53 protein-coding genes and 1 pseudogene (1 of these 54 running past the window's edge) are annotated in these 55,712 nt (G+C 72.8%); 27 read left to right on the top strand and 27 right to left on the bottom strand.

Going from position 1 to position 55,712, the window contains the following annotated elements; translation table 11 throughout:
• Positions 1-705: the 3' portion of an aldo/keto reductase gene (locus ACFOX0_RS16415; protein WP_377546491.1), read on the top strand. 156 nt of this gene lie to the left of the window's left edge; only the last 705 of its 861 coding nucleotides appear in the window; its start codon lies beyond the left edge, outside the window; its stop codon occupies positions 703-705.
• Between the two features lie 89 nt (positions 706-794).
• Here the strand turns inward: ACFOX0_RS16415 and ACFOX0_RS16410 are convergent, their stop codons facing one another.
• From ACFOX0_RS16410 to ACFOX0_RS16400, 3 genes are all read right to left on the bottom strand, one after another.
• A complete protein-coding gene (locus tag ACFOX0_RS16410) occupies positions 795-1,289 on the bottom strand; it encodes a DUF2017 domain-containing protein (RefSeq protein WP_377546807.1) in 495 nt (164 codons plus the stop codon).
• 67 nt (positions 1,290-1,356) lie between these two features.
• On the bottom strand, positions 1,357-1,647 hold the full coding sequence (gene clpS, locus ACFOX0_RS16405; RefSeq protein WP_377546488.1) for an ATP-dependent Clp protease adapter ClpS: 291 nt from the start codon (positions 1,645-1,647) through the stop codon (positions 1,357-1,359).
• A gap of 104 nt (positions 1,648-1,751) precedes the next feature.
• On the bottom strand, positions 1,752-3,287 hold the full coding sequence (locus tag ACFOX0_RS16400) for a hypothetical protein (RefSeq protein ID WP_377546486.1): 1,536 nt from the start codon (positions 3,285-3,287) through the stop codon (positions 1,752-1,754).
• Between the two features lie 210 nt (positions 3,288-3,497).
• Between ACFOX0_RS16400 and ACFOX0_RS16395 the strand changes: the two genes are divergently transcribed.
• Genes ACFOX0_RS16395 through ACFOX0_RS16380 form a run of 4 tightly spaced genes read left to right on the top strand, consistent with a single transcriptional unit; the run spans position 3,498 to position 9,389 of the window.
• Positions 3,498-6,209, top strand: a complete 2,712-nt coding sequence (locus ACFOX0_RS16395) for a LuxR C-terminal-related transcriptional regulator (protein ID WP_377546483.1) — start codon at positions 3,498-3,500, stop codon at positions 6,207-6,209.
• 9 nt (positions 6,210-6,218) lie between these two features.
• Positions 6,219-7,523, top strand: a complete 1,305-nt coding sequence (locus ACFOX0_RS16390; protein ID WP_377546481.1) for a nicotinate phosphoribosyltransferase — start codon at positions 6,219-6,221, stop codon at positions 7,521-7,523.
• Positions 7,520-8,101, top strand: coding sequence for an isochorismatase family protein (locus ACFOX0_RS16385; protein WP_377546479.1), 582 nt, complete (start codon positions 7,520-7,522; stop codon positions 8,099-8,101). The genes ACFOX0_RS16390 and ACFOX0_RS16385 overlap by 4 nt, the downstream gene beginning before the upstream one ends.
• A 43-nt stretch (positions 8,102-8,144) precedes the next feature.
• Entirely contained in the window at positions 8,145-9,389 is a 1,245-nt protein-coding gene (locus ACFOX0_RS16380) for an MFS transporter (RefSeq protein ID WP_377546476.1), read from the top strand.
• Positions 9,390-9,479: 90 nt separating this feature from the next.
• Here ACFOX0_RS16380 and ctaD read toward each other — a convergent pair whose 3' ends face one another.
• Both ctaD and ACFOX0_RS16370 read right to left on the bottom strand, forming a co-directional pair.
• Entirely contained in the window at positions 9,480-11,288 is a 1,809-nt protein-coding gene (gene ctaD, locus ACFOX0_RS16375; protein WP_377546474.1) for an aa3-type cytochrome oxidase subunit I, read from the bottom strand.
• Between the two features lie 180 nt (positions 11,289-11,468).
• A complete protein-coding gene (locus tag ACFOX0_RS16370) occupies positions 11,469-12,599 on the bottom strand; it encodes an FAD-dependent monooxygenase (RefSeq protein WP_377546471.1) in 1,131 nt (376 codons plus the stop codon).
• A gap of 226 nt (positions 12,600-12,825) precedes the next feature.
• On the opposite strand from ACFOX0_RS16370, the gene ACFOX0_RS16365 reads away from it, so the two are divergent.
• Both ACFOX0_RS16365 and ACFOX0_RS16360 read left to right on the top strand, forming a co-directional pair.
• Complete coding sequence (locus ACFOX0_RS16365) at positions 12,826-13,947, top strand: GH12 family glycosyl hydrolase domain-containing protein (RefSeq protein WP_377546468.1); 1,122 nt, start codon at positions 12,826-12,828, stop codon at positions 13,945-13,947.
• A 300-nt stretch (positions 13,948-14,247) separates the two neighbouring features.
• Positions 14,248-15,135: a helix-turn-helix domain-containing protein gene (locus ACFOX0_RS16360; RefSeq protein WP_377546465.1), complete on the top strand. Its 888-nt coding sequence runs from the start codon at positions 14,248-14,250 to the stop codon at positions 15,133-15,135.
• A 37-nt stretch (positions 15,136-15,172) separates the two neighbouring features.
• Here ACFOX0_RS16360 and ACFOX0_RS16355 read toward each other — a convergent pair whose 3' ends face one another.
• The 3 genes from ACFOX0_RS16355 to ACFOX0_RS16345 all read right to left on the bottom strand — a co-directional run bounded on the left by ACFOX0_RS16355 (position 15,173) and on the right by ACFOX0_RS16345 (position 20,117).
• Complete coding sequence (locus ACFOX0_RS16355) at positions 15,173-15,949, bottom strand: aldo/keto reductase (RefSeq protein WP_377546462.1); 777 nt, start codon at positions 15,947-15,949, stop codon at positions 15,173-15,175.
• Between the two features lie 53 nt (positions 15,950-16,002).
• The gene (locus tag ACFOX0_RS16350) at positions 16,003-16,554 is read right to left on the bottom strand and encodes a hemerythrin domain-containing protein (RefSeq protein ID WP_377546459.1); all 552 of its coding nucleotides are present in this window, start codon (positions 16,552-16,554) and stop codon (positions 16,003-16,005) included.
• Positions 16,555-16,949: 395 nt separating this feature from the next.
• The gene (locus tag ACFOX0_RS16345) at positions 16,950-20,117 is read right to left on the bottom strand and encodes a BTAD domain-containing putative transcriptional regulator (RefSeq protein WP_377546457.1); all 3,168 of its coding nucleotides are present in this window, start codon (positions 20,115-20,117) and stop codon (positions 16,950-16,952) included.
• Positions 20,118-20,374: 257 nt separating this feature from the next.
• On the opposite strand from ACFOX0_RS16345, the gene ACFOX0_RS16340 reads away from it, so the two are divergent.
• Positions 20,375-21,244: a hypothetical protein gene (locus ACFOX0_RS16340; protein ID WP_377546454.1), complete on the top strand. Its 870-nt coding sequence runs from the start codon at positions 20,375-20,377 to the stop codon at positions 21,242-21,244.
• Between the two features lie 128 nt (positions 21,245-21,372).
• Here ACFOX0_RS16340 and ACFOX0_RS16335 read toward each other — a convergent pair whose 3' ends face one another.
• Positions 21,373-22,740: a cellulose binding domain-containing protein gene (locus ACFOX0_RS16335; RefSeq protein WP_377546452.1), complete on the bottom strand. Its 1,368-nt coding sequence runs from the start codon at positions 22,738-22,740 to the stop codon at positions 21,373-21,375.
• A 129-nt stretch (positions 22,741-22,869) separates the two neighbouring features.
• A complete protein-coding gene (locus tag ACFOX0_RS16330; RefSeq protein WP_377546451.1) occupies positions 22,870-23,715 on the bottom strand; it encodes an SAM-dependent methyltransferase in 846 nt (281 codons plus the stop codon).
• Positions 23,716-23,953: 238 nt separating this feature from the next.
• Between ACFOX0_RS16330 and ACFOX0_RS16325 the strand changes: the two genes are divergently transcribed.
• Positions 23,954-25,237 carry a vanadium-dependent haloperoxidase gene (locus ACFOX0_RS16325; RefSeq protein WP_377546449.1) on the top strand — a complete coding sequence of 428 codons (1,284 nt, stop codon included), beginning with the start codon at positions 23,954-23,956 and terminating at the stop codon, positions 25,235-25,237.
• A 91-nt stretch (positions 25,238-25,328) separates the two neighbouring features.
• On the opposite strand, the gene ACFOX0_RS16320 is transcribed toward ACFOX0_RS16325, so the two are convergent.
• Positions 25,329-26,078, bottom strand: a complete 750-nt coding sequence (locus ACFOX0_RS16320; RefSeq protein ID WP_377546446.1) for a Clp protease N-terminal domain-containing protein — start codon at positions 26,076-26,078, stop codon at positions 25,329-25,331.
• Positions 26,079-26,196: 118 nt separating this feature from the next.
• On the opposite strand from ACFOX0_RS16320, the gene ACFOX0_RS16315 reads away from it, so the two are divergent.
• Complete coding sequence (locus ACFOX0_RS16315; RefSeq protein ID WP_377546444.1) at positions 26,197-26,748, top strand: GNAT family N-acetyltransferase; 552 nt, start codon at positions 26,197-26,199, stop codon at positions 26,746-26,748.
• A 35-nt stretch (positions 26,749-26,783) separates the two neighbouring features.
• On the opposite strand, the gene ACFOX0_RS16310 is transcribed toward ACFOX0_RS16315, so the two are convergent.
• Positions 26,784-27,182, bottom strand: coding sequence for a hypothetical protein (locus ACFOX0_RS16310; protein ID WP_377546441.1), 399 nt, complete (start codon positions 27,180-27,182; stop codon positions 26,784-26,786).
• Positions 27,098-27,463 (bottom strand): hypothetical protein, encoded by a 366-nt coding sequence (locus ACFOX0_RS16305; protein ID WP_377546439.1) that lies wholly within the window; start codon positions 27,461-27,463, stop codon positions 27,098-27,100. Before ACFOX0_RS16305 ends, ACFOX0_RS16310 begins: the two co-directional genes overlap by 85 nt.
• A 92-nt stretch (positions 27,464-27,555) precedes the next feature.
• Here ACFOX0_RS16305 and ACFOX0_RS16300 point away from each other — a divergent pair, with 92 nt between their 5' ends.
• The 3 genes from ACFOX0_RS16300 to ACFOX0_RS16290 are packed head-to-tail and all read left to right on the top strand — an operon-like array spanning position 27,556 to position 30,186.
• On the top strand, positions 27,556-28,275 hold the full coding sequence (locus tag ACFOX0_RS16300; RefSeq protein WP_377546437.1) for an MBL fold metallo-hydrolase: 720 nt from the start codon (positions 27,556-27,558) through the stop codon (positions 28,273-28,275).
• Between the two features lie 52 nt (positions 28,276-28,327).
• Positions 28,328-29,509, top strand: coding sequence for a sensor histidine kinase (locus ACFOX0_RS16295; RefSeq protein ID WP_377546434.1), 1,182 nt, complete (start codon positions 28,328-28,330; stop codon positions 29,507-29,509).
• Entirely contained in the window at positions 29,506-30,186 is a 681-nt protein-coding gene (locus tag ACFOX0_RS16290) for a response regulator (RefSeq protein ID WP_377546432.1), read from the top strand. The genes ACFOX0_RS16295 and ACFOX0_RS16290 overlap by 4 nt, the downstream gene beginning before the upstream one ends.
• A 24-nt stretch (positions 30,187-30,210) precedes the next feature.
• Here the strand turns inward: ACFOX0_RS16290 and ACFOX0_RS16285 are convergent, their stop codons facing one another.
• Complete coding sequence (locus ACFOX0_RS16285) at positions 30,211-30,696, bottom strand: hypothetical protein (protein ID WP_377546429.1); 486 nt, start codon at positions 30,694-30,696, stop codon at positions 30,211-30,213.
• A gap of 423 nt (positions 30,697-31,119) precedes the next feature.
• Here ACFOX0_RS16285 and ACFOX0_RS16280 point away from each other — a divergent pair, with 423 nt between their 5' ends.
• Together ACFOX0_RS16280 and ACFOX0_RS16275 are read left to right on the top strand one after the other, a co-directional pair.
• Positions 31,120-31,716 carry an MBL fold metallo-hydrolase gene (locus ACFOX0_RS16280; protein WP_377546426.1) on the top strand — a complete coding sequence of 199 codons (597 nt, stop codon included), beginning with the start codon at positions 31,120-31,122 and terminating at the stop codon, positions 31,714-31,716.
• Between the two features lie 123 nt (positions 31,717-31,839).
• Positions 31,840-33,102, top strand: a complete 1,263-nt coding sequence (locus ACFOX0_RS16275; RefSeq protein WP_377546423.1) for an ATP-binding protein — start codon at positions 31,840-31,842, stop codon at positions 33,100-33,102.
• 15 nt (positions 33,103-33,117) lie between these two features.
• Here the strand turns inward: ACFOX0_RS16275 and ACFOX0_RS16270 are convergent, their stop codons facing one another.
• Entirely contained in the window at positions 33,118-33,714 is a 597-nt protein-coding gene (locus ACFOX0_RS16270; protein ID WP_377546421.1) for a pentapeptide repeat-containing protein, read from the bottom strand.
• Between the two features lie 161 nt (positions 33,715-33,875).
• The gene (locus ACFOX0_RS16265) at positions 33,876-34,166 is read right to left on the bottom strand and encodes a HesB/IscA family protein (protein ID WP_377546418.1); all 291 of its coding nucleotides are present in this window, start codon (positions 34,164-34,166) and stop codon (positions 33,876-33,878) included.
• 324 nt (positions 34,167-34,490) lie between these two features.
• Here ACFOX0_RS16265 and ACFOX0_RS16260 point away from each other — a divergent pair, with 324 nt between their 5' ends.
• On the top strand, positions 34,491-35,255 hold the full coding sequence (locus tag ACFOX0_RS16260; protein ID WP_377546416.1) for an MIP/aquaporin family protein: 765 nt from the start codon (positions 34,491-34,493) through the stop codon (positions 35,253-35,255).
• Here ACFOX0_RS16260 and ACFOX0_RS16255 read toward each other — a convergent pair.
• The gene (locus ACFOX0_RS16255; protein ID WP_377546414.1) at positions 35,240-35,701 is read right to left on the bottom strand and encodes an HXXEE domain-containing protein; all 462 of its coding nucleotides are present in this window, start codon (positions 35,699-35,701) and stop codon (positions 35,240-35,242) included. The two genes, ACFOX0_RS16260 and ACFOX0_RS16255, sit on opposite strands and share 16 nt — an antisense overlap.
• A gap of 208 nt (positions 35,702-35,909) precedes the next feature.
• Here ACFOX0_RS16255 and ACFOX0_RS16250 point away from each other — a divergent pair, with 208 nt between their 5' ends.
• The gene (locus tag ACFOX0_RS16250; RefSeq protein WP_377546412.1) at positions 35,910-36,404 is read left to right on the top strand and encodes a D-alanyl-D-alanine carboxypeptidase; all 495 of its coding nucleotides are present in this window, start codon (positions 35,910-35,912) and stop codon (positions 36,402-36,404) included.
• Positions 36,405-36,448: 44 nt separating this feature from the next.
• Here the strand turns inward: ACFOX0_RS16250 and ACFOX0_RS16245 are convergent, their stop codons facing one another.
• The 5 genes from ACFOX0_RS16245 to ACFOX0_RS16225 all read right to left on the bottom strand — a co-directional run bounded on the left by ACFOX0_RS16245 (position 36,449) and on the right by ACFOX0_RS16225 (position 39,198).
• Positions 36,449-37,234, bottom strand: coding sequence for a hypothetical protein (locus tag ACFOX0_RS16245; RefSeq protein ID WP_377546410.1), 786 nt, complete (start codon positions 37,232-37,234; stop codon positions 36,449-36,451).
• Positions 37,227-37,667 (bottom strand): sigma-70 family RNA polymerase sigma factor, encoded by a 441-nt coding sequence (locus tag ACFOX0_RS16240; protein WP_377546805.1) that lies wholly within the window; start codon positions 37,665-37,667, stop codon positions 37,227-37,229. The genes ACFOX0_RS16245 and ACFOX0_RS16240 overlap by 8 nt, the downstream gene beginning before the upstream one ends.
• Positions 37,668-37,798: 131 nt before the next feature.
• A complete protein-coding gene (locus tag ACFOX0_RS16235) occupies positions 37,799-38,539 on the bottom strand; it encodes a hypothetical protein (protein ID WP_377546408.1) in 741 nt (246 codons plus the stop codon).
• A 93-nt stretch (positions 38,540-38,632) separates the two neighbouring features.
• A complete protein-coding gene (locus tag ACFOX0_RS16230; RefSeq protein WP_377546405.1) occupies positions 38,633-38,902 on the bottom strand; it encodes a hypothetical protein in 270 nt (89 codons plus the stop codon).
• Positions 38,899-39,198, bottom strand: coding sequence for a DivIVA domain-containing protein (locus tag ACFOX0_RS16225; RefSeq protein ID WP_377546403.1), 300 nt, complete (start codon positions 39,196-39,198; stop codon positions 38,899-38,901). Before ACFOX0_RS16225 ends, ACFOX0_RS16230 begins: the two co-directional genes overlap by 4 nt.
• A 318-nt stretch (positions 39,199-39,516) precedes the next feature.
• Between ACFOX0_RS16225 and ACFOX0_RS16220 the strand changes: the two genes are divergently transcribed.
• Both ACFOX0_RS16220 and ACFOX0_RS16215 read left to right on the top strand, forming a co-directional pair.
• Positions 39,517-40,143: a hypothetical protein gene (locus tag ACFOX0_RS16220; RefSeq protein WP_377546401.1), complete on the top strand. Its 627-nt coding sequence runs from the start codon at positions 39,517-39,519 to the stop codon at positions 40,141-40,143.
• Positions 40,144-40,230: 87 nt separating this feature from the next.
• Positions 40,231-40,533, top strand: a complete 303-nt coding sequence (locus ACFOX0_RS16215) for a DUF4193 domain-containing protein (protein WP_377546399.1) — start codon at positions 40,231-40,233, stop codon at positions 40,531-40,533.
• A gap of 36 nt (positions 40,534-40,569) precedes the next feature.
• Here the strand turns inward: ACFOX0_RS16215 and ACFOX0_RS16210 are convergent, their stop codons facing one another.
• A complete protein-coding gene (locus ACFOX0_RS16210) occupies positions 40,570-41,223 on the bottom strand; it encodes a response regulator transcription factor (RefSeq protein WP_377546803.1) in 654 nt (217 codons plus the stop codon).
• A gap of 98 nt (positions 41,224-41,321) precedes the next feature.
• Complete coding sequence (locus ACFOX0_RS16205; protein ID WP_377546396.1) at positions 41,322-42,578, bottom strand: sensor histidine kinase; 1,257 nt, start codon at positions 42,576-42,578, stop codon at positions 41,322-41,324.
• 240 nt (positions 42,579-42,818) lie between these two features.
• Here ACFOX0_RS16205 and ACFOX0_RS16200 point away from each other — a divergent pair, with 240 nt between their 5' ends.
• The 7 genes from ACFOX0_RS16200 to ACFOX0_RS16170 all read left to right on the top strand — a co-directional run bounded on the left by ACFOX0_RS16200 (position 42,819) and on the right by ACFOX0_RS16170 (position 52,382).
• A complete protein-coding gene (locus ACFOX0_RS16200) occupies positions 42,819-43,535 on the top strand; it encodes a YqeB family protein (RefSeq protein ID WP_377546393.1) in 717 nt (238 codons plus the stop codon).
• A 302-nt stretch (positions 43,536-43,837) separates the two neighbouring features.
• Positions 43,838-45,955: a TRAP transporter permease gene (locus ACFOX0_RS16195; RefSeq protein WP_377546391.1), complete on the top strand. Its 2,118-nt coding sequence runs from the start codon at positions 43,838-43,840 to the stop codon at positions 45,953-45,955.
• Positions 45,952-46,971 carry a TAXI family TRAP transporter solute-binding subunit gene (locus tag ACFOX0_RS16190; RefSeq protein ID WP_377546388.1) on the top strand — a complete coding sequence of 340 codons (1,020 nt, stop codon included), beginning with the start codon at positions 45,952-45,954 and terminating at the stop codon, positions 46,969-46,971. The genes ACFOX0_RS16195 and ACFOX0_RS16190 overlap by 4 nt, the downstream gene beginning before the upstream one ends.
• A 75-nt stretch (positions 46,972-47,046) precedes the next feature.
• Positions 47,047-49,719, top strand: coding sequence for a sensor histidine kinase (locus tag ACFOX0_RS16185; protein ID WP_377546385.1), 2,673 nt, complete (start codon positions 47,047-47,049; stop codon positions 49,717-49,719).
• Positions 49,720-49,724: 5 nt separating this feature from the next.
• Complete coding sequence (locus tag ACFOX0_RS16180; protein WP_377546383.1) at positions 49,725-50,117, top strand: roadblock/LC7 domain-containing protein; 393 nt, start codon at positions 49,725-49,727, stop codon at positions 50,115-50,117.
• A complete protein-coding gene (locus tag ACFOX0_RS16175) occupies positions 50,114-51,094 on the top strand; it encodes a TAXI family TRAP transporter solute-binding subunit (protein WP_377546380.1) in 981 nt (326 codons plus the stop codon). The genes ACFOX0_RS16180 and ACFOX0_RS16175 overlap by 4 nt, the downstream gene beginning before the upstream one ends.
• A gap of 55 nt (positions 51,095-51,149) precedes the next feature.
• Positions 51,150-52,382, top strand: a complete 1,233-nt coding sequence (locus ACFOX0_RS16170; RefSeq protein WP_377546377.1) for a serine hydrolase domain-containing protein — start codon at positions 51,150-51,152, stop codon at positions 52,380-52,382.
• 204 nt (positions 52,383-52,586) lie between these two features.
• Here the strand turns inward: ACFOX0_RS16170 and ACFOX0_RS16165 are convergent, their stop codons facing one another.
• Positions 52,587-52,913 carry a hypothetical protein gene (locus ACFOX0_RS16165; RefSeq protein ID WP_377546375.1) on the bottom strand — a complete coding sequence of 109 codons (327 nt, stop codon included), beginning with the start codon at positions 52,911-52,913 and terminating at the stop codon, positions 52,587-52,589.
• Positions 52,914-53,272: 359 nt separating this feature from the next.
• Here ACFOX0_RS16165 and ACFOX0_RS16160 point away from each other — a divergent pair, with 359 nt between their 5' ends.
• Positions 53,273-53,668, top strand: coding sequence for an LppU/SCO3897 family protein (locus ACFOX0_RS16160; protein WP_377546373.1), 396 nt, complete (start codon positions 53,273-53,275; stop codon positions 53,666-53,668).
• Positions 53,669-53,722: 54 nt separating this feature from the next.
• Here the strand turns inward: ACFOX0_RS16160 and ACFOX0_RS16155 are convergent, their stop codons facing one another.
• Both ACFOX0_RS16155 and tnpA read right to left on the bottom strand, forming a co-directional pair.
• Complete coding sequence (locus ACFOX0_RS16155; RefSeq protein ID WP_377546371.1) at positions 53,723-54,715, bottom strand: MBL fold metallo-hydrolase; 993 nt, start codon at positions 54,713-54,715, stop codon at positions 53,723-53,725.
• Positions 54,716-55,168: 453 nt separating this feature from the next.
• Positions 55,169-55,411, bottom strand: a pseudogene (tnpA, locus tag ACFOX0_RS16150) (IS200/IS605 family transposase); the annotation flags it as partial.
• Between the last annotated feature and the right edge of the window lie 301 nt (positions 55,412-55,712).

Genomic DNA, 55,712 nt, shown 5'->3' with positions numbered 1-55,712 from the left:
TACCACCTGCACGCCGACGAGGTCGGGCACAACGAGTCGCTGATCGCGCGGGCGCTGGCCGGCTACGGCGGGGACAGCTCGGCCGTTCTGGTCGCCACCAAGGGCGGGCACCTGCGGCCCGGCGACGGCAGCTGGACGATCGACGGCTCGCCGGAGCACCTGCGGCGGGCCTGCGACGCGTCGCTGAAGCGGCTGGGCGTGGAGGCGATCGGGCTCTACCAGCACCACCGGCCCGACCCGAAGGTGCCGTACGCCGAGTCCATCGGCGCGGTGCGGGACCTGGTCGACGCCGGCAAGGTCCGGATGGCCGGGATTTCCAACGCCGACCCGGACCGGATCCGGCAGGCCCGGGAGATCCTCGGTGACCGGCTGGTGTCGGTGCAGAACCAGTTCTCCCCGGCCTTCCGCGACTCCGAGCCGGAGCTGCGGCTCTGCGACGAGCTGGGCCTGGCGTTCCTGCCGTGGTCCCCGCTGGGCGGCATCGCCCGGGCCGGCGAGCTGGGCGGCCGATTCCGGGCGTACGCCGAGATCGGTGCGGCGCACGGGGTCAGCCCGCAACAGGTCTGCCTGGCCTGGCTGCTGGCGAAGTCGCCGCGGGTGCTGCCGATCCCCGGCGCGAGCCGGCCGGAGACCATCCGCGACTCGGCGTCGGCGGCCGAGCTGGTGCTCACCGAGGCCGAGCTGGCCACCCTCGACGCGGCCTGACCCCGACCCGGCCGGTCCCCGACCCGGCCTGACCCCGACCCGGCGTTTCGCCGCACGGGGTGCCGGGTCGGCGCGGTTCCGCGGGCGACTCAGTCGATCATCGCGTTGAGCAGCGACTCCTGCAGGTAGCCGAGGTAGGCGTAGACGGAGAGCTGGAACACCCGGGTCGACGTCGGATCGGCGCCCACCGCCGTGTCGAGTTCCACGCCGAGGTCCGTGTCGTCCTTGATCTCCAACCGGACACCCATCGCCAACCGGGCGTCGTTGAGGGCGCGCAGCCACGCCTCGGCGGTCTCGCCGTCGAGGCGTACCTCGCAGCCGGCGTCGTCGGGCAGGGCCGCCAGGATCGCGCCCGCCTGGTCGATCTTGCCAGTCTTCAGGTCGCCCTCGGTGTAGCGGCGGAACTCGGCCGAGTCCTCCGGGTCGTGCGGGTAGATGTCCGGGAACAGCCGGTCCACCACCGGGTCGCCGTGCTCGAACCCGTCGGTGAGCAGGCCAACCACCTCGGTGGCCACCTTGCGCAACACCCGGACCTCGTCGGTGGCGAAGCTGGCGACGTAGTGCTCGCCCTTGCGGCGGAACATGCTCACCGGGCCACCCCGCCCGTCGGTCCGGTCACGCCCGGTCCATGCTTCACGCCCGGTCCACCGCTCACGCCCGGTCCACCGTCGCCCAGAGGCCGTACGCGTGCAGCTGCGACGCGTCGTGCTCCATCCGTTCCCGGGCGCCGGTGGAGACCACGGCGCGGCCCTTGTTGTGCACGTCGAGCATCAGCTTCTCGGCCTTCTCGTGGCTGTACCCGAAGAGCTTCTGCAGGACCCAGGTCACGTAGGACATCAGATTCACCGGATCGTCCCAGACGATCGTCACCCATGGCCGGTCGGCGACCGGCACCTCTTCGGTGTCCGGCGTCTCGACCGGTGCAACCTGTGGAGCCGCCATGTCCCCCATCGTGCCACCGAGCCCGGGGAAGCGAGGAACCGGAGCGCTGTCCGGGGACGGGACGACCGACACAGTCGGGGGCGCGAAGGTGGCCGGCGGCACAGTCAGGCGAGCAGGACACCGTGCTCGACGGCCTCGGTGAGCACCCCGCCGAGACCCAGCCGTACGGCCTCGAACCGACGGGCGACTTCCCGGGACAGTTCGAGATCGATCTCCCGCAGCGCCCGTTGCAGCCAGGACCGCGCCTTCCCGATGTCGGCGTTGCGCGGATTGCGCCAGAACTGGTAACAGCCGTTGGACAACGCGAGCCCGACCGGCGGCAGGACGGATCCGGCCGACGGGTCGGCCGGGTAGGCGGCGAGGGCGGCCACGGCGGTGTCCCCGATCACGGTCGCCACCCCACCGGTGCTGGTGACCAGCAGCATCCGGTCGAGGTCCCGACCCGCGCGGTGGTCGGCGAAGCCCCGGCGTACGGCGGCGGCCACCCGCCGTCGTACGCCCTCGTCCGAGGCCTCGCCGAAGACTCTGGTCAGCGCGTCGTCCAGCAGCCCGGTCACGGCCGACTCGGATCCGGCGGTGGCGTCCAGGGACAGCGCGAGCACCTCGCGGTCCAGCATGTCCGGCAGCCCCTGACAGCCGCCGCCGAAGACGAGCTGTTGTACGCAGCGCAGGTGGATGTTCGCCAACTCCAGGGCGATGTGCTGCCGGATCCGGTGCGCCCGCCCCCGGGCGTCCCGGTCGAGGCGGTCCTGCCAGTCCGAGCCCTCGGCGTCCCGGAGCACCCGGACGGTCCGGCGCTCGCCCGGTACGACCGGCGGGTTGCCGCTGGCCCGGCGCAGCCCCTCGTTGGCGGCCCATTCCATCAGGGCACGGCGCAGGAACGCGGTGTCCGACGTCGCCGGGTCGGCGACGAACCAGGCCGCGTCGGCCAGGGCGGGCACGGCGGCCGCCAGGACGGCCCGGTGCGCCGCGACGGCGGCGGACGCGGAATCCGTCTCCGCCGCGCCGGCGTCGGGCACCTTGCCGGGGTCCGGCCAGGTGGTCCAGCCGTCCGGGCCGGGGGTCACCGCGAAGAAGACCCGGATCCCGGCCCGGGCCGCCTCGGCGAGCAGGCTCAGGTCGGCCGCGTCCGGGGCCCGGTCCGCGGCGACCACCTGCAGCAGCACGCCGCCCCGGCCGGCGGCCTCCAACACCACCCGCACCCCGGCCGGACCGAGCCGGCCGACGTCCGGCGTGTCCACCAGTCCGAAGTGCCGCAGCAGCGGATCCGGCAGGGTCAGCTCCACCCGGCGCGGTGGCCGCGGCAGCGGGCCGCCGTCCGGCAGGTCCACCTGGTACGGCTGCGGATTGCGGTAGCCGGGCAGGTACGCGTCGCACCGGCCGGCCGGGCCGTGGGTGACGACCAGGAAGCTGCCGTTCGGCACCCGCGGCAGCAGGACGTCGGTGCCGAGCAGCGCACCGAGCAGCGCGGTACGCCGGTGGCCGGTGGAGCCGACCGCGACGACGGCGAGCGGTTCGTCCGGCACGGGTTCGTTGGCCCTGGTCCGGGTCCGGAGCGGGCCGCGCCGGGACCGTCGGGCTCGGGGACCGGTCAGCACCCGACCCGCGGTGGCGGTCTCCCGGAGCTTCCCGGACTCCACAGGCGGCCTCCCTGGTGTCGGCGCGGTCGGGCCGGCCCGCCGGGCCGGACGTGATGAGTGACCGGTGTGACAAAACCGGACAACGGCACGCTATGGGTGCACGCACATATTGGGCGAGAGCTGCCGTTACTTAGCGGTGATAGATCCGCTACTCAACTTCACTCAGTCACCGGGTGCACCCGGAGCGGGTTCGGTCGATATGCTGCGTCGATGGGTCCGTGGAGCTTCGTCGGTCGGACGAATGAACTCAACCGACTGGTCGCGGCGGCAACCGGGGAGACCGGACGTGGTCTGATCTTCAGCGGCACCGCGGGAATCGGCAAGAGCCGGCTGCTGCGCGAGGGCGTCGGCAGCCTGCCCACCGAGAAGTTCGCGGTCTGGTCCGCGTCCGCCAACATCGCCACCGCCGGACTGCCGTTCGGCGGACTGGCCCAGGTGTTGCCGGCCGACCAGCCGGTCGGGCTGTCGCCGGCCGGGATCCTGCGTTGGGCGGTGGACGCGCTGCAGCAGCAGGCCGCCGGCCGGCCGATCGTGCTGGCCATCGACGACGCGCATCTGCTCGACCCGTCGTCGGCGGCGCTGGTCTACCTGATCGCCCGGTCGGAGAACTCGACGGTGCTGGGCACCCTGCGCAGCGGCGAGCAGATCCCGCTGCCGATCCGTGCGTTGTGGACGGACGACCTGGTCGACCACGCCGAGTTGGCGCCGATGAGCCTGACCGACGTGACCAACCTGCTGCCCGAGATCGTCGGTGGTCCGGTGGACGGCACCTCAACCGACCGGCTGTGGCGCCTGTCCGGCGGCAACGCGCTGCTGCTGCGGGAGCTGGTCATCGCCGCGCACACCAGCCGGGAACTGACCCAGACGTACGGGGTGTGGCGGTGGACCGGCCGGCTGGAGCTGGCACCCAGCCTGAACGACCTGATCGACACCCGGATCGGGCAGCTCGGCGCCGGCGTACGGACCGTGGTGGAGGTGGTGGCGCTCGGCGAGCCGATCGGCCTCGACCTGCTCATCGACGCCACCACCTCGCAGGACGTGGAGACCGCCGAGGAACGCGGCCTGATCGCGGTGACCCCCGCCGACCGGCGGCAGAACGTCCGGCTGGCCCACCCGTTGTACGGCGAGGTGGTCCGCCGGCGTTGCCCGGTGAGCCGTACCCGCCGGTTGAAGGCGCAGCTGGCCGACCTGCTCGAGTCGGTCGGCACGCGGCGGCGCGACGATCTGCTGCGGGTCGCGGTGTGGCGGCTGGACTCGGGCACCGCGCAGGACCCGTCCCTGCTGCTGGCGGCCGGCGGGCAGGCGTTCGGCCAGTTCGACGTACCGCTGGCGGCCCGGCTGGCGCAGGCGGCGCTGGACGCCGGTGGCGGCTTCGACGCGGCCGAGCTGCTGGCCACCATCCGGATGTTCAGCGACCAGCCGGACGAGGCGATCGCCGTGCTGGACGAGGTCGCCGACCAGGTCAACACCGAACGGCGGCGCAGTCGTTGGTTGACCGTGCACGGGATGGTGTCGTACTGGGGACTGCGGCGGGAATCCGTCGTGGCGGAGCTGGGCGCCGCCGCCGGCGAGATCAGCGACCCGGCCGACAAGGCCCGGGTCCGCGCCTTCGAGGCGATCATGCGACTGCACCGGTTGGACTGGGCCGAGGCGCTGCGGATCGGCCGGGCGATCCTGGACCGGCCGGCGGCCACGGTGGCCGCCCGCGGTCTGGCCCGGTGCACCATCGCGCACCTGCAGGCGGCCCGCGGTGAGTTCGTGCTGAGCGCCCGGGCCGTCGCCGGGGTGCAGAACGAGGCCGCCCAGTGGCGCAGCGACATGCCCTACCTCCAGCTCGCGCTGGAACTGGCCCGGGGCACCCGGCTCGCGTTGGCCGGCGACCTGGCCGGCATCGACGCCATCGTGGCGGACGAGTTCGCCGACCTGGCCGACGCGGGCGACTTCCGGCTCGGCTCCGGCTACCTGTCCATCCTGCGGGCCCAGGCCGCCCGGCTGCGCGGCCAGACCGGCGACGCGCTGCGGACCAGTCTCGGCGCGTGCGCCGTACTGGCCGCGAGTCCGGCCTACGCGAGCCTGGCGCAGGCCGAACGGGCGCACGCCGCCGCGTTGCGGGGCGAGGCCGACCGGGCCGTCGAGGCGATGGCCGAGTCCGACCGCGCCGACATGCCCGGCATGGCGGTCCTCTACCCGTGGCGGGAACACGCCCGGGCGGCGACCGCCGCGGCCACCGGCGACCTGCCCGGCGCGATCGGGACCCTGCGGTCGCTGGTGGGCCGGCTGCGGTCGGACGGTTTCGCCGGTCACGAGGTGCTCGCGCTGCACGACCTGGTCCGGCTCGGCGCCGCCGACGCCGACCTGGCCGGCGGCGACGGTCCGCCGGAGAGCGTCACCCACCGGCTGGGCACGCTGGTCGAGACGGTGGACGGGCCGCTGCCGCCGTTGCTGGCCCGGCACGCCCGAGCGGCCGCCGACCGGTCCGGCGCGGAGCTGCTCGCGGTCGCCGACGGCTTCGCCGCCCTCGACCTCAACCTGTGGGCGGCCGAGGCGGCGGCCACCGCCGCCAGCCTGCTGCGGGAGGAGCGCTCCCCCGACGCCAACACCGCCAACCTCCGGCTGGGCGAACTGCTGCAACGCTGCGACGTGATCCGCACCCCGGCGCTGCGGGCCCGGCAGCCGGTGCTGACCGAACGGGAGCGACAGATCGCCCGGCTGGCGGCCACCGGGGTCGCCAGCCGCACCATCGCCGAGCAGCTCTACATCTCCAGCCGTACGGTGGAGAACCACCTGCAACGGGTCTACGGCAAGCTCGGCGTCGGCGGCCGGACCGAGCTGTGGGCGGCGTTGCGGGCCATGCCCGCCCAGGACGACCGACCCGGGTCCCCGGCCGGGACGACCGGCCCGGGTCCGGGGACAACCGCATAGGCTGAGGACGTGACTGCTGCTCATCCCGCGTTGCTGACCGACCATTACGAGCTGACGATGATCGGCGCCGCTCTGCGGGACGGCACCGCCGACCGGCAGTGCGTCTTCGAGGTGTTCGCCCGCCGGTTGCCCACCGGCCGCCGGTACGGCGTGGTGGCCGGCACCGGCCGGTTGGTCGAGTTGCTGCGCGACTTCCGGTTCGACAAGGCGGAGGTGGAGTTCCTGCGCCGGACCGGCGTGGTCGACGGGCAGACCGCCGACTGGCTGGCCGGCTACCGGTTCGGTGGCGACATCGACGGCTACGCCGAGGGTGAGCTCTTCTTCCCCGGCTCGCCGATCCTGACCGTCTCCGGCACCTTCGCCGAGGCGGTGATGCTGGAGACGCTGGTGCTGTCGGTGCTCAACCACGACTGCGCGGTCGCCGCCGCGGCGGCCCGGATGGTCACCGCCGCCCGCGGCCGGTCGGTGATCGAGATGGGCTCCCGGCGGGCGCACGAGGAGGCCGCCGTCGCCGCCGCCCGGGCCGCCTACCTGGCCGGCTTCGCCGCCACCTCCAACCTGGCCGCCGGGCGGCGGTACGGGATCCCGACGACCGGCACCGCCGCGCACGCGTTCACCCTGCTGCACGACGACGAGCGGTCGGCCTTCGCCTCCCAGGTGGCGACCCACGGCAAGGGCACCACGCTGCTGGTCGACACGTACGACATCAGCCAGGGCATCCGCAACGCCATCGAGGTGGCCGGCACGGACCTGCGGGCCATCCGGATCGACTCGGGCGACCTGTCGGTGCTGGCCCAGCAGTCCCGTGAGCTGCTCGACTCGCTCGGCGCCACCGAGACCAAAATCATCCTCTCCGGCGACCTGGACGAGTACGCCATCGCGGCACTCGCCGCCGAACCGGTGGACAGCTACGGCGTGGGCACCTCCGTGGTCACCGGCTCCGGTGCGCCCACCGCCCGCCTGATCTACAAGCTGGTCGAGGTCGAGGGACGCCCGGTGGTGAAGCGGTCGGAGAACAAGGCCACCGTCGGTGGGCGCAAGGTGGCGGTACGCCGGCACAAGCCCACCGGTACGGCCACCGAGGAGGTCGTGGTCCCCCAGGGGGTGCCGGACCACCGGTCGGGCGACCGGCTGCTCCAGCGGTCGTACGTGATCGGCGGCGCGGCGACCGAGCAGCCGGCCCTGGTCGAGTCCCGCGAGCACCTGCGCCAGTGCCTGATCTCGATCCCCTGGGAGGGGTTGAAGCTCTCCGACGGTGACCCGGCGATCCCGGTCACCATGATCCCGACCAGTGCCGAGGGAGGACAGCGATGAGCCATGCGCTGATCATCGTGGACGTGCAGAACGACTTCTGCGAGGGCGGTTCGCTCGCGGTCGGCGGGGGCGCCGCGGTGGCGGCCGCCATCAGCCGGGTGTTGGCGGCTCCGCTGGACCGCTGGGACCATGTGGTGGCCACCCAGGACCACCACGTCGACCCGGGCGCGCACTTCAGCGCCGAGCCGGACTACGTCAACTCGTGGCCGGCGCACTGCGTGGTCGGCACCGGCGGCGTCGACTTCCACCCCGAGCTGCGGACCGCCCGGATCGAGGCGGTGTTCCGCAAGGGCGAACGGGCGGCGGCGTACTCCGGGTTCGAGGGGGCCACGGAGGACGGCGAGGGGCTCACCGACTGGCTGCGCCGGCACGGGGTGGACACCGTCGAGGTGGTCGGCATCGCCACCGACCACTGCGTCCGGGCCACCGCGCTGGACGCCGTGCGGGCCGGCTTCGCGACCACGGTGCTGCTCGACCTGACCGCCGGGGTGGCGCCGCACAGCACCGAGGCCGCGTTGGCCGAGTTGGCTGAGGCGGGCGTCACACTGACGGGAAAACCGCTGGTCGACGCGGTATGACAGACGAAATCCGGTAGCGCGTGCGTCGTACCCCGGGTCCAGGATGGCCCGGGAGGTACGGACCGCGATGAACTTGAAGCCTTACCGGCAGGCGCTCGCCCTGCCCGGCGTCCGGTCGCTGCTGCTGGTGGCGATGCTGGCCCGGGTCCCGCTGACGGCGTGCGGCGTGGTGCTCACCCTGTACGTGGTCCAGGACCTGCGCCACGGGTACGCCGCGGCGGGCCTGGCCGGTGCCGCGATGACGGTGGGCATGGCCGTCGGCGCACCACTGCTGGGTCGCCTGGTCGACCGGCGAGGGCTGCGGCCGATGCTGCTGTTGACCGCCTCGGCGCAGGCCGTCTTCTGGCTCTCGGCCCAGGCGTTGCCGTACCCGGCCCTGGTGGTCGCCGCGTTCCTCGGCGGCCTGCTGGAGCTTCCGCTGTTCTCGGTGGTCCGGCAGTCCATCGCGGCGCTGGTCCCCGAGAGCCGGCGACGGCAGGCCTACGCGCTGGACTCGATGTCGGTGGAACTGTCCTTCATGGTCGGTCCGGCGCTGGGTGTGCTGCTGGCCACCACCTGGTCGACCAGGGGCACGATGGTCCTGCTGGGCGCCGCCATCGTCTTGTCCGGTCTGGCCCTGTTCGCGCTGAATCCGCCGACCCGGGCAGCCCACGAAGCGGCCCGCGGCGCACCGGCGGTCCCGCGCCGGCAGTGGCTGACCGGGCGGCTGCTCGGGCTGCTGGCGGTCAGCGCCGGCACCACCCTGGTGCTCGGTGGCACCGACGTGTCGGTGGTCGCGGCGCTGCGGCACGCCGGCCAGGTCGAGTGGACCGGGGCGGTGCTCGGCATCTGGGCGGCCGCCTCGCTGGTCGGCGGGTTCGCGTACGGCGCGGTGCGCCGGCCACCCACCGCGCTGCGGCTGGCTCTCCTGCTGTGTCTCGGCACCCTCCCGGTCGGGCTGAGCGGCGACCGGTGGTGGTTGTTGGCGCTGTTCCTGCTGCCGGCCGGTGTGCTCTGCGCGCCGACCCTGGCGTCGACCGCCGACGCGGTGAGCCGGCTGGCCCCGGCCGCCGTCCGGGGCGAGGCGATGGGGCTGCACGGCTCGGCCGTCACGGTCGGGATCGCACTCGGCGCGCCGCTGGCCGGTGCGGTCATCGACGCCTCGGCGCCGGCCTGGGGATTCGCCGCGACCGGAGCGGTGGGCGCCCTGGTGGTGCTCGCCGCCCTGATCACCGGCCGGCACCGGCACCGCCCAGCCCGCGACGCGTCGACGGCCCCTGACCAGGTCGTCGTCGACGCCATCCGCTGAGCAGACCGGGAGACGACGAAGGGCGCCGTCCACGCCCCGTTACGGGGTGGACGGCGCCTCTCGCGCGTCAGCGGGGACGGACCCTCGCGGTCAGCGGTCGCGGTCGGCGGTGCCGGCGTCGTGGGGTCGGACCTCGTTCGACTCGACCGAACCGGACCCGGACCGCGCCATCTCGGGGCGGCTGCCACCGTCGGACTCGGCGGTCAGCGGCCTGGCGCCGCCCTCCGGCGGGCCGGCCAGGGACTGTCCGCCGGCGGCCAGTTCCGGGAACTTCAGGTCGAACGCCGGCCGCTCGGAGCGGATCCGGGGCATCCGGTCGAAGTTACGCAGCGGCGGCGGGCAGCTGGTCGCCCACTCCAGCGAGTTGCCGTGACCCCAGGGGTCGTCGACCTCGACCACCGGACCCGACTTGTACGACTTCCAGCAGTTGTAGAGGAACGGCAGGGTGGAGATGCCGGTGACGAACGCGCCGACGGTGGAGATCACGTTCAGCGTGGTGAATCCGTCGGACGGCAGGTAGTCGGCGTACCGCCGGGGCATGCCCTCGTTGCCCAGCCAGTGCTGCACCAGGAAGGTGGTGTGGAAGCCCAGGAAGGTCAGCCAGAAGTGGATCTTTCCCAGTCGCTCGTCCAGCATCCGGCCGAACATCTTCGGGAACCAGAAGTAGATGCCGCCGAACACCGCGAAGACGATCGTGCCGAACAGCACGTAGTGGAAGTGCGCCACCACGAAGTAGGTGTCCGACACGTGGAAGTCGACGGGCGGGCTGGCCAGCAGCACGCCGGTGAGACCGCCGAAGAGGAACGTGGTGAGGAAGCCGATCGACCACAGCATCGGCGTCTCGAAGCTGATCTGGCCGCGCCACATGGTGCCGATCCAGGTGAAGAACTTCATCCCGGTCGGCACGGCGATCAGGAAGGTCATCAGCGAGAAGAACGGCAGCAGCACCTGGCCGGTGGCGAACATGTGGTGCGCCCACACGCTCATCGACAGGGCGGCGATGGCGATGGTCGCGCCGACCAGGCCCTTGTAGCCGAAGACCGGCTTGCGGGAGAAGACCGGGATGATCTCGGTGACGATGCCGAAGAAGGGCAGCGCCACGATGTACACCTCGGGGTGGCCGAAGAACCAGAACAGGTGCTGCCACAGCATCGGGCCGTTGGTCGCCGGGTCGAAGACGTGGGCACCCAGGATCCGGTCCGCGGCCAGCGCCAACAGCGCCGCGGCCAGCAGCGGGAAGACCATGATCACCAGAAGGCTGGTGATCAGGATGTTCCAGGTGAAGATCGGCATCCGGAACATCGTCATGCCCGGCGCGCGCAGGGTCAGGATCGTGGTGATCATGTTCACCGCGCCGAGGATGGTGCCGAGGCCGGAGATCACCAACCCGATGATCCACATGTTGCCGCCGACTCCCGGCGAGTGCTCCACGCTGCTCAGCGGCGCGTACGCGAACCAACCGAAGTCGGCGGCGCCACCGGGGGTGAGGAAGCCACCCATGGCCAGCGTCCCGCCGAACAGGTACAGCCAGTAGGCGAAGCTGTTGAGCCGGGGGAACGACACGTCGGGGGCGCCGATCTGCAACGGCGTCACGAAGTTCGCGAAGGCGAACACGATCGGCGTCGCGAAGAACAGCAGCATGATCGTGCCGTGCATGGTGAACAGCTGGTTGTACTGCTCCGGCGACAGGAACTGCAGCCCCGGCTGGGCGAGCTCGGCCCGCATCAGCAGGGCCATCAGGCCGCCGATCATGAAGAACGCGAAGGCGGTGACCATGTACATGATCCCGATCTGCTTCGCGTCCGTCGTACGCAGCAGCCGTGCGACGGCCGAGCCCTTGACCGGTTGACGGACCGGCCAGGGTCGGGTCACGATCGGCTTGGGTGCGACGGTGGTCACGAGTGGCCTCCGGTTCTCGTTAGTCCCATCGGCACGCTGATGATCTGCGGGGCGTACCTCGCAGGCAGAATAGTCCTCTTCGGCGGGGGGTCCGGCGGCGGGTGGGTGGATCGACGCGTGTGACACAGACCAGCCACCGTCCGGTCGCCGCGGTCAGGCCGGGACGAGGCGCCGCCGCCGTCAGGCCGGGTCGAGCAGCAACCGGTAGTGCTCCTGGAAGATCCGGCCGCCCCGGCCGCGCAGCAGCGGGTCACGCAGGGCCGGCGGCACGTCCCGGGTCCGGTCCCGGTCCCGGGTCCGGTCCAGCACCCACTTGGTACGCGGACGACGGCGACTCTCGTACGCGGTCAGCGCCTCACCCACCGTGTCGGTGGCGCGCAGCGCGGCGGCCAGCACCACGGCGTCCTCGATCGCCATCGCGGCCCCCTCGGACAGCGTCGGCGCGGTGGCGTGGGCGGCGTCACCCACCAGCACCACCCGCCCCCTGGACCAGCGGCCCAACTCGACCTCGTCGGCCACCGCGACCTGGACCCGGTCCAACGCGTCGAGCGCCTCGGGCACCGGCCCGCCGTAGTCGCCGAAGAGTTCCCGCAGCCGGGCCACCGGGTCGGCGGGAGCGGTCGTGGCGGCCTCGTCGGCGTAGCAGTAGAGCCGTCCGGCGCCCATCGGCATCATGATGAAGCCGGCCCGCTGGCCGAGCAGTGACGTCCAGTCGGTGACCCGCGGGCCACCGTTCACCACGCTGCGGTAGACGACCTGGCCGACCGGTCGGGGCGGACCGCCGAGGGCGGCCAGGAAACGGACCGACGAGCGCCGCCCGTCGGCGCCCACGACCAGGTCGTACTCGGCCTGGTCGCCCGCGCCGAAGGTGACCGTGACGGCACCGTCGGCGAGGTCCAGCCGGTGCACCTCGGTGCCGTACCGCACCTCGCCGCCGGCGCCGGACAGCAGCACCCGGTGCAGGTCCGGTCGGGGCAGTGCCCGGCACTCCCCCACGCCCGACCACAACCGGGCCAGGTCCACCTCGCACAGTTGCCGACCGGCGGAGTCCAGGAAGCGCTGCCGGCCGATGACCTGGCCGAACGGGCGGACCGGACCGTCCAACCCGATCTCCCGCAGCGCGCGGGCGGCGTTGCCGGGCAGGTAGATGCCGGTCGGTCCGCAGACCCGGGCGGCCGGCAGCCGCTCGGTGACCTCCGGCCGGAACCCGGCCAGCCGAAGGGCCCGGGTGACCGCCAGGCCGGCGATGCCCGCGCCGACGACCAGGATCCGCAGCCGGCCGGCCGGACGACTCGCGGAGACCACAGCCATCTGGATGACGCCTCCGGAGGATATTTTGGTACGCGTTGAAGGCAAGACATTACTCCCCGCTACCGGCCTGCGGTAGATCCGATCGCGCCGGAGGCGAAAGAATCGGTCGGAATCAATTTCCGCCCGTCACAACGGTTGCGCCAAGTTTTCAGACATGTAAATGTGTTCCCCATGGGAGCGCTCCCGGCCCGCTCCCCAACCCCCGCTTCGACACCTGAGGAGCATCATGAGACGTACCCTCCGGGCCGCCTTCGCGGCCGGGCTGCTCGCCGCCGGCGGACTGGTCGCCGTGGTCGTCGCCAATCCCGCCGCCGCCGACACCCAGATCTGCGAGCAGTACGGCTCGACCGTGGTCGGCGGCCGGTACGTGGTGATGAACAACCGCTGGGGCACCAGCGCCCAGCAGTGCATCAACGCCACCGACTCCGGCTTCCGCATCACCACCCAGCAGGGGTCGGCGCCCACCAACGGCGCGCCCGTGTCGTACCCGGCGATCTTCGTCGGGTGCCACTACACGAACTGCTCACCGGGCACCAACCTGCCCATCCGACTGGGGTCGATCAGCAGCGCCACCAGCAGCATCAACTACACCTACGTCAGCGGCGCCATCTACGACGCGGCGTACGACATCTGGCTGGACCCGTCGCCCAAGAAGGACGGGGTCAACCAGATGGAGATCATGATCTGGTTGAACCGGCAGGGTTCGATCCAGCCGATCGGCTCCCCGGTCGGCAACGTCAACCTGGCCGGTCGCAGCTGGGAGGTGTGGCGCGGTAGCAACGGCTCGAACAACGTCATCTCCTACGTCGCGTCGTCGCCGATCCCCAGCCTGAACTTCAGCGTGCTGGACTTCCTGAACGACACCCGCAACCGCGGCGCGGTCACCAACGACTGGTACCTGACCAGCATCCAGGCCGGCTTCGAGCCCTGGCAGGGCGGCACCGGCCTGGCGGTCAGCGGCTTCTCGGCCACGGTCAACGGTGGCGGCAACAACCCGCCCCCGAGCACCACGCCCCCGCCCAGCGGGAATGGTGCCTGCAAGGTGGCCTACACCGCGAACTCCTGGAACAACGGCTTCACCGCCGACGTCACCATCACCAACACCGGTTCCGGCACGATCAACGGCTGGACCCTGAACTACAACCTGCCGGGCGGCCAGCAGATCACGAACTCCTGGAACGCCACCGTGACGCAGAGCGGCTCCTCCGTAACCGCCCGCAATATCGGCTACAACGGCACGATCGCTCCTGGCGGAACCGCCTCGTTCGGCTACCAGGGCACGCTGAGCGGCGGATACTCCTCGCCGACCAGCTTCAGCCTGAACGGCAGCGCCTGCACGAGAGGCTGACCGCCCGTCGCTCCGCCGCGCCGCGGCCCGTGCCGGCACACGGGCCCGGCGCGGCGGCATCGCCCGGTAGGGGGTACCGGGCCGGATGCCGTGGTTCACCGCGAACCACGGCATCCGCTCCATTTCGGACAGTTGACGTCCGGAAACGCCCTTCACCTGCGCGAAGGCCCGCACCGCAAGAGGTCCGGACGGACCGGCGTTTCGCCGCGAGTGTCCAATTGCCATCATCGTCATTGCCCGACAGCGCTCAGTGAGGTTACATAGCGAGATCAGTCGATTACTCGGGTCGGGGGTGGCGGGATGCCAGTGGTCAGCGACGCCGGCTCCACCGTGCCGCGCAGACAGCTCGGCCGGCGGCTGCGGCAACTGCGGGAGGACGCCCGGATTACCGTCAAGGCCGCGGCCGACGCGCTGGAGTGGTCCACCCCGAAGCTGTGGCGCATCGAGGGCGGCATGGTGTCCATGCGGTCGCTCGACGTCGAGGCGATGTGCCGGGTCTACGGTGCCACCGAGGCCGTCACGGCGAGCCTGATGGCGCTGGCCAAGGACACCCGGGCACGGGGCTGGTGGCAGGCGTACTCCGACGCGATCCCGGGCTGGTTCGAGCTGTACATCGGGCTGGAGGCGGCGGCCAGCCGGCTGCGGACGTACCAGCCGGAACTGGTGCCGGAGCTGCTGCAGAGCGAGGCGTACGCGACCGAGACCGTCCGTGTCGCGCACCCGGAACTGTCCGACGACGAGGTGGCCCGCGCGGTCGCCGTCCGGCTCAGCCGGCAGGCACTGCTGGGTCGGCGTGCCCCCGCGCCACCACGGCTGGACGTGGTGCTGAACGAACCGGCGCTGCGCCGGCCGCTGCGGGACCCGGCGGCGATGGCCGAGCAGCTCCGGCTGATCAACACGGTGGGCGAGCGGCGCAACGTGTCGGTGCTGGTGCTGCCGTTGGACGCCGGGCTGCACCCCGGTGCGCTGGCCGGCGGCCCGTTCACCCTGCTGGAGTTCCCGGACCGGGACGGCCAGGAGACCGAGCCGCCCACGGTCTACCGGGAGGCCCTGACCGGAGCGTCCTACCTGGACAAACCGGCGGAGGTCGAGGTGCACGCGGCGGTCTGGTCCGCGGTCCGGGACGCGGCGCTGGACCGGGCCGCCTCCCGCGACCTGATCGCCGAGCTGGCGAAGGAGTACGACTGACCGATATCAGGGTCGGGGGACGACCGACCGTGGTGCGTCAGCGTTCCAGGGCGTCGATCTCGGCGATCTGCTCGTCGGTCAGCCGGAACCCGAACACGTCGAGGTTGCTCCGGATCCGCTCCGGCGTGGCCGACTTCGGGATCGCGACGAACCCGTGGTCGAGGTGCCAGCGCAGCACCACCTGGGCCGGGGTGACCCCGTGCGCGTCGGCGACCCGGACCAGGACCGGATCGTCGAGGTCGATGTTCTTGAGGGCGCTGTAGCCCTCCAGCACCACGCCGCGTTCGGAGTGCCCGTCGGCCAGGTTCGCGTCGTACAGGGTGGGGCTCCACCGGATCTGGTTGACCGCCGGCAGCTCACCGGTCGCCCGGGTCAGCGCGTCGATCTGGTCCAGACCGTAGTTGCTCACCCCGATCGACCGGGTCTGTCCCTCGTCGCGGGCGGCGATGAACTCCCGCCAGACCGCCACGTCGTCGGTGCGCGGCGGGGCGTGCACCAGCCAGAGGTCGACGTAGTCGGTGTCCAGCGCCGCCAGGCTCGCGGCGAGCGTCTCGCGGACCCGGCCGGCGCGTTCCGGTGGCCACTTCGTGGTGATGAAGATGTCCGCCCGGGGTACGCCGCTGTCCCGCACCGCCCGACCGACCTGGTCCTCGTTGCGGTACATGGTGGCGGTGTCGATGTGCCGGTAGCCCGCGGTCAGCGCGGCCAGCACCGCGTCGTACGCCGCGTTGCCGGTGAGCTGCCAGGTGCCGAAGCCGAGCAACGGCATCCGGGCCCCGGACGGCAGCGGAGCGGTGGGTTGGTCGGAACTCATGGCAATTGTCCTACCCTGGCCGCCCCGGTCCATGCCATCGCCGGCCGGATACCTCAGATCAGCAGGCCGAGCCGCTCGATCGGCTCGACCAGCTCCTCCTCCTCGTACGTCAGGTGCGACAGCAGCGCCTCGGCGAGCCGGTCGACGGCCTGCCGTACGCCGGGCAGCGCGGCCGGGTCCGCGACCAGCGCGACCACCGCGTCGTCCAGGTCGGTGAGCAGCGCCGCGATCACCTCGTGCTCCTCGCTGAGCCGGTCCAGGACCGGGCCGAGGCCGTCGTCGGCCCGGCGCAGGTCGGCGAACATCCGCTCGTCCTCGATGGTGTGGTGGATGCCCAGCACCCGGCAGTAGCCGGCGCAGAACGCACCGAGCGACCAGTAGTTCTGCCGCATGGTCAGATCGTTGATCACCGACCGGGCGGCGGCCGCGTCGGCGGCACCGGCGGCGACCGCCTCGACCGCCTCGCGGATCTGGACCAGTTCCTGCCGCAGGTGGTCGTGGATCGCGACCAGATGCGACCGGCCGGAGGGGGCCACCCGGTCCGCCGCGCGGGGTGCCCGGGGCCGGCTCTGCTCGTGCAGGGAACGTCGAACGGACTGACTCACCCGGTGACGGTAACCCGCGTCCGCAGGGGGCCGGCGGCTGGTCCCGGCCGGGTGACACACCGACCTGATTTCCGTCCGGCAGGTTTGCCGACCCGCTTCACCGGGGAACGAAACGCATCGAGGCCGACGCGGCCGATCCGGGTCGGTCGAGCCAGGTCCCCGCCGGCGTACCGCCGTACGGCTGCGTGGGTGGGAGACGGCCGGAGCGCGGCGACGCTGGACCTCCCGGGTCGGGCGGCGCCGCGCGCTCCGTCTCCGGGGCCCGCGATCGGCTCGCCGGACACCACCACGATCGCCGCGCCGACCAGCAGCGCGACCAGGCCCCGTACCCCGCGCGAACGACGCCGGTCCACGACGGCGAAATGGACAGATAACGGCTTATATCAGAAAAAGGTTCATTCCGGCCCGACGGTGAGCCGCGACACCGGCCGGAGGGGCACGCCGATCGCCGCCATCGCCCGGCCGTAGCGGGCGTACGCCTGCTCGGCCTCGCCGTGCCGACCCGCCTCGGTCAGCACCGCTATCAGCTCCCGGTGCGCCCCCTCGTCGTACGGCTCGGTCCGCAGCGCCCGCCGCAGGTGCTCGGCGGCCTCCTCCAGGTCGTTCCGGCGCCGGGCGATGGCGGCCAGCGCCAGCACCACCCGCAGGTACAACCGGCGCGCCTCGTCGCGGACCGGCACCGCCCAGTCGTCGTACGGCTGGTCCAGCAGGAAGTCGCCCCGGTACCGCCGCTCGGCCAGCACCAGTGCGCCGCGCGCGGCGTCCGACTCGCCCTGGTCGAACAACCGCAGGCCGTGGACCGCCTCGCCGCGGAACAGCTCGACGTCCAGGTGCAGGTTCTCCAGGTCGAGCGCCACGGCGGTCCGGCTGCTGAGCACGTACCGGTCGGCCGGGGCCCGGCGCCGCGGGTCGAGCACCGCCCGCAGGGTGGACAGCAGCACCGAGAGGCGGTGCCGGGCCCGGTCCGGGTCCGAGCCCGGCCAGAGCAGTTCGGCCAGTTCCTCCCGACCGGCCGGTCGGCCGCGCCGGGTGACCAGGATCCGCAGCAGGTGCCGGGCCTTGCGGGACTGCCAGGCCGGCTCCGGCACCGGCTCGCCGCCGACCAGCACCTCGAACCGGCCCAGGGTGTGGATCACCACCGCGTCCGCCGGGCCGGACTCGGACACCGGTACGCCGACGGCGGCCAGCCGGTCGGCCGCCACCCGCGCCTCCACCCGCTCGGCGGTACTCGCCCCGGGGCGCCGGCCCAACTGCACGATCACCTGGTCCACGTCCACCGGGGCCTGCGCCGCGCGCAGGATCGCCACCGCCTCGACCAGGGCGGCCCGGGCCAGCCGGGGGTCGTCCGTACCGGTGGCGCACAGCCGCAGCGCCTCGGCCAGGCCCGCCGGGTCGTGATGCCGGCGGGCCTGGTCGGCCGCGTGCTCGGCGACCCGGACCGCGCCGGCCGGGTCGGCTGCCGCCAGCAGCGCCCGACCCAGGGCGCACCGGGCCGCCGTGAGGTCGGGGCCGCGGGCCAGTTCGACGGCCCGCTCGGCCAGCGCGCGGGCGGCCCGCGGGTCCCGCTCGGCGACCACCCGGGCCAGCCCGGCCAGGGCCGGCACCAGCGCGCGGACGTTGCGGTACGCCTCGGCGATCCGGACCGCCTCCTCGTACGCGGCCCGGGCCAGGCTCACCCGCCCGCGCAGCAGGTGCAGGTCGCCGAGTCGGACCAGCGGGAAGGCCACCTGCTGCGAGCCGATCCGCTGGCACAGCGAGATGCTCTGCTCGTACCGGGACGTCGCCTCGTCCAGCCGACCGGTACGGGCCAACGCGGTGCCCGCCGCGGCGAGGGCGAGCGCCAGCACCGGCTGGTGGCCGACCGTACCGGCCAACTCGACGGCGAGGTCGGCCTCGCCCGCCGCCTCGGCGTACCGGGCCGCGTCGGACAGCACGGCCGAGTGGTGCACCCGGATCCACGCCTCCAGTGCCGGGTCGGCCGCCGTCCGGACCAGCCGGAGCGCGGCGCCGAGGTGCCCGATCACCGCAGACCGGTCGCCGGCCAGCTTGGCCGCGAGGCTCGCCGCCACCTCGACGACCGCGTGCACCACGGCCGCCGGGGGTCCGTCCGGCGCCCCGACCCGGTCCACCGGGCCGTCGCCGGCCGGCGGGCCGGTGCCGTACGCCGGACCGGCCTCGACCGGTGGGGCCGCGGCCCGGGCGCGGGCCGCCACCTGCGCGCAGGCGGCGGCGTCACCGGTGGCCCCGTACGCCAGGGCCGCCCATCCGAGCAGCGCCGCCTCGGCGTGCCGGTGGTCGGCGGACCCGTCCACGGTCGTCTCGGCGAACGCCGCCAGCGCCTCGTGCGGGGCGCCGCGCAGATAGTGGACCAGGCACAGCCGCCAGGCCAGCGCCGGTTCCAGCGGCCGGTCCGGGTCGGCCAGTTCCCGGTAGTCGGCGACCGCGCCGGCCCAGTCACCGGTGATCCGCCGGGCGTCCGCCCGCAGCCGGCGCAGCCGGGCCGACCGCAGGCCGACGGGCAACCCCGGTACGACGGTCAGCACCGTCCCGGCCGCACCGGTCCGCAGCAGGTCGGCGCCGGAGTGTTCGAGCAGCCGGGCGGTGCCGACGGGGTCACCGGCCGACCGGTAGGCGTGCAGTGCCGCCTCGGGCAGGCCGTGCCGGACGTACCAGTCGGCGGCCCGCCGGTGCAGGCCGGGTTGTTGTCCCGGCGGAAGCGGGAGGTGCCGGCGGAGCACCGCCGCGACCAGCGGGACCGGGCGGTAGCGGGCGTCGTCTGCGGAGTCCCGCAGCAGCAGTCCGATATCGGCCAACCGACGCAGTTCCGGTCCGGTCCGCCCGGCCGCACCGCCGAGCAGTTCGGCGTGCACCGGATCGAGGTGGACGGCCCGGCGGAGAATCCGGCGGGTCCCGGCGGGCAGTTCCGGCAGTACCTCGTCGAGCAGGAAGGCCGCCACCGGCGACCCGACGGCGGGCGGCCGGCCGGGGCCGGACCCGTCGAGGACGGGCCACCCGGCCGGACCGGACCGCACGAGCAGCCGCACCAGCGCCGGCCAGCCCGCGGTGACGGCGGCCACCCGGTCCACGAGCGCCGGTTCCGACCACTCGACCCGGCCGGCGAGCAGGGTCATGATCCCGTCCCGGGTCAACGCGAGATCACCCGGTCCACGGACGTCCAGCAGACCCCGGCGTCGCCAGCCGCCGATGACATGCGGGGCGGGCGGATGCCGGGTCAGCAGCACCAGGCGCAGCCCGTCGGGCAGCCGGGCGGCCGCCTGCAGCAGGCGACCGAGGCGGTCGGCGGGCAACCGGGGCAGGTCGTCGAGCACCAGCCAGATCGGCCGCCGCACCGGTTCCGGCGGCACCGTCCGGCGCAGCGTCGCGGCCAGGGCAGCGGGGTCGTCCAGCAGCGGCCCGACCAGGTACGCGACGTCCGCGCGGTCGTACCAGTGGGTCTGCGCACCGCGCAGCAGCCGGCGGACCGTCGCCGTCTTGCCGTAGCCGGCGGCCGCCGTGACCAGGGTGCAGGGCCGGCCCAACGGCGGATCGGGCATCGGCGGCATCGGCGGGCTCCTCCCGTGGACCGGCGTCTCTTCCCGTCACCCGCCGCTCCCGCCCGGCGCCAGAATGTCCGGCGAAAGACGCCGCTACCAGGTCAAAGTCGGTCAGCCGACAGCAGTCACCCGCCGCCGCACCGGTCGGCGGAGCGCTCCCACAACCAACCGTGACGCGACCCGGATCCGATCCGGACCGCCGTGGTGAGGCTGGACCGGCATCGCCATCGACTGACGGTGGTGAGCCGTGAAGGGAGTCCCTACCGATGGACAACAGCAGATTCCGGCGCTGGCGCCGGACGGGCCCGGCGACGATCGCCCTGGCCCTGGCCGCGACGGTGCTCAGCGGGGTGGCGCCGGCCCGAGCCGACGTCGGCGCGCAGGTCGCCGCCCCCTTCCGGGTCGCGGCGTCCACCGGGTTCAGCTCGGTGAACAAGAGCGTCGCGGTCGCCTGCCCGGTCGGCCGGCAGGTCTACGGCACCGGTGCCGAGATCACCGGCGCCAACGGCGCGGTGATGATCGACGATCTGGTGCCGAACGTCACGCTGACCAGCGTCTTCGCCACCGCCGTCGAGGTCGGCGCGTTCGCCGGCAACTGGCAGTTGACCGTGTACGCCGTCTGCGGCCTGCCGACGCTGAACCTGCAACGGGTCTTCTTCACCAGCGCCACCAACTCGGTCAACTCGAAGTCCGTCTTCGCCGGCTGCCCGACCGGCCTGCGGCTCTACGGCCTGGGCGCCTCGATCAACGGCGGGACCGGGATCGTGGTGCTGGACGACCTGATCCCGAACGTCGGGCTCACCGGCGCCACGGTGACCGGGACCGAACGGGTCGCGTTCGCCGGGGTCTGGAACGTCACCGGGTACGCCATCTGCGGCAACCCGGCGGCCACGATGACCCGGGTGGCGGTGAACACCGCGACGAACTCGCTCTCCCCGAAGACGACCATCGCGACCTGCCCGGCCGGCACCCGGGTGCACGGCACCGGCGCCGAGATCACCGGTGCGCTCGGCGCCGTGGTCGTCGACGACCTGACCCCGGTGCTGAACCTCACGTCGGTCATCGTGACCGGAGCGGAGAACACGGCGTTCGCCGGCAACTGGTTCATCACCGCGTACGCGATCTGTTCCTCCTGACCGCACGACGGAAGTCGGCCCCGTCCGCTGCCGGGCGGGGCCGACTTCCCCTGTTCGCACCTGTCCTTTGCCGGCCCGAAGAGCGCGGCGTGCCCGGCCGGGACCGGCGCCGCGGTTGCCGAGCCGGGTCAGCGGGCCGTGCAGGTCACCGCCGGTGGGGAGCCGGCGTCCCCGGTGCCCACCAGGCCCCAGCTGGTGCTGGCGCCGGGGGCGAGCCTCCCGTTGTAGGCGGCGTTGGTGGCGGTCACCTGTTGCCCGGTCTGGCTGACCGTGGCGTTCCACGAACTGGCGATCCGCTGCCCGCCGGGGAAGCTGAAATCGGTGGTCCAGCCGGTGGTGGCGGCCCCCGCGTTGGTGACCGTCACCTCGGCCTGGAAGCCGCCGGACCAGGATCCGGTCACCGCGTACCGGGCGGTGCAGCCGCCACCGGGAGCCGGCGTGGTCGGCGCGGGCGTCGTGGGCGCGGGGGTGGTCGGCGCGGGCGTGGTCGGGGTCGGGCCGGGTGAGCCCGTCGCGGTCGGCGTCGGGGTCGGTCCGCCGCCGTCCGACGTGGTGTAGCTGACCGACGTGTACGCCGCGGAGCACCGCCCGCCGCAGGAGGCCGGCAGCCCGAACCGGTAGCTCCGGCCGCCGTTGACGAGTTGGCCGGTCACGTCCCGGACCCGGATCTCGAACTGGCTGCCGCCCGAGGTGGTGGCGCCGAGGACGTACGACTGGCCCATGTCACCGTTCATGGTCGCCGCCTGCCAGGCACCGTTCGCCAGGTACTCCACCCCGTGGATGCCGTTGGCCAGGTGCGACACGGCGATCGCCGGCCAGTACGGCTGGGCGCCCTGCAGGAAGCCGATCCGGATGTCACCGGTGTAACCGGGCGCCGGCACGTACGACCAGGAGACGTGCCGGTTGCCCCAGTGGTTCGGGTACAGGTCACCGACCGGGGTCCCGTTGCGGGCGAACCGGTTGAGCGACGCCTTGGACAGGTCGAGGTGGTACGGGTCGTCCCGGCACCAGGCGTTCGGGTCGCCGCAGCTGTCCGCCACCACCATGGTCAGGGTCGCCCCGTTGTAGCCGTCGGCCACCCAGGAACCGTTGCGGCAGAACGGCTGCCCGGCCGCGCCGTCGTTCAGGCCGGTGCAGTAGTCACCGATGCTGACCTGCACGAACCGGCCACAGTTGTGGCCGTTGTCCCACGCCCCGATCTTGGCGGCCTGGTCCGGCGGCATCGGTCGGGCCGGGAAGGAGCTGTAGTCGCCCGGCAGGTTGTAGACGTTCAGCGCGACGAAGTCCGGGGAGTCCAACTCGGACTGCGGCAACCCGCACCCGCCGTACGGCGAGCCGAGTCCGTCGAAGTAGGTGGCGTTGCCGGTGACCGGTGCCGGCGGGTCGACCGGTGCCAGGGCGTACGCCGGCAGTTGCGTCGCGGCCAGCAGCAGCACCGCCCATCCGGCCAGTACGGCGAGCAGACGGGCACGTGGTCGCGGGACGATGGTGGTCATGGCAGGCCTTCCGGGCAGCGTTCAGTGGTCATGGCTTTGCCCATCCATGCCCGGCGATGTCGCGCGTGTCCATGCCAGCACCGCGCCCGCCGCTTGTCAACCAGGGCGGACCCGGCGTCCCGTACGACGTCAGGGCTTGCGGGCCACCAGGCCGTAGATCGACGCGTCGGCGCGCGCCGGCCGCTGCTCCGCCGGCACCTCCGGGCGCCACTCCGCGACCGGCACGATCCCGGGCTCGACCAGGTCCAGGCCGGCGACGAACCGGCCGACCTCCGCCCGGCTCCGCGCCGTACCGTCCGGCTTGTAGTGCCCGGCGGCGACGGCCGCCGCCGACCGCTCCACCACCTCCCGCGGCAGCAGGTCGGCGGTGAAGTGGGTCATCGCCAGGTAACTGCCGGACGGCAACGCGTCCAGCAGCCGGGCCACCAGGTCGTACGGACGGTCCTCGTCGGACATGAAGTGCACGACGGCGATCAGCATCAACGCCACCGGCCGGTCCAGATCCAGCATCTCGCGCAGGTCGGGGTGCTCCAGGATGCCGGTCGGGTCGCGCAGGTCGGCGTCCAGGTAGGCGGTGGCACCGGCGCTGGAGCTGGTCAGCAACGCGCGGGCGTGCACCAGCACCATCGGGTCGTTGTCGACGTAGACGATCCGGGCCTCCGGTGCCAACGCCTGGGCCACCTCGTGGGTGTTGTCCGCACTCGGGATGCCGGTGCCGACGTCGAGGAACTGCCGGACCCCCGCCTCCTCGACCAGGAACCGCACCGCCCGGCGCAGGAAGGCGCGGTTCTCCCGGGCCGCGGTCCGGACCGCCGGATAGACCGACGCGATCTGCTCGGCGGACTCCCGGTCGGCGGCGAAGTTGTCCTTGCCGCCCAGCCAGTAGTTGTACCGCCGGGCCGGATGCATCACCGAGGTGTCGAGCCGGCGCAACGGCGAACCGCCCAACTCGTCCGGTCGGGACTGGACCCCCACGGCGACCTCCCCAGGAAGCGTGCTGACAGCGAACGTCGTCCGGACAGCGTAGTGGTCCTCCACACTGGAGCGCTCCCAGCCCTGCTCGGCCGGGTCGCGCCGGCCGCGGTGACCCGACACCGCGTCGGCCCGATCAACGGTCCGTGTTGCGACAGCTCTCTACAGTCGCCGTCCCCGGAACGGAACAGTGTCATCACATGGAGTAACAGTCGAACGTTGACCATGAAGGGGAGAAGTCGTGATCAGCAGAGGTCGAACGGTTCACCGCGCGGTGGGTGCCGCCGTGGCCGCGGTGCTCGCCGCCGGCGTGCCGCTCGGGTACGCGCCGTCACCCGCCGGGGCCGCCGTCGCGGGCGCGTCACCGGCAAGCATCCTCGACTGGGACGTCGCCGCCGAGACGGCGATCTGGGACGTCGCCCGCCAGCCGCCACAGATCCAGTCCCGGGGCGCCGCGATGGTGCACGGGGCGATCTTCGACGCGGTCAACGCCATCGCCGGCCGGCCGTACCAGCCGTACCTGGTGGCGCCGCCGGCCGACGGGTCGGAGTCGGTCGACGCGGCCGTCGCGACCGCGGCGTACCAGGTGCTCGACTCGCTCTTCCCGGCCCAGCACGACGACCTGCGGGCCCGGTACGACCGGTCGCTGGCCGCCGTGCCGGACGGCCCGGCCGAACGCGGGGGCGTCGCGGTCGGCGCCCGGGCCGCCGCCGCCATGATCGACGCCCGGCGCGGCGACGGATCGTTCGGGTCGCAGACCTTCCCGGTCGGCACCCTGCCCGGCCAGTGGCGCCCCACCCCGCCGACGTACGGCAACGAGACCGCCTGGGTGGGACGGATGAAGCCGTTCCTGCTCCCCCGCGCGTCGATGTTCCGGACCGCCGGGCCGCCGGCGCTGACCAGCGCGCAGTACGCCCGGGACTACACCGAGGTGAAGGCCGTGGGCTCGGCGACCAGCACGGCCCGCACCGCGGACCAGACCGACGCCGCGATCTGGTGGCACGACCGGCGACTGGCCGAATGGGAGATCAAGCGTCAGCTGGTGACCACCCAACGGCTGGACGTCGTACGGGCCGCCCGGATGTTCGCGATGGCCGACCTGGCCGAGGTGGACGCGGTGATCGCCTGCTTCAACGAGAAGGCCGCGTGGAACCGCTGGCGGCCGGTCACCGCGATCCGGCTGGGCGACACCGACGGCAACCCGGCCACCGCGCCGGACCCGAACTGGACACCGCTGCTGGTCACCCCGGCGCACCCCGACTACACGTCCGGGCACACCTGCGACAGCGGCGCGGTCATGTCGGCGCTGGCGTACTTCTTCGGCCGGGACGACATCGCGTTCAGCGCGTACAGCGCGGATTCCGGTTCACGGCGGTACTTCCGCGGCTTCACCCAGGCGCTGACCGAGGTCACCGACGCCCGGGTCTGGGGCGGCATCCACACCCGTACCGCCGACACGCAGGGGGCCGCCATCGGCCTGCAGACCACCGCGTACATGGTGGCGCACTACTTCCGCCCGGCCTGACCGGCCGGTCGGACCGGCGGCCGGGCCTCACCGCCGGGCCGCGACGTCATGACGGGTACGGCACCGACCGGCGGCCGGTGCTGTACCCGGGTCACTCCGCCGGTTCGGTACGGGCGGCCACGACGGCGGCGAGGATGGCGACGATCTTCTCCTCGGCGGCGGCCTTGTCGATGCCGAGGCCGGTGAGCAGCCCGTCGCCGGCCTCCTGCTCCAGCAGGGCGAGCAGGATGTGCTCGGTGCCGACGTAGTTGTGGCCCAGCCGCAACGCCTCCCGGAAGGTCAGCTCCAGCGCCTTGCGGGCCCGCGCGTCGAACGGGATCAGCGCCGGGATCTCCGCACCGGTCGGGGCCGGCACGGCCGCCTCCGCGGCCCCGCGCAACCGCTCCAGCGGTACGCCCTGGTCGACGATGACCTTCGCGGCGATCGCCTCGGGCTCGGCGAGCAGGCCCAGCACCAGGTGCGGGGGGCCGATCTCGACGCTGCCGCGGGCCCGTGCCTCGTTCTGCGCCACGACGATGACGCGCCGGGCCCGCTCGGTGTAGCGGCTGAAGCCCTGGCTCGCGTCCAGGTCGGACGCCTCGCCGGGGCTCTTCGGCATGAACCGTTTCTGGGCGGCCTGCTTGGTCACGCCCATGCTCCGGCCGATCTCCGTCCAGGAGGCGCCGGAGCGGCGGGCCTGGTCGACGAAGTGGCCGATCAGGTGGTCGGCGATCTCGCCGATGTGGTCGGCCAGCAGGACTGCGTCGGAGAGCTGGTCGAGCGGCTGGGAGTGGGCCTTCTTGATGCCGGCGATCAGGTCGTCGAGCTTGATGTCGCCGGTCATCCGCATGGGTTCGGTCATGCGTCAACTCTAGGTTGACGTCGCCGGATCGTCAACCCGGAGTTGACGATCTCGTCCGGCCGATCATGTCCGCCGGACCGGATAGGGTCAGACGCGCAGATCGACGACGGGGGTCACCATGTTCGCCATCCAGCTCACCGAGCGCGCCCAGCTCCGCCCGCTCGAACCGTGGCAGGCCGAGGAGTTCCTGGCCCACATCGACCGGGCCCGGCCCGACGTCGACCCGTGGATCCCGTGGGCCACCTTCAGCACCGACCTCGACTCGGCCCGCGCCACCCTCCAGCGGTACGCGGACAAGCAGGCCCGCGACGCCGCCCGGCTGTACGGCATCTGGCTGGACGGCACCCTGGTCGGCGGCACCATGTTCGTCGCCTTCGACACCACCACCGGGATCTGCGAGATCGGCTGCTGGCTGGAGGCCGCCGGCACCGGACACGGCCTGATCACCGCCGCCGCCCAGCTCATGATCGACTGGGCGTTCCGGGAACGCGGCATGCACCGCATCGAGTGGCTCACCTCGCCGGAGAACGTCCGCAGCAGCAACGTCGCCCGGCGGCTCGGCATGCGACTGGACGGCACGCTGCGGGACAACTTCCGCTACCGGGACCGCTGGTACGACACCCAGGTCTGGTCCCTGCTGGCCGACGACCGGCCCGGCGCCGCCGAATAGGCCGGCCGGGCCCGACGACGTCGCACACGTTCCGGCTACATGCGGGTGAGCGACCGGGTGACCGCGAGCCGCCCTTCGATCCGGCCGGCCGGCCGCAGCACCAGCTCGTTGGTCCGCAGGTGCCGCAGCGACAGCGCCGGCCCGGCGCGGTTGACCAGCCGCGCCCGTTCGAAGCAGACCTGCCGGGTCACGGTGGCGAAGGACAGGTTGATCCGGCCGGTGGCGGTGAACCCCTCGCAGCAGCTCACCGCCGACCCGACGGTGAGGTTCACGGCCAGCAGTGCCCGGCCGTCCGGGCAGTTCAGGTGAGCGCCGCGCAGCTTCACCGAACCGCGTACGTCCGCGTTGTTCAGACGCATCTCGCCGTCGCAGCGGAAGCCCGGCTCGGCGTGGATGTCGTGGCCGACCTGGACCAGGCCGGCGTCCAGCGGCACCGGGGCGCCGGAGAGCCGGGCACCGTCGAGCAGCAGCCGGCCATCCGCATCGGATAGCGGACCTCCGCGTACGACAGGTCCAGCTTGCCGGTCACCGCCGCGCCCGTCAGCACCAGCGCGGCCAACTCCCCCGGCACGTCCGGCTGCGCGCCGAGCAGCAGGGTACGGATGACGTCGGCCCGGATCCGCCGGTCCTCGCGGCCGGTCAGGTCGACCAGTTCCCGGCGGGGAAAGGCATCCCAGAGTTGTCGTTCCGGCTCGGTCAGGGTGCTGGGATCCACGTGGCCCATCCTGCCCAGGCGCCGCAACCCGTCGACGCGCCGCCTGCGCGGTGTGTCACCGCTCGCCCGCCGCCGTTGCGTAGCGTGCAGCCATGGAGGTCGTACAACTCACCGCGAACCTGTACTTCTTTCGCTTCCCTACCGGGCACGTCTACCTGTGGCGGGACCCGGACGGGCTGACCTTGGTCGACTCCGGCATCCCGGGCAGCGGCCTGGCGATTGCCGAGGGGATCCGGAGCATCGGCGAGGAGCCCTCGGCGGTACGCCGGCTCGTGCTCACCCACGGGCATCTCGACCACGTCGGCGGCGCCGCCGACATCGCCACCTGGGGTGCGGTGGAGGTGATCGCCCACCGGGCCGACGCGCCGGCCATCCGGGGCGAGGCCGTCATGCCCGAGCCGGACCTCACCGACTTCGAACGGCCCATCTACACCGAGGTGAACGACGCTCTGGCGGGCACCCCGCCGATCCCGGTCCGGGTGGACCGCGAGGTCGACCACGGCGACGTGCTCGACATCGGCGAGGGCGCCGTGGTGCACGCCGTACCCGGGCACACGGCGGGCAGCATCGCCCTGTACCTGCCGGACTGGAAGGTGCTGTTCACCGGCGACATCGCGGTCCGGGACCCCCGGTCCAGGGACCCGGAGGCACCGGTCTTCCCCGGTCTGTTCAACGTCGACCGGGCCGCCGCGCTGGAGTCGTTCCGTCGGCTGGCCGCCCTGGACGTCGAGGTCGCCTGCTTCGGGCACGGCGAACCGGTGACGGCCGACGCCGGACACCGGATGCGCGCCGTCACCACCCGACTCGGCTGAGGCCGTACTTTCGGCCGGTTCGGCGGGGCGGGTGACCTCGTAGCCTGGCTCCGTGACCAGTCGGGGGCGGGGCGCCTGGGTGGCCGACGCGGGGCTCGCCGTCGGGCTCGTCGTCGTGCTCGCCGGCACCGCCGTCGCGCTGGCGACCAGCTGGGGCGGGAGCTACTGGCTGTTCGGCTGTGTGACCGGCGCGTCGGTGTGCGTACTGGCGGTGTTGCGACACCGGCACCGGTTCGGCACGGCCGTCGCGGGCCTGGCGGTGGCGGCGGCCTCGGTCGTGGCCGCCTGGGCCGCCGGGCTGCCGGCCGAGCCGGGTCCGGCGATGGCCCTGGGGCTGGCCGTGCTGCTCGCGTCGGCGGTCCGGACGCTGCCCGCGGCGCCGGCCGGCGCGGTCGCCACCGCCGGGCTGCTGGTGGTCGCCGCGACCCGGCTGCTGCCCGCCCACCCCACCTCCGCCGCGCTCACCCGGGCGACGGTGTGGAACGCCGTCGCCTGGTCCGCCGCCGTCGCGGTCGGGCTGGCGTCGCGGGCGCTGGCGGCCCGCCGCCGGTCCACCGCCGAGCGGGTACGCCGGGACGTCCGCCTCGATCTTGCCCGCGAACTGCACGACGTGGTCGCGCACCACGTCACCGGCATCGTGGTGCAGACCCAGGCCGCCCGGATCGTCGCCCGCCGGCACCCGGACCGGCTGGACGGCAGCCTGGCCGAGATCGAGGCGGCCGGAGCCGAGGCCCTGGCGGCGATGCGCCGCGTGGTCGGCCTGCTGCGGGACGCCGCCGACGCGGCCCCCGCGACGCCCGGGCCGGAGCGGCTCGACGACCTGGTCGCCCGCTTCGCGGGCCGCGCCGGTCCGGCGGTACGCCTGCGGACGCCCGACAGCGAGGCATCGTGGCCGCCCGAGGTGGCCGGCACGGTGTACCGGGTGGTCCAGGAGGCGCTGACCAACGTGGCCCGGCACGCCGCGCAGGCCCGTACGGTGAGCGTCGACGTGGTCGACGACGGCCGGACGGTGCGGATCGAGGTGACCGACGACGGACCGTCGGGCCCGCCCCGGCTGCCGCACCACCGGTCCGGTTACGGCCTGGTCGGGATGCGCGAGCGGGTCGAGTCCCTCGGCGGGACCCTGCACGCCGGTCCGCGCGTCGACGTCGGCTGGTCGGTGCTGGCGGTCCTGCCCGCGCCGACGCCGGACGCCGGCCCGCCCCCGGTGCCGGCAGCGGTGGTGCGGCGGTGAGCATCCGGGTCCTGATCGCCGACGACCAGGCGATGGTACGCAGCGGTCTGCGGCTCATCCTGGCGGACCAACCCGACATCGAGGTGGTCGCCGAGGCGTCCGACGGCGTCGAGGCGATCGAGCTGGCCCGGCGGCTGCGGCCGGACGTGTGCCTGGTGGACATCCGGATGCCCCGGCTGGACGGTCTGGCGGTGACCCGGGCGCTCGCCGGGCCGGGCGTCCCCGAGCCGCTCCGGGTGGTCGTGGTGACCACCTTCGACCTGGACGAGTACGTCTACGGCGCGCTGCGCGGCGGCGCGGTCGGGTTCCTGCTCAAGGACGCCGGCCCGGCCCTGCTGGTGGAGGCGGTCCGGGCCGCGAAGGCCGGCGACGCGCTGGTCTCGCCCTCGGTCACGGTACGGCTGCTCACCCGGCTGACCGCCGTCGGCCGGCCCGGATCGGCTCCCGGCGCGCGGAAGCCGGTGCGGCCGTTGTCGGAGCGGGAACTGGAGGTGGTGCGGGCGGTCGCCCGGGGCCGCACCAACCAGGAGATCGGCGCCGAACTGTTCATCTCGCTGAGCACGGTGAAGAGCCACGTCTCCGGTATTCAGACCAAGCTCGGGGTGCGCAACCGGGTCGAGATCGCCGCCTGGGCCTGGGAACAGGGCGTCGTGGCCGGGGCGACGCGTGACGGGTGACGGGTGACGGGTGACGCGGGACCGTCAGGAGTCGAGGGCGGTCAGCAGTCCCGCACCGCCGCAACAGACCAGCCCGATCACGCCGATCGTGATCAGCATGATCAGGTAGTTCGACCACAGGCCGAACTTCGTCACGTCGGTGCCCTGCCCGTCGTACGCCCGGTTGCGCCAGACGCCGAAGTCGAACCTGAGCTGGCAGGCGGCGCCCGGCTGGACGGTGACGCCGTGGGTGGTGATCATCGGGATGCCGAAGATGTCGGTGTACCGGACGTCGTGCGGGCCGGCCGGCAGCGGGATGTACCAGGTGCCGGGGCCGGCGATCGCCACCTGCTGACCGTCGATCTTCAGCTTGGTGGTCGAGGGCGCCGGCACGATGTACGGCCCTCGGTTGACCGTGACGACGAGGCAGCCGGCGCCGGGTGGCAGCGGCACCGGCTGCGGGTAGGCCATCGGCATCGGGTTGCCGGCGGGAACGTAGGGGTAGGCAGCTGATGGCGGTGGAGTAGGCATAGACACGCTCCGGAGTGCTCTGGTGATAGAGTGTTGCCGTCGGACGGGCGAAAGCCAAGCCGGTCCGACATGCAGGGACGGCTGCGGCGGCAGGTTAAACGCGTTGGTGTGTTCGGTACCGGGAGTGCCTCGGGAGCCGGATCCCTTGGGGGTCGAACGGACGTGGAGACCTGTAGGACCAGTGCTCTTTGCTGGCTGTGGTCGGTGAAGCGTCAACCTCGCACCGCGTGAGCGGGTGAGACGAGGAGCGTCCGGTGGTAACGCCGGACTGCGAGCGGTTGGGTGCACCAGTGCTCACTCGCTCACAACGGTAGGTCATGGCTCAGCATGGTGGCACAGCCGGTCGGCCCGCGACGTCCCAGCCGCCGCCCGCTCAGGCGGTTGCCCGACCGGGCGGCACGGGACCGGGATACGGTGCGGACCATGCGGATCACCAAGTACACCCACTCCTGCGTACGCGTCGAGGCCGGCGGGCGGGTGCTCGTCGTCGACCCGGGTACGTGGAGCGAGCCGGCCGCGCTGGCCGGCGCGGACGCGGTGCTGGTGACCCACGAGCACGCCGACCACGTCGACGTGCTGCGGCTGGCCGGACTCGGCGTGCCGGTGCACGCGCCGGCCGGGGCCGACCTGCCCGGGCTGGCGGTGACCGAGGTGTCCGCCGGGCAGGAGTTCACCGCCGCCGGCTTCCGGGTACGCGCCACCGGCGGGCGGCACGCGACGATCTACGCCGGCCAGCCGGACTGCGCGAACCTGGGTTACCTGGTCGAGGAGGCGGTCTACCACCCGGGCGACTCGCTGCACGTACCGGGTCAGCCGGTCGAGACGCTGCTGGTGCCGGCCCAGGCGTCCTGGCTCAAGCTGGCCGAGGCGATCGACTTCGTCCGGGCCGTCGACCCGGTGCGGGTGTTCGCCATCCACGACGCGCAGGTCAATCATCGCGGTCTCGCCAGCGTGAACGGTTGGTTCGCCGAGGAGATCGGCGACCGCTACCGCTACCTCGCCCCCGGCGAGGCTCTGTAGCAGCAGTTCCGCCCTGGCCGGTCGACGTCGATGCCTGAAGATCTCGGCAGATTCAAAGATCGTTCTTCGGCAGATCTAAAGTACCACTCTCGGCAGACGCAAAGCTCGTGCTAAGCTTTCCCTATGCGCAAAGCGGGTGAATACGTACCAAGAAGAGCCGACCAACTGGTACTGGACGCCTTGACCGACACCCGCGTCGTGGTCATCAACGGAGCCCGGCAGGTAGGTAAGAGCACACTGGCGGAACTTGTCCTGCGCAACTCTGGCGACGGAGTCGCACGCTTCCTCGACGATCCGGTGATCCGGGCCGCGGCCGCCGAGGATCCGGTGCGCTTCATCCGCCACGATGGCCTTATGTTGATCGACGAGGTTCAGCGCGTCCCGGACCTGTGGCTGGCAATCAAGAACCTGGTTGACCGCGAGCCCCGGCCCGGCCGGTTCCTGCTGACCGGCTCGGCTCGCCTGCTCGCACTCCGCAGCCTGCCGGACGCCCTGCCCGGACGTTCCGAGACGATTGAACTATGGCCCCTGTCGCAGGGCGAGATCGACGGATCGGACGACGGCTTCGTTGACGCTGCGTTCGCGTTGGGTGGCGACCTCCGAAGCGATTCCATCGGGCTTCGCCGCAAGGACTATCTGGACCGGGCAACCCGAGGCGGCTATCCGGAAGCTGTACGGCGGGAGACGCCCCGCCGTAGGCAGCGGTTCTTCGAGGGCTATGTCGCCGATCTGATCGCCCGCGATGTGAAGCAGGTCGCACACATCGAGCAGGCAAGTGACATGCGTCGGCTGCTCTCCCTCCTGGCAGGACAGACCGCAGGCCTGCTCAACCTGAGTCGGCTGGCATCCGAGATGTCCGTGTCAGCGCCGACCGTGCGTTCGTACGTCAATATCCTGGAGACCGTATTTCTCGTTCGGTCGATTCCCGCGTGGTCCGCGAACGTCACCACCCGAGCGGTCGCCACACCCAAGCTGGTTTTCGTCGACTCGGGACTCGCACATTCCCTCACCGGATCACTGAGCGACGGGCCGGTCGGTGGGTTACTGGAGAACTTCGTGCTGAGTGAGCTTGCCCGTCAGCTCACCTGGGCACAGACGTCCGCCCGACTCTTCCACTACCGAGACCGGGACCAGTTCGAGGTCGACGGAGTGCTCGAGGACAACGCCGGTCGCGTCATCGGCGTCGAGGTCAAGGCCGCCGAGACCGTTCGGGCGGACGATTTCAGAGGGCTCAAGTTGTTGCAGCGACGGCTCGGGGCTCGGTTCCGGGCCGGATTCGTTCTCTATGCGGGCAGCGAGTCACTTAGCTTCGGCCCTGGACTCACCTGCTTGCCGATCTCGGCGCTCTGGACGACATCGGCGTCCGGGGAAAAGCACGAGTCGTAGGTCCCCGGGCGACCATTACGGGACGACCTCGAAGCCGAGGGCCTGGGCGACCACGATGGCCTGCTCCGGGTTGATCCGGGCGCCGGCCAGCGCCACACCGGTCGGGTCGAGCGCGGTGAGGTCACTGCCGCGCAGGTCGCAGCCGGTCAGCGTGGCCTTGCCCAGGTGCGCGCCGGAAAGGTCCAGGTCGGCCAGGGTGGCCCCGGCGCAGTCGGCACCGCTCAGGTCGACCTCCCGCATCCGTACGCCGCGCAGCGTCACGCCGCGCAGGTCGGCGCCGGTCAGCGTCACGAAGGACCAGTCTCCGCCGGTGACGGTGAGCGGGCGCAGGGCGCAGTCGGTGAACGTACTGCCGGTCAGTTTGCAGCCGGCGAACTCCGCCTCGAACAGGTTGCACCGGGTGAACGAACAGCGCAGGAAGGCCGAGTCGGTGTGCCGGGAGGCGTTGAGGCGGACGTTGCCGAAGACGCAGTCGGTGAAGACGCTGCCCCGGCTCACCGCCTCGGTCAGGTCGACGTCGAGGAACCGGCACCGGGTGTAGGCGCGGTCGAACAGTTCCTCGGCGTACCAGTCCTCGTTGTGGAACGTCTGGTCCTCGATCGGGTCGGCCACCCGGTCACCGTACCGCCGGCTGGTGCTCGCGCCGACCGGGCGCGCGGGGTCGGGCCGCGCCGGGCGGGGTCGGGACACGGACGCCCGGCCCTTCCGAACCGGAGGACCGGGCGTCGTCGTGCTGCGGCGACGGACGGCCGCGCGGGCCGACCGGCGCCGGATCAGGCCTGGGTGGTCCGCTCGGCGAAGCCGAACTGCACCGCGCCCTGCGGGTCGACGGCGGCGTCGAGTGCCTTGTCATCCAGGATCTGGGCCGCCTCGGGGTCCAGGAAGATCCGGGCGCCGTCCTCGTCGACCACCTGGTCGCCCTGTACGGGCTGCTCGGCCAGCGCGAGGGTCAGCGAACCCGCGGTCGGGTCGCTGGCGATCCGCAGGCCGGCGCCCTCGGGCACCTCCTGCTGCGAGGTCAGGTCGCGGATGACGAGCGCGGCGTTCTGGGTCAGGGTGAGCATCGTGATTACTCCTCGTGGATTCTCGTTGCGGTAACCCGGCGCAGGCTGAAGGCACAGCCCGGTCATCGAGCACACGTGGGAGGGGTGGACGGACGCCGCTGCGGACCGGTGCGGGCCGCTGCGCGCCCCGGCAGCGGGACGACGTCCTCTGGCAGAGGTGGGCGGGTCAACGCCCGCCGTTTCCCCACCATGCCGGTTGCCACTGGATCCGTCAAATCAGGCATGGATCGGCCGGCTCCGGCCGCGGATCGCCTCCGAGCCGAGAGATTTGCCCGTTTCGTCTGTCAATGTCCCCTAGGCTGGGCCGGACGGAAGGGAGCTGACATGGTGGAGAACCCCAAACAGGCGCTGGCCGAGTTCCTCGGCACCCTGCTGCTGGTCTTCTTCGGCGTCGGCAGCGCCATCGCCGCCCTGGTCGAGGGCGGCGTCGTGGTGGTGGCGCTCAGCTTCGCCTTCATCATGCTGGTGCTCGCGTACGCTTTCGGTCCGCTCTCCGGCAGCCACCTGAACCCGGCGGTGACGCTCGGCGTCCTGCTCAGCGGAAAGATCACCATGCCCGGCGCGGTGGCCTACTGGGTGGCCCAACTCGTCGGCTCCGCGGTGGCCGCCTTCCTGCTCTGGGTCCTGGTCCACTGGGGTGGCGTGGTCGACCAGACCGGCGCGCTCGGCGCCAACGGCTACGGGCAGAACATCAACCTCGGCGGCACGATGCTGCTGGAGACCGTCATCACCTTCCTGTTCGTCCTCGTGGTCCTCGTGGTCACCACCAGATCCGAGTACGCCGGCTTCTCCGGCCTGGCGATGGGCATCGCGCTCGGCGTCGCCAACCTGGTCGGCCTCACCCTCGACGGCGCCTCGGTCAACCCGGCCCGGTCGTTCGGTCCGGCGCTGTTCTCCGGCACCCACGCGCTCGCCCAACTGTGGGTGTTCATTCTCTTCCCGCTGCTCGGCGGGCTGCTGGCCGCACTGGTGGCGCCGGTCATCCTGGGCACCGGCGAGAACATCCGACACGGCCCGCACGACGAACCGTCGGGCCGCCGAGCCGTCGGCCCGACGCCGCCGCCCCTCCCGGACTACCCGCCCACCTGACCGGACGGTCCGCCCCGACCCGCGGCACCACGCTCGCCGGCACCTCGCACCCGCTCGCCGCCCCGCCGGCGCCGGACGGACCACAGGTACCAGCCGTCCACGGGCAGGTTGAGCAGTAACGCGGTCACCACGCCGGGAGCGTACCCGCCGCTGTGGATGGCGGCCGGGACGTGCGGCACCAGCACGTTGACCAGCATCACCCAGGCCAGCACCGCCGGCAGGCCCGGTCGGCCGGACCGTACGCCGACCACGACCAGCAGCAGACCCGCGACGGTCACCACCGCCACCAGGGCCTGGAACGCCCAGGCCGGCGGCAGCACCGGCACCCGGCCGGCCATCCGCGCGGCGTACCCGGGGAAGCTCAGGGCCTCCTCCAGGTTGTGCACGGCGAACGCGGCGAATACCAGCCACGCCAGGGCCGGCCAATGCGGCCGTTCGCCATCCATCCGCACGCGGACCTCCCCTGTGGATCGGCGGGCTCCGACAGTATCCGCCATTCGTCGCCGCCGGGGGCCCGGCGCCCGGGGTGTCCGTCACGTGATCGCCGCCGGGACGGGTGCGGGCCGTGTCGCGCACCTCGACGGCCGGTCGACCGACCGGCCCCACCTCTGCAAGAAATAACCACGTCGAAGGCATTGGCCGACAGTTATCTACATGGCAGCATCCGGACATGAGACCTCGCCCGTTCACCCGCGGCCTCGGGGCGTTGGCGCTGGTCGCCACCGCCGCGACCGTCGGCGCGTCGACCACCACCGCCACCGCCCAGGCACCCGCCCCGGCGGTCGGTACGCGGCCCTGCCGATCGCCGGCAACCCGGACCGGTTCGTCGGCGGGACGCTGCGCAGCCGGATGCGCGGCACCCCGGCCGCGGGCAACGTGCACGCCAAGACCGGCACGCTGACCGGGGCCTCGTCGCTGTCCGGCTACGTCACCGACGCGGACGGGCACGTGCTGGCCTTCTCCATCTTGCTGAACAACTACCTGGCCTCGTCGGTGACGAACATCCAGGACCAGATCGCGGTCTACCTGGCCGGCTGGTCCGGCACGGCCGGCGCCGGCCGGGCGAAGTCAGCCCCGCCGGTCGCGCCCACGGCACCGGCGGTCCCGAAGGGCCTGGAGTGCTCCTGGGTCAAGCCGATCGCCTGCTGACCCGGTTTGCCGCTGGCCGGATCGGCTGACGACGGTCCGGCCGCTCAGTCGGTGATCCGGTAGGCGCTGGTGTTGTCGGACCAGTTCGGGTCGGTGCCAACTCTCGGCCCGACCAGCACGGTGCGCTGTTGCGCCGGCCCGGACCGGACCGGGCCGGGTGGTGCGGTCAACGGGAAGTTGAAGATGGTGCTTGCCAGCTGCACCAGCCGTCCGGACCACCCACAGCGGTACGTGCCGGCCGACCCGGTCAGGGTGCAGCCGCCCTGGCCGGGACCGTCCGGTCGGTAGCCGTCCGGCATCCGTACGGTCACCGTCAGACCGGTGACGATGGCCGGCCCGGCGTTGTCCACCCGTACCCGTAGCGAACCGGTCCGCCGGCCGGCGCCGTCGTCGGGGCTCAGCACCACCTCGGTCACGCTGACCGCCAGATCGGCGGCCGTGGCGGCCGAGGACGGACCGGCCACCGATGACCCGGGCACCCCACCGGCGACGGTCCCGGTCGGTCGTGCGGTGGCGACGGGCGCCGACGGTGACGAGGTGGACCGGGGCGTCGGCGCGGCGGACGGTGTCGGCACGGGCGTCGCCCCGGTCGGGTCGACCCCGGCCGGAGCCGGACCGGCCTGCGGGCCAGCGACCGAGCGCAGCGCCAGGCCACCGCCGACCAGCAGCACCGCGATGGCCGCGCCGGCTGTCACGGTACGGGTTGTGCGGCGCCGGCGCGCCCGGTCGCGGACCCCGGTCGTGCCGGGGCCGGTGGCGTACTCGCCGGCGGCGCCGCGGAAGTCGGCGAACGCGGCGCCGACGAACCGTTCGGTGTCCTGGTCAGTCATGACGCCCCTCCGCCTCGGGCCGGCCGAGGGCGACCGCCAGGGCGGCCCGTCCGCGGTGCAGCCACGACTTCACCGTGTTCTCGGCCACTCCCTCGGCCGCCGCGATCTCGGCGACGGAGAAGTCACCGAGGTGGTACTTGACCAGCGCCCGGCGCTGCCGCTCGGGCAGTGCGGCGAGGGCTGCCACCAACACCACCCGGTCCGGGCTCGGTCCGTCCACGTGGCTCTCCCGGTGCCGCCGGGCGAACGCCGTGAACAGTTTGGCCCGGCGGAACCGGTTGGTGGCCAGGTTCCAGGCGACCCGGCGCACCCAGGCGGCCGGATCGTCGTACCTGCTGATCCGGCCCCAACGGGGGTACGCCCGGCAGAACGCCTCCTGGACGACCTCCTGCGCCTGTCCGTGGTCCCCGGTGTATGCCCACAACTGCAGCATCAAGGGCCGGAAGGCCGCCGCGTAGAAGTCCTCGAAGGACAGGTCGTCGGCCGGGTCCGCCTGCTCGTCGACCAGGGCGGACGGCGGTGGGGACGGTTCGTCGGTCAACGCGCTCACCGTGACGGACACCGTCAGGCCCGGTACACCATGAAGATGCGCCGGTTGTCGTCCGGACCGCCGTCGCGGTACATCATCTCGCGGCCGTCGCCGGACCATGCGTCGACGAGCCAGCGCGACTCCCGGCTGTCGGCGGCGTCCATGCTGGCAGGTGACTTCATCCGGAAATGGAGGACCAGGCTCTGGCCGGCCGCGAGGTAGCCCTTGTCGCACTTCGACCCGGCCGGGAAGCCGGCCTTGGTCTGGGCGAGCCTGGTGCAGCCGGCCCAGTCCCCACCGTCGGCGGTCATGCTCGCCGGCACTTCGATGATCATTGTCAGGTGCCACAGCGGGTTCGGTCCCGCATTGCGGATCGTCACGGTCAGCTCGCCGTGCCGGATACCGCCGACCGGTTTCGCCAGCCGCAGGCCGGAGGTCTGGGTGATCAGGTCGGTGATGTCCCGGGCCGGGTCGAAGGAGGCCGGCTGCTTCGGCGTACCGGTGGATTTTGGCCGGGCGGGTGTGACCGGCCGGCCGATCCCGGACGCCGGGCCACCCCCGGACGCCGTCGCCGTGCCGGTCGGGCCGGGTGTCCCCGCCGGGGTGGTGACGGCGGCCGTTGCCGTGGCCGAGGCGGACGGCGAGCCGGCGGCCCCTCCGCCGGCCGTCGATTTCGGCCGGCTGCCGCAGCCGGTCAGGGCCGCCACCAACCCGATGGTCACCGCCAGTACCGCCACCGCCGACCGTCGCACGGTCACCTGGTTCACTGCTCGCATCGCTCCCCCAAGACATCGCGACCGCTCGTCGGTCGCTCGGGGAATACACGGGGACGCGCCCCGCCCGGTTGCGTCAGGTGGCCGACAGCGGGTTCACCGGTAGGCGGGGTGCAGTTCGGGTGTGCCGAGGCAGGGACCGGCGTGTTCGAAGCGCAGCCCGCAGGAGCGCCGCTCGGGCAGCGGCCCGGCGCAGTAGACCGGGTGCCGGACCATCACCCGGTCCTTCTCCGTCAGCGTGGCGCCGTGGAAGTCGAGCACGGGCACGTGTGCCAGCAGTTCCCGGAGGTGGTCGACGAGGTCCACCGCCGCCTCGAACGAGGTCAGCGTGGTGGGCAGGTGCAGGACCCAACGGGGTGTGCTCATCGGCGGTCTCCGGACTCGTGACTGATGGGCCAGTGCAGATCGGGGATGTCGCAGTGCCGGTGCCAGGTCTGCCAGTGGTGCAGGGCGACCTTGATCCTTTCGTTCTCCGCGTGCAGGGCGGCGTGCTCCCGGCGCAACAGGTCGATCTCGTCGCCGACCTGGTGCAGGAAGCCGTACACGTCGGCCGGGTCGAGGCCGCCGCGCAGGAAGCCGCGGGCCCGGAACCGCCGGTTGCGGACCTGGGCGGACGTCAGCCGGCGACTCCGGTCGCCAGGTCCGCCGCCGCGGCGGTTCACCGGCCCACCGGCCCGACGGTCGCGGCCGGGTCGGCGGCCATGGTCCGGGTGCTGTGGCTGTCGGCCGCGACACTCGCGCTGCCCATGTCCGCGCCTCCCTGGCGACTGGCGATCAGGTCGACAGAAAGCTACGGTCCCATCGACGGAACGCGACGGACAAACTGTCCCTGCGCGCGATCATGCCCACCGGCCCCGCCCCGGACCGCCTCGGCCGGTCCGGCGATGTGGTTTCGTTACCGCTCTCCGAAGGCCGGTGTCGCACCCACGTCGTACGGTCGGACGAGACCGCCACCGACCGGCCGACTCCCCGGGGGGATTGTGCGCAGAAGACGCGTCTGCCTGCTCGACATCGGACTCGACTCCTATTTCGACTCGGCGATGGCCTTCGTCCAGTCGACCCTGGACAACATCAACATCGATCACGACAATCCGGTGGCCGACGTCGACTTCGTCCGGTCCCGCGATCCGGACACGGTGCTCACCGCGTTCACCGCCTCGTGCGACGTGCTGCACGTCACGGCGCACGGCGACCACAGCGTCACGCCCACCTTCAGCAGCAGCGACGGCAAGACCCAGATCTCCATGGAGCAGCTCGGCGAGCGCGCCGCCGACCTCGGCCGGGGCATCTCCACCGGGGCGATCCTGGCCGACGGCTGCAAGACCGGCACCGGCGCCTGGCAGAAGGCGGTCCGGGACTGTCTCCAGGGGGAGGTCACCTACATCGGCACCTCGGCCCAGATCGGCTGGCACGAGAGCACCGTCTTCTGTTCTGCCTTCTACGGCGCGCTGTTCCGCAACAAGGGCAAGGGTGTCACCCCGGCGGAGCAGGCGCAGGACGCGGCCCGGCGGGCCCAGGAGGCGTACGTGCTGCTGACCGACCGCAGTTGTCCGTTCAAGGTGATGACCCTGCGGCCGAGCCGGTGGGCGAGGGTGGCGTTCGCCTGACCGCATCCGATAAGTCTATTTTTGGGTAGAACACACCCCTTTCCGGTCGCGGTCGTTACGTCACCCGGAGACCGGAAAGGAAATGTGATGGCAAACACGACGAACTACGACGAACCGCGCCGCCCGTCGATCGATCTCGGCGACGACAGCCTGGCCGCCCTGGCCGCCCGGCGGGCCGCCGCCCGGTCACCCGTCCTCGACCTGGACGACCCCGACCCGACCGACGGGTTCGAGCTGCCCGGTGCGGACCTGTCCGGCGAGGAACTGACCGTGGCGGTCGTGCCGATGCTCGCCGACGAGTTCCGCTGCACCAACTGTTTCCTGGTGCACCACCGCAGCCAACTGGGCGGCCAGCGGCACGGCGAACCCATCTGCCGCGAGTGCGGCTAGCCGCCCGGACCGCGGCCCCGGCCCCGGCGGCCCCCTTCAGACCAGTTCAGCGTCGTGCACCAGCAGGGCCACCTGGACCCGGTTGTTCAGGCCCAGCTTGGTCAGCAGCCGGGACACGTACGCCTTGACGGTGGCCACGCTCATGAACAATTCCGCCGAGATCTCGGCGTTGGAGGCGCCCCGACCGACGGCGACCGCGACCTCCCGCTCCCGCGCGCTGAGCCCGTCGAGCAGCCGCACCGCCCGGTCCCGGCGCGCGGTGCCGGTCCGACCGGCGGCCGGACCGGTCACGTGGTCGATCAGCCGGCGGGTCACGGTCGGTGACAGGGTGGCCTCCCCCGCGGCCACCCGCCGCACCGCCGCGACGATCTCGGCCGGCGGGGTGTCCTTCAGCAGGAAGCCACCGGCCCCCGCGCGCAGCGCCCGCAGCACGTGTTCGTCCGCGTCGAACGTGGTCAGCACGAGCACCTCGGGCGGGGACGGCGAGCGGCGCAGCAGCTCGGTGGCCGTCAGTCCGTCCATCCGGGGCATCCGGATGTCCATCAGCACCACGTCCGGCCGGTGGCTGGCGACCGCGGCGGCGACCTCCCCGCCGTCGGCCACCTCGCCGACCACCCGCAGGTCGGGCACGCCACCGAGGATCATGGACAGCCCCGCCCGGACCAAGGCGTCGTCGTCCACGATCAGCACCCGTACCGGCCCACCGGCCGTACCGGTCCCGTCGGCCGTACCGGTCCCGTCGGCCGTACCGGTCCCGTCGGCCGTACCGGTCCCGTCGGCCGTACCGCTCACGTCGGCCACGGCAGCCACGCGTGCAGGCGGAAGTCGCCCGACGGGACCCGGCCGTGCTCCAGCCGACCGCCGGCCAGGCTGACCCGCTCGGCGAGCCCGACCAGGCCGGTGCCGGTGCCCGGTATCCCCGGCACCGCCGGCCGGCCGACCGGGCGCCGGTTGCGGACCTCCACGGTGAGGCCGGTCCCCGGTCCGCCGCTGGTCCGCACCCGCACCACCGTGCCGGGCGCGTGCTTGCGGGCGTTGGTCAGCCCCTCCTGCACGATCCGGTAGGCGCTGCGCCCGATCCCGGCCGGCACCGACCGCGGGTCGGCCACCGTCTGGTCCACCTCGACCCGTACGCCGGCGGCGCGGCACTCCGTCACCAGGGCCGGCACGTCGGCCAGGGTCGGCTGCGGACGTTCCGGCGGCCCGTCACCGGCCCCGGAGGAGTGTTCGCGGAGCACGCCGATCACCTCGCGGAGGTCCTGCAACGCGGCGTGCGCGCTGGTCCGGATCACCCCGGCCGCCCGGGCCACCTCGTCCGACGGGGCGTCCGGTCGGAACTCCAGCGCCCCGGCGTGCAGGCTGAGCAGCGAGATCCGGTGGGCCAGCACGTCGTGCATCTCGCGGGCGATCCGGGTGCGTTCGAGCTGGCGCGCCTGGGCCACCCGCAACTGCTGCTCGGCCTCGGCCCGGTCCGCCCGGTCGCGCAGCGACACGACCAACTGCCGCCGGGCCCTGACGAACATCCCCCAGGCCAGCACCGCGCCGGTGACCAGCACCCCCCACACCACCGACATCCAGTAGTCCATGTCCGCGTCCGGCCGCAGCCGGCTGTGGACCAGCCCGGTGGTCAGCCCGGTCAGCAGGACCGGGGCGGCCACCGCGAGCCGCCGGTGCACCACCACGGTGAACGCGATGACCAGCAGGGCCACCGAGCTGGCCACCGAGAACAGGCTCAGCGGCATGGTCGCCCAGGCCAGCGCGACCGGCCAGCGGCGGCGTACCCAGAGCGCGCCGCAGGCGGCGAGGCTGAGCACCCCGTCCACCGGGGTGAACCAGCCCGGTCCGATCGGCGGGGCCAGCTCGGGACGCGGCGCGGTGGTGTCCGCGAGTATCAGCAGCGCGCAGCCGAGGGCGCAGAGGAAGAAGACGCTGTCGACGAGCCAGTCCCGGGTCGAGCGGCGCGGCGGCGGCCCGGCCCGGTCCGCGGACGCGGTCAGCACCGCCGGCAGCAGCCAGCGGTACTCCGGGGCCGCGGCACCGCTCACCCCGCCGCTCCGCCGCGCCGCGAGCCGCGCCGAGCCGGCACCCCGCACCCCTCGCCCATGTGGCCATCGTAGGTGGCCGGCGGCGGCCTCGACACCGACCAAAGTCGACGTCCGATCATCGACCAAGGTCGGCGTCGATGAACCGTCGGCCGCTGCGCGGCCGGCCCCGCCGGCGGCAGGCTGGTCGGCATGATCAAGGTCGAGCAGCTGACCAAACGGTACGGCCGGAGGTCCCCTGACATGAACCGGAACCTGGTTCCCCCGTCGTCGTACTCCGGTCCGGTCGTGGTGACCGGACCGGTCGCCGACCTGATCGTGATGTGGTGCGGTTTCCCGCTGCTCGGCGCCGGGCTGGGCTGGCTGGTCCGGGCGTCGGTGGGACATCTCGTCGGGCTGCCGCTGGTGCCGTTCAAGGCGGTGCTCCGGTTGCTCGCGGCGCAGCCGGAACCGCGGGCGACGATCGTCCCGGTCGCCGTCGGCGCGGCGTTGGGGCTCTGCCTCGCCGCGATCGGGAGCTGGGAGCGGCTGCGGGTGACGGTCACCGCCGACCGGGTGGGCCTGCGTCGCGGCGGCTCCACCCGGGAGATCGCGCGGGGCGCGGTCCGGTCGGCGTACCTGGAGGACGGGCACCTGGTGCTGCTCGGCCCGGACGCCGGGCCACTGGCCCGGGAGAAGGCGGACCTGGACCCGGATCGGCTCCGACAGGCGTTCACCGGGCACGGTTACCGGTGGCTGGCCGACGGCGACCCGTACGCGGACCGGTACCGGCTGTGGCTGGAGGGTCAGCCGGACCTGCCGGCCGGCGCCGGCCCGCTGTTGCGCAGCCGGCAGCGGGCCCTGGAGCAGAACCGGCGGGAGGAGGCCGAGGCGCTCCGGGAGGACCTGGCGCGGCTGGGGGTCGTGGTCCGGGACCGGGACGGCCGGCAGCAATGGCGGCCGACGGACCGGCCGACGTGAATGGGAACGGTTCGGGTCGGCTCGGAAGTCCTGAAAACGATTACCGACCGTTTGGGGCCTACAACATTCTATGATCACTTTTAGGTAACTGTTAATGACAATGTTCCACATCGGATCGGTAACGCGTATCGTACGGCCTCGTGTCGCCAACCCGATCTTCCGAGGATTCGTCCGCGACCGGGCCGGGGACGACTACCTCCCCGACCCCCGGCGCGGACGGGGTTCCCCGTGCACTTCGGACGGTCGACGAGCCGGCCCGGACCGCGCCGACGTCGCTCGATGACCCGGTCGACGGGACCATCGTGCACCGCGTCACCGGTGCGGAGGTCGACCGGGCCAGCCGGGAGTCCGAGGAACTCGCCAGCCAGTTCGAGGAGGAGAAGCCCGGCCGCACGCTGGCCGGCCCGGTGTCCGTCCTGGTCACCGGCACCGCGCTGGCCGTCGCGCTGTTCGCGCTCTGGCAGACCTTCCGGCCGCTGCCGCAGGGCAGCAAGTACTACCTGATCGTCTTCCTGGCCGGCGTACTGCCGCTGGTCTTCCTCGCCTTTCCCGCCGGATTCCGACTTCCGTTAGCATTGCGCAAGCATTTTTCGTCACGCTCCGAAGGCGAAAGTCCGGCACCCACCCGCACCCGGCCGACCATTCCGGACTGGATCTTTGCGACGGTCGCGCTGGTCGTCTGCCTGTACCCGGTCTCGCCGCTGCGAATCGGGTCCAGTGGTGGCGGTTACGATGCGTTTCTCAACCGACAGGGCCTACTGACGCCCATCGATGTCGTAATGGGCGCCGCGCTGATGGTGCTGCTGTTGGAGGCGTGCCGGCGGGCCACCGGCTGGGTGCTGCCCGCGGTCTGCGCGCTCTTCCTCGCCTACGGCTACTACGGCGGCCTGCTGCCGCAGTCCTGGGCGGTGGCCCACGCGGGGCTGGACTTCGACCAGCTGATCGACGCGTTCTACAACTCCGACAGCGGCTTCTACGGCACCCCGCTGGACGTGGCCGCCTCGTACATCGTGCTGTTCACCATCTACGGGGCGGTCCTCGACCTCTCCGGGGCCGGGCGGTTCTTCGTCGAGCTGTCGGCCGCCGCGTTCCGCCGGTCCCGGACCGCCGCCGGGCGTACCGCGGTGGCCTCCGGCTTCCTGCTCGGCACCGTCTCCGGCTCGGGCGCGGCCACTACGGTCAGCATCGGGGCGGTGACCTGGCCCATCCTGCGCCGGGCCGGCTATCCCGCCGAGCGGGCCGGCGGCATGCTCGCCGCGGCCGGCGTGGGCGCGATCCTGTCCCCGCCGACCCTCGGCGCCGCGGCGTTCATCATCGCCGAGTACCTGAACGTGTCGTACCTGCGCGTGCTCGGCTGGGCGACCGTCCCGACGGTGCTGTACTACCTGGGCATCCTGCTCTCGGTCGAGATCGACGCCCGCCGGCACGGCACCCGTCCGGTGGTCCTCGACGTCACCTCGCCCTGGCGTCTGCTCGGCCGGTTCGGCTACCACTTCCTCTCCCTGTTCGTGATCATCGGATGCCTGGCCGTCGGGCTCTCGGCGACCCGCTCGGTCGTGTTGGCGACCCTGCTGGCGGTGCTGCTGTCCTTCCTGGACCGGGCCCACCGGCTCACCCCGCGCCGACTCGCCGAGGCGCTCTCCGCCGGGGTGCGCGGCGTGCTCGCGGTGGTCGCCGTCTGCGCGGCCGCCGGCATCATCACCGCCGTCACCACCAAGACCGGGCTGGGCCCGCAGGCCGCCGCGCTGCTGATCAAGGGCGCCCAGGCGATGAGCGACGACCCGACGCTGGTGCTGCTGCTCACCGCGGTCTTCGCCGGCGTCGCGCTGACCCTGCTCGGCCTGGCCGTACCGGTCACCGCCTCGTTCGTGATCGGCTGGGTGATCATCGGTCCGGCGCTGCTCAACCTGGGCGTGACCGCGCCGGCCGCGGCGATGTTCGTGTTCTACTTCGCCGTCCTGTCCGAGGTGTCCCCGCCGACCGCGCTGGCCGCCGTCGCGGCGGCGGCGCTCACCGGCGGCCGGCTGGTGCCCACCATGTGGCAGACCCTGCGCTACGCGCTACCCGCCTACCTGGCGCCGATCGCCTTCGTGGTCACCCCGAACGGACTCGGCCTGCTCGCCATCGGCGGTCCGGGCCGGATCGCCTTCGCCACCGCCGCGTCCGCGCTCAGCGTCGCGGTGCTGGCCGTCGCCGCCGGCGGCTGGCTCCCCGGGGTGGGCCCGGCCGGTACGCCGGAACGCCTGCTCGGCGCGCTCGCCGGGCTGACCCTCCTGTGGCTCGAACCCGTACCGGTCCTGGTCGGCTGCGCGCTCGCCGCCGCGACCGTGGCGGGCTGCCTGATACGACGCGGTTTCACCACCGGGACCGGTGGGCCGCGGGCCGGGAGACCGGCGGACCCGAGAGAGGACTACACGTGAGCCGAACCAGCGTACGACTCGGTGCCGTGGTGGGCGCACTCGCGCTCGTCGCCGCCGGCACCGCCGGATGCGGTGGCCGCCAGAACGCCGCCGCCACCGACAACGCTGCAAACGACATCACCTGCAAGGTGGAGAAGGAGACCCGGGTCGGCATCGCCACCGGCAACGCCACCGGCGTCTACTACGTGGTCGGCAACGCCCTGGCCAACCAGCTCTCCGGCGCCACCGACGGGAAGCTGACCGGCACCGCGGCCGAGACCGGCGCCTCGGTGCAGAACATCGAGCAGCTGGTCGCCGGCAAGTACGACGTCGCCTTCTCCCTCTTCGACACCGCGGTCAACGCCGTGCAGGGCAAGGGCTCGTTCACCGGCCCGCAGCCGGTCGAGGCGCTGGCCCGGATCTACGACAACTACACCCAGGTCGTGGTGCGGGCCGACGCCGGCATCAACTCGGTCGCCGACATGAAGGGCAAGCGGATCTCGACCGGTTCGCCCAAGTCCGGCACCGAGGTGATCGCCCAGCGGCTGCTGAAGGCCGCCGGCCTCGACGCGGAGAAGGACATCAAGGCCCAGCGGCTCGACCTGACCAAGACCGTGGACGGCCTGAAGGACGGCAGCATCGACGGGCTCTTCTGGTCCGGCGGCATCCCGACCGGCGGCCTCACCGACCTGTTCACCACGGCCGGCGACAAGGTCAAGTTCATCGACATCAGCCCGCTGCTGCCCAAGATGACCGAGCTGAACCCGGCGTACCAGGCCGGCACCATCGGCAAGGACGTCTACAAGACGGCGGCGGACACGCCCACCATCGTCGTGCCGAACGTGCTGCTGGTGCGCAAGAACCTCGACGCCAACGTCGCCTGCGCGCTGACCCGGGTGCTGTTCGACAAGAAGGACGCCCTGGTCCAGGCCAACCCCGCGGCCAAGGGCATCCAACTGGAGACGGCCCGCAAGACCGAGCCGGTGCCGCTGCACCGTGGCGCGGCCACGGCCCTCAACGACCTCGGCAGTCGCTGATCCACGATCCGCCGGGCCCGGTCGCCCCACCGGGCCCGGCGGACAGCACCCGTCCACGCACCCCCGGAGGCCCGCGTGCCAGTACCTGGTACCGCCGGCGTACGCCGCCACAACCGGCCCACCGACCAGACCAACCGGTTGTGGTCGATGCGTACGCAACTACTCGCCCCGATCCTGGTCGCCACGGTGGGCCTGATCGTCCTCGGCACCGTGCAGACCCGTACCGCTCTCGTCGAGTCCGCGGACGCCGCCCGCGCCCGGGTGCTGGCCGGCACCGCGACGGCGACCGTCCGCGCGGTCCACGAACTGGAACGCGAGCTCGCCGAGACCGCCGCGCTGCGCCAGCGCGGCGGCAAGACCGGCGAGAAGCTGGTGGTCGCCCAGCGCCGGCGGGTCGACACGGCCGTCACCCGCTACCGCACGGCCGCCGACGACGCCCGCCGCGCCGCGCCCGCCCTGGCCGGTCCGCTGGACGCGGCCAACGGCCAGCTCGACCAGCTCAAGGACGTCCGGTCCCTCTCGCTCGGCGCCCGCCCGGCCGAACCGCTGTACGCCACCGTGGTCGACGCGCTGCTGGCCGTCGCCGACGCGCTGCCGGCCCAGGTACGCAACACCGACCTGGCGAACGCGGCCCGCGAGGTGGCCTCGGTCGCCGCCCAGGAACACTTCGCCGCGCTGGAACGCGACCTGCTGCGCACCATCTTCACCCGAGGCGCGCTGGTCGCCGGGGACGTCGCCAAGGTCGCCCAGCTACGCGGCGCGCAGGAACAACGGCAGGCGGAGTTCGCCCGGATCGCCGACCCCGCGTCGGTGGCCGTGCAGAGCCGACTGCTCGACGGCGCGGACGTCTCCGCGGCCCGCCGGATGCGGGACGTCGCGCTCGCCGCGGACAGCACCCCGGGCGGACTGAAGATCGACGGCGACGCCTGGTACGTGGCGCAGAGCGGTGTCGTCCGGCGGCACAACCTGATCGCCCAGGACCTGTCCGAGCGGCTCGACCAGCAGGCGGCCAAGCTGGCCCGGGACACCCGGCAGCGGGCGATCGTCAGCGGCGGCACCGCCCTGGCGGTGGCGGCCCTGTCGCTGCTCGCCGCGGCCATGCTCGCGGTGCACACCAGCCGCCGGTTGCGCCGGTTGCGGGTGGCCGCGCTCACCATGGCCAACCGGGAACTGCCCGACCGGATCAACGCGATCGCCGCCGGCCGCACGCCGGACGAGGGCACCGAGTACGCCTCCGCGCTCGAACTCACCACCGGTATCGCCCGCGGACGCGACGAGATCGCCCAGGTGGCGGACGCGTTCGACACGGTCAACCGGTCGGCGCTGCGGCTCGCCGGTGACCAGGCCGAGCTGCGGGTGGACGTCACCCGGATGGCGGAGGCGCTGGCCCGGCGGATCCGTACGCTGATCACCCGGCAGCTCCGGTTGCTCGACGAGTTCGAGCGGGAGGAGACCGACCCGGACGCCCTGGCCCGGCTCTTCGCCCTCGACCACCTGGCCGCGCGGATGCGTCGCAACGGGGAGAACCTGCTGGTCCTGGCCGGTGGTGAACCCGGTCGCGCCCAGCACGGCGCCTACCTGCTGACCGAGATCGTCTCGGCCGCCGCCTCGGAGATCGAGGAGTACACCCGGGTCGAGGCCGACCTGCCGCAGGTCGCGGTCGACCCGGCCGTGGTGGGCAACCTCGTCCACCTGCTCGCCGAGCTGCTGGAGAACGCCACGTCGTACTCGCCGCCGGAGGCGATGGTCCGGGTGGACGGGCGGCGCACCATCGACGGCGTCCTGGTCCGGGTGCACGACCAGGGCATCGGCATCGGCGAGAAGCGGCTCGCCGAGATCAACGACCGGTTGGCCTCGCCGAGCAGCCTGTCCAGCGCCGCGGCCGGCAGCATGGGCCTGCACGTGGTCGCGCACCTGGCCGCCCGGCACAACATCCAGGTGTCGCTGCACAGCACCGGTTCCGGCACGGTGGCCTGCGTCGAGGTGCCGGAGGCGGTCCTCACCCAGGTGGAGAAGGCGCTGGGACGGCCGAACTCGGGCTCGGCCCGGCCGGCGCCGGCGTCGGTCGCGGCGGGCCGGGGCGCACCGGCGCCGGCCGTCGCGCAACGCCGGCAGATGGCGTCCACCGCCGCGCCGGCCGTGGCGCGGGTGGGCGCGCCGGCCGTGGCGCGGGCGAACGGCATGACGAAAAGCTGGTTCGGCGCGCGAGGTCAGTCCGTACCGGTCGCACCGGTCCCGACGGCCGGCGCGCCGGCCTGGTCGACCGCCGCGCCGGCGGTGGCGTCCCCACAGCTGGTGAGCGCCAACCGGGCGCCCACGGTCGCGCTGCCCGTCCTCGGTCCCGGTTCCGGGCCGGCGGCGGCCTGGTCGGGTGCCGAGGGCACCGGGCCGACCTGGCAGGCCGCGGCGGGCCAGGGATCCGACCGGCACTACGCCGACCCGGGCAACGCCGGTCGCCTGTCGTGGCAGGAGGCGGCGGCGCGGGTGCCCGACCGGCCCGGGCCGCAACCGGGTGGGGAAGCCGGCCCGCCGCCGTGGCGACCGGCCCCGCCGACGGAAGCCGGCCAGCCGCTGCCCCGGCGGATCCGGGGTGACCAACTGGCACCCGAGCTGCCCAACCCGCAGCCACTCGCCCCGCGCACCGACCTGCTGGACCCGGAACTCGTCCGGGCTCGGCTGTCCGCGCTGAGCGAGGGTGTCGCCACGGCTATGCGTCGTGGCAAGCAATCCGACGCGACGGGGAGTTGATTGTCATGACCCAGGAAACGAGCACCGGCCTGGACTGGCTGCTGGCCAGCTTCGCGAGCCAGGTACCGGACGTCGCGCACGCCCTCGCGGTCTCCGGCGACGGGCTTCGGCTCGCGGCCTCACCCGACCTCGCCGTCGACCAGGTCGACCACCTGGCCGCGGTGATCAGCGGCCTGGCCAGCCTGACCACCGGGGCCGCCCGGTTCATGTCCGCCGGCCGGGTACGCCAGCAGATCGTCGACATGGACGAGGGAGTGCTGCTGATCATGTCGGTCGGCGACCGGGCGCTGATCGGAGTGCTCGCCGCCCCCGGCTGCGACCTGGGCCAGATCGGCTACGAGACGGCCATGCTGGTGCAGCGGCTGGCCGAGGCGCTCGAACCCGGGGTCCGGTCGTGAGGCGGCGGACGGCCCTGCTGCTGCCGCTGGCGGCGGCGGTGACGGCGAGCGGCTGCGGCAACGACGACCGGGCCGCGGCGAACCCCGGTCCGTGGCACGGTGGCCGGATCTTCCTGGCCACCGGCAACACCACCGGCGTCTACTACCAGCTCGGCGGCGGCTACGCGGACATCATCAGCCGCTACCTGCCCGGCTACGAGGCGCGGGCCGAACCGACCGGCGCCTCCGGGGAGAACATCACCCGGCTGGTCAACGGGGACATGGAGATCGCGTTCAGCCTGGCCGACACCGCCGCCGACGCGACCGCCGGACGCGGTCCGTTCCAGGGCCGCCCGCAGCCGGTCCGGTCGCTGGCCCGGGTGTACAGCAACTTCACCCACGTCATCGTGACCACCAGCGCGAAGGCCGGCATCAAGACGATGGCGGACCTGAAGGACAAGCGGGTCTCCACCGGTTCGCCCGGGTCGGGCACCGACGCGCTGGCCGGCCGGCTGCTCACCGCGGCCGGGCTGGACCCGGACCGGGGGGTCAAGCGGGTCAAGCTCTCGCTGCCGGAGACCACCAAGCAGCTGCGCGCGGGGACGCTGGACGCGATGTTCTTCTCCGGCGGGCTGCCCACCCCCGGCATCACGGACCTGCTCAGCGCGGCGCCGGGCAAGTTCGCGCTGCTACCCATCGCCGACCTGATGGAGCCGCTGAACGCCACGTACGGGCCGGTCTACACCACCGCCGAGTTGCCGCAGTCGGCGTACAACACGCCCAAGGGGATCCCGACCATCACGGTGGCCAACCTGATGCTGGTCAGCGCGGACATGCCGGAGCAGTTGGCGTACGACCTGACGTCGCTGCTCTTCTCGCACCAGACCGAGCTGGGCGCGGTGCACCCGGAGGGGCGCAACTTCACCAAGCAGTCCGCCGCCGGCACCGACCCGATCCCGCTGCACCCCGGCGCGGCCCGTTACTACCGCAACGGCTGAACCGGTGGCGGATTCACCTCTCGCGCGGCCGGTGACCCGGCAGTAGGTTCGAGCGATGATCGTGGAACGGACCATCGACCCGGACCAGGTCGGCTTCGACCCGCACCGGTTGGCGCGGATCGACCGGCACTTCGCCCGGTACGTGACCGACGGCCGGCTGGCCGGTTGGCAGATCGTGGTGACCCGGGGCGGCGAGGTGGCGCACGCGTCCTGCCACGGGATGCGGGACGTCGAGGCCGGCGCGGCCGTCGAGCCGGACACGCTGTGGCGGATCTACTCGATGACCAAGCCGGTCACCTCGGTCGCGGCGATGATGCTCTGGGAGGAGGGCCGGTTCCAGCTCACCGACCCGATCAGCCGGTGGCTGCCCGAGTTCGCCGACGTCCGGGTGTACGACAAGGGCTCACTGCTCAAGCCGTACACGGTGCCGGCGGTCGAGCCGATCCGGGTGTGGCACCTGCTCACCCACACCGCCGGCCTGACGTACGGCTTCCTGCAGAACTCGGTGGTCGACGGCCTCTACCGGGCGGCCGGCCACGACCTCTACCCGCCGGCCGGGATCGACCTCGCCGCAGCCTGCGAGACCTGGGCCCGGCTGCCGCTGCTGTTCCAGCCCGGCACGGGTTGGGGCTACGGCGTCGCCACCGACGTGCTGGGCCGACTGGTCGAGGTGGTGTCCGGGCAGAGCCTGGACGACTTCTTCGCCGACCGGATCCTCGGTCCGCTGGGCCTGACCGACACCCGCTGGTGGGTCGACGAGGCGGACGTCCACCGGCTGGCCGCCCTGTACGTGCCGAGCCCGGCCGACGGGCGGGCGGTCCGGCACGACGGGCTCGGCGCGCTGGGCCGTACGCCGCCCAGCCTGCTGTCCGGCGGCGGTGGCCTGGTCTCCTCGGCCGCCGACTACCACCGGTTCACCCAGCTGCTGCTGCGCGGCGGTGAGCTGGACGGGGTCCGGCTGCTCGGGCCGCGCACGGTCCGGTTCATGACCCGTAACCACCTGCCCGGCGGGAACGACCTGGCCAGCTTCGACCCGGCCGGCTTCGCCGAGACCACCTTCGAGGGGGTCGGCTTCGGGCTGGGCTTCGCGGTGGTCCAGGACCCGGTGCCGAGCCGGGTGCCGAGCAGCGTCGGCGAGTACTACTGGGGCGGCGCGGCCAGCACGGCGTTCTGGATCGACCCCCAGGAGGACGTCACGGCACTGCTGTTCACCCAGCTCCTGCCGTCCAGCACCCACCCGCTGCGTCCGCAGCTCCGGCAACTGGTCTACTCCGCCCTGGTCGACTGAGGTGCACCGGCCGCGGGGGGCGTGGCAGCCGAGGTGGCGGGTCTGCGGTCAGCCGGATCATCGCCCGGCCCCCGCCGGCCGGTGGGTCGGCACCACCGCCGGATCGCCCCGTTCGGCGATGTCGCCGATCTCGGCCTCGGACAACCCGGTGGGCGGTTCACCCGGCCGGCGCGCGCGGCGCCGGCCGGCGTCGACAGCCGGGCCTCAGGCCCGGTGGGCGGCCTTCTCCGTCCGGTAGGTCGGGAACGGGAACGGCACCCGCACGAACGGGTTGCCGTTGTCCACCAGGGCGTTGACCTGACGCTCGGACAGGCCGTGCTGCAACAGCACCCGGCGGCCCCAGCGGTGCAGCCGGCACGGGAAGGGCACCCCGTCGTTGCGGCAGAGCGGACCCGCCGGCCACTGCTCGGGGGCGTGCACCACCACTGCCTTCACCGCGAGCTGGACGTCTTCCGGGGTCGCGAATTCGGGCACCGGGATCTCCCCGGCGGCCCTACGGGTCTGGTCCGTCGACTTTTCAATGGTCCGCACGGCGGCCTCCCTCGCAGTACGTCGGCGGCGTACCGCGATGGGCGGTGCCGCGTCCTCGAATGTTGGTACGTTCCACGGCGACGGGAAGTTCATCCGACCGCCGCGACATCTGTCGACCAACCGGCGGGGTCGGCGGCGGGCTCGGAATCGACCGCGCCGCCGAGCGGGACGCGGTGGTCGCCGCCCGGCGCGGTGTGTTCCGGTAACGGAAATCGGCGCGAAAACGTTCCATTGCCGGCCGCCCGGCCCGACGTCGAGAATCCCTCAGTCGACCCGCCGGCACCGCCGGCCGGCCGGGCGTGCCCCGACGTGGCGCGCCGTCAGTCAGCAGCACTCACGGGGAAAGGACCACCCACTCGATGTCCCAGCAATACTCGGTACCGGCGCAACAGCCGAAGAAGACCCTCGGCGACCGGTTCCGCGGTCTCAGCACGGTCGGCAAGTTCCGCGTCGTCGTGCTCATCGTGGCGCTGCTGGTCGCGCCGTTCGCGATCTACGCCGGGCTGGACGAGCCCAACCAGGCCAAGGTCGGCGACTGCATGGCCGGCAAGGGCGCCGACGACCTGCACACCGTGAAATGCACCGACACCGCCGCCGAGTGGAAGGTGCTCGGCCGGTTGGAGGGCAAGACCGAGGCCGACCACGACCGCGGCGACGCCTGCAACGCCTTCCCCGACACCGGGGCGTCGTTCTACCAGGACGGCCGCCGCTTCCGGAAGGGTTTCATCCTCTGCCTCGGCCCGGCCAAGGGCTGACCCGTACCCGACCGCCCCGGCCGGCGACCCGACGTCGGCCGGGGTTCCGCCTGGTCAGAACCGGTACGTGGTCAGATACTCCGGCACGATCACCCGGGTCCGCGGGGACACCCGGCGGACCGACTCGACGAACGCCGCGAAGCGCGCCGGGTCGCCGTCCTGCGTCGGCGGGTTGTGCAGCGGCACCTCGAAGTTGTCCCAGTGCACCGGCACCACCACGGCCGGCCGGTCCAGCGCCGCCATCAGCCGCGGCAGGTAGTCGGCGGTGGCGTCGGTGGCCGGATAGGCGATCATCGCCACGTCCGGGGCGAGCCCGGCGAGGTTGCGCGCGACGAAGTCGCTCGCCCCCATGAAGAACAGCTTCGGCCCGTTCCGCACCTGGACGGCGTACGCGAGGGTGTCGCCCTCGGGCAGGTCGGCGATGGTCTCCGGGCGCGGCGGCCGGGCGAGCCGGACTCCCGGGTAGCCCACCGACCAGGACCGGTTGCGGCTGTGCAGGGAGGCCACCACCTCGACCGTGTAGTCGCCGAAGTCCAGCACCTCGCCGCCCTTGACCGGGGCGAGCTGCCCGGTCGGCACGTCCAGCGCCGCCGCGAGATGGTAGGTCGTGAGCGTGCCGAACACCCTGGCCCGGCTGCGTACCGTCGCGATGTAGGGCACGTCGTTGAGGTGGTCCCAGTGCGAGTGGGTGACCAGGATGTTCTCCGGCCGGCCCACGTTCGGGTCGATCACGGACGGGTCGACGGTCAGCCGGGTCGCCGGGTTCTGCCCGCCGGTGAACAGCCCGGTGTCGTACCGGCTGAGGTAAGGGTCGACCAGCAGGGTGCGGTCGCCGATGTCGACCCGCCAGCCGGACGTACCGAACCAGCGCAGCGCCGCCGTCGCGGTCCGCCGCCGGCCCGCCCGGGCCGCGCCCCCGGCCGCCGGGCCCGCGGCCGCCGGGCCCGCGTGGGCGGGCGCGCCGAGCGCCACCGCCGACGCCGCCGCGGTGCCGGCAACGGCGGTGGTACGCAGGAAACGTCGACGGTCGAAACTGGACGTGGACATGATTCTCCCTCAACTCCACAATGGTGGCTTTGGCGCGGTTTTCGCCTGCCGACGAGCCAATCACCAAGGGCAGCTCCCGGTCCAAGACCGCACGCCCCACCCACCCATATCCGTCCGACTATCAGGGCAGCTCAACGCCCCCGCGGGTCGACCACCACCGACGGGATTTCCATCCGTCCCGCGTCGAGGTCCCGCTGCCGCCACATTCGGTTTCCACCGATGTTCCACCTGCTCGGCGACTACCTCCGCCGCCAGCCGGCGCCGAAAACAAACGCACAAACGACCAGAGTCAGCGGTGGGCGCGCAGCGCACCGACCCGAAAGCCGCTCGGCGGCAGCACGCACGCCGGCCAGTGCCGCACCGACCTGGTTCGTGCGCATCCAGTGCTACCCGGAATGCGGGCCAGTGCTCCGGCCTTCGGGCCGGGGGTGATGGCCCGCGCTGGGAGGGCTGCTAGGCCCGAGCGGTGCCTTGACCGGGAGGGTTCTGCTGTTCGATGTACTGCTTGACGACGCTCAGCGGTGCGCCGCCGACGGACCCGGCGAAGTATGAGCCCGACCAGAGCTTGTTGGCCCGGTAATAGTGGCGCACGAGGTCGGGAAACTCCTGCCGCAGGCGGCGCGAGGACACGCCTTTGAGGGAGTTGACCAGCCGGGTCACGGCGACTTTGGGTGGGAAGTTGACCAGGAGGTGCACCTGAACACCGCGTACCGCAACTTCTTCAACTCGCTGTCCGGCAAACGCCAGGGCCGCAAGGTGGCCGCACCCGCTTCAGGTCCCGTAAGAACAACCGGCAGGCCATTCGCTTCACCAGGAACAGCAGGTTCAAGGTCCTCGACAACGGCCGCCTGCGGTTGCCGAAGATCGGCGCGTGCCGGTCCGCTGGTCACGCAGCCTGCCGTCGGCACCCACCTCGGTCACCGTGATCAAGGACGCGGCCGGACGGTACTTCGCCTCGTTCGTCGTGCAAACCGCCGAGGACGAGACGCTGCCGTCG

Source organism: Micromonospora zhanjiangensis, assembly GCF_042650605.1.
Lineage (GTDB): Bacteria > Actinomycetota > Actinomycetes > Mycobacteriales > Micromonosporaceae > Micromonospora_J > Micromonospora_J zhanjiangensis.
Note: the sequence above shows the minus strand (reverse complement) of the source record. Positions and strands in the feature narration are given on the sequence as shown.

Bases quoted from the DNA above. Each gene is read 5' to 3' on its own strand.
- ACFOX0_RS16235 (WP_377546408.1), bottom strand. From the start codon at position 38,539: ATGCGAGCAGTGAACCAGGTGACCGTGCGACGGTCGGCGGTGGCGGTA.
- ACFOX0_RS16395 (WP_377546483.1), top strand. From the start codon at position 3,498: ATGGGTCCGTGGAGCTTCGTCGGTCGGACGAATGAACTCAACCGACTG.
- ACFOX0_RS16315 (WP_377546444.1), top strand. From the start codon at position 26,197: ATGTTCGCCATCCAGCTCACCGAGCGCGCCCAGCTCCGCCCGCTCGAA.
- clpS (WP_377546488.1), bottom strand. From the start codon at position 1,647: ATGGCGGCTCCACAGGTTGCACCGGTCGAGACGCCGGACACCGAAGAG.
- ACFOX0_RS16380 (WP_377546476.1), top strand. From the start codon at position 8,145: ATGGCCCGGGAGGTACGGACCGCGATGAACTTGAAGCCTTACCGGCAG.
- ACFOX0_RS16360 (WP_377546465.1), top strand. From the start codon at position 14,248: ATGCCAGTGGTCAGCGACGCCGGCTCCACCGTGCCGCGCAGACAGCTC.
- ACFOX0_RS16265 (WP_377546418.1), bottom strand. From the start codon at position 34,166: ATGCTCACCCTGACCCAGAACGCCGCGCTCGTCATCCGCGACCTGACC.
- ACFOX0_RS16335 (WP_377546452.1), bottom strand. From the start codon at position 22,740: ATGACCACCATCGTCCCGCGACCACGTGCCCGTCTGCTCGCCGTACTG.
- ACFOX0_RS16160 (WP_377546373.1), top strand. From the start codon at position 53,273: ATGTCCCAGCAATACTCGGTACCGGCGCAACAGCCGAAGAAGACCCTC.
- ACFOX0_RS16320 (WP_377546446.1), bottom strand. From the start codon at position 26,078: ATGACCGAACCCATGCGGATGACCGGCGACATCAAGCTCGACGACCTG.
- ACFOX0_RS16215 (WP_377546399.1), top strand. From the start codon at position 40,231: ATGGCAAACACGACGAACTACGACGAACCGCGCCGCCCGTCGATCGAT.
- ACFOX0_RS16275 (WP_377546423.1), top strand. From the start codon at position 31,840: ATGCGCAAAGCGGGTGAATACGTACCAAGAAGAGCCGACCAACTGGTA.
- ACFOX0_RS16230 (WP_377546405.1), bottom strand. From the start codon at position 38,902: ATGAGCACACCCCGTTGGGTCCTGCACCTGCCCACCACGCTGACCTCG.
- ACFOX0_RS16155 (WP_377546371.1), bottom strand. From the start codon at position 54,715: ATGTCCACGTCCAGTTTCGACCGTCGACGTTTCCTGCGTACCACCGCC.
- ACFOX0_RS16300 (WP_377546437.1), top strand. From the start codon at position 27,556: ATGGAGGTCGTACAACTCACCGCGAACCTGTACTTCTTTCGCTTCCCT.
- ACFOX0_RS16365 (WP_377546468.1), top strand. From the start codon at position 12,826: ATGAGACGTACCCTCCGGGCCGCCTTCGCGGCCGGGCTGCTCGCCGCC.
- ACFOX0_RS16180 (WP_377546383.1), top strand. From the start codon at position 49,725: ATGACCCAGGAAACGAGCACCGGCCTGGACTGGCTGCTGGCCAGCTTC.
- ACFOX0_RS16200 (WP_377546393.1), top strand. From the start codon at position 42,819: ATGAACCGGAACCTGGTTCCCCCGTCGTCGTACTCCGGTCCGGTCGTG.
- ACFOX0_RS16260 (WP_377546416.1), top strand. From the start codon at position 34,491: ATGGTGGAGAACCCCAAACAGGCGCTGGCCGAGTTCCTCGGCACCCTG.
- ACFOX0_RS16370 (WP_377546471.1), bottom strand. From the start codon at position 12,599: ATGGCTGTGGTCTCCGCGAGTCGTCCGGCCGGCCGGCTGCGGATCCTG.
- ACFOX0_RS16410 (WP_377546807.1), bottom strand. From the start codon at position 1,289: ATGTTCCGCCGCAAGGGCGAGCACTACGTCGCCAGCTTCGCCACCGAC.
- ACFOX0_RS16170 (WP_377546377.1), top strand. From the start codon at position 51,150: ATGATCGTGGAACGGACCATCGACCCGGACCAGGTCGGCTTCGACCCG.
- ACFOX0_RS16285 (WP_377546429.1), bottom strand. From the start codon at position 30,696: ATGCCTACTCCACCGCCATCAGCTGCCTACCCCTACGTTCCCGCCGGC.
- ACFOX0_RS16385 (WP_377546479.1), top strand. From the start codon at position 7,520: ATGAGCCATGCGCTGATCATCGTGGACGTGCAGAACGACTTCTGCGAG.
- ACFOX0_RS16240 (WP_377546805.1), bottom strand. From the start codon at position 37,667: ATGCTGCAGTTGTGGGCATACACCGGGGACCACGGACAGGCGCAGGAG.
- ACFOX0_RS16250 (WP_377546412.1), top strand. From the start codon at position 35,910: ATGGCAGCATCCGGACATGAGACCTCGCCCGTTCACCCGCGGCCTCGG.
- ACFOX0_RS16245 (WP_377546410.1), bottom strand. From the start codon at position 37,234: ATGACTGACCAGGACACCGAACGGTTCGTCGGCGCCGCGTTCGCCGAC.
- ACFOX0_RS16280 (WP_377546426.1), top strand. From the start codon at position 31,120: ATGCGGATCACCAAGTACACCCACTCCTGCGTACGCGTCGAGGCCGGC.
- ACFOX0_RS16340 (WP_377546454.1), top strand. From the start codon at position 20,375: ATGGACAACAGCAGATTCCGGCGCTGGCGCCGGACGGGCCCGGCGACG.
- ACFOX0_RS16345 (WP_377546457.1), bottom strand. From the start codon at position 20,117: ATGCCGCCGATGCCCGATCCGCCGTTGGGCCGGCCCTGCACCCTGGTC.
- ACFOX0_RS16255 (WP_377546414.1), bottom strand. From the start codon at position 35,701: ATGGATGGCGAACGGCCGCATTGGCCGGCCCTGGCGTGGCTGGTATTC.
- ACFOX0_RS16355 (WP_377546462.1), bottom strand. From the start codon at position 15,949: ATGAGTTCCGACCAACCCACCGCTCCGCTGCCGTCCGGGGCCCGGATG.